The organism is Paenibacillus sp. Marseille-Q4541, assembly GCF_018310695.1.
Lineage (GTDB): Bacteria > Bacillota > Bacilli > Paenibacillales > Paenibacillaceae > Paenibacillus.
Genome location: NZ_JAGXCY010000001.1, coordinates 115344 through 172890 on the forward strand (window position 1 = coordinate 115344; position 57547 = coordinate 172890).

Genomic DNA, 57547 nt, shown 5'->3' on the forward strand with positions numbered 1-57547 from the left:
CTTCGGAAAGAACGTCAGATGGTTTATCCACATGGCTCCAAGCAATCTCAGATACGTGAACAAGGCCGTCTACGCCGCCTACATCAACGAATGCACCAAATTGAGTCAAACGTTGAACAGTACCTTCAAGTTGTTGTCCTTCAGCAAGCTCAGCGATCACTTTTTGTTTGTTAACTTCATGCTCTGCATCCAGAACATCTTTCTGGGACAGGATTACTTTGTTTGCTTCACGGTCCAATTCTTTTACTTTAACGCGAAGAGTTTTACCTTTGTAATCGCTGAAGTCTTCTACAAAATGACGCTCAACCATAGAAGCTGGAATGAATCCGCGTACGCCAACGTCAGCTACTACGCCGCCTTTAACGACATCAGAAACAGTGACTTCAAATACTTCACCAGACTCATGGTATTTCACGAGTTGTTCCCATGCATTTTCGCTGTCGATTGCACGTTTGGAAAGAACCAGTCTTTCTTTTTCGTCATCGATGCTAACTACTTTACATTCTACTTCTTGGCCAACTTCTACTGCTTCGCTAATGTTATCCACTTGTACAGAGGAAAGTTCGCGAACTGGAATTACACCGTCATATTTATATCCAATGCTTACATAAGCTTGGTTATCTTCCAATTTGACAATGGTTCCTTTTACAGTATCGCCTTTTTTTAATGATACGAATGAATCCAATTCATCTTGGGTTGCTGCTTCTGTTACTTCTTGATTTTTAGTCTCTTCCGACATATTCAATACCCTCCTCAATTCAAAAACCCCATTTATTTAAACCTGCCGTTAGCAGAGTTCAAAACATAACTTGGTAATGCTTAGCTTACCATAAAATAATAAGTATCATTCATTGCCTCTATGGCTTAGATGGTACTCCGGTTTTTGCCATTTCTTCAATTTTGGACATAATTTTCTCCGTCGCCCGTTCAAGTGATTCACCTGAAGGGTCGTCTCTGAATTCATCCAAATTGACAGGTGCACCATATACAATTTTCATTTTTCTGAAAGGTTTGTATTCACCAATAACAGCGGCTGGTACAACAGCGGCACCACTGCGCAGTGCAAAACTCGCAGCTCCCTTTTTACCAATACCCCCATCATTATTACGGCTACCTTGCGGAAAGATCCCAAGGACTTCTCCACCCCGAAGGATGTTAAGTGCAGTCTTGATTGAATCCTTGCTGACACCGCCCCGTTTCACCGGGAAAGCCCCAAGTCCTTTAAGGATGGGTCCAAGCACAGGAATTTCAAACAATTCGCTCTTTGCCATAAATCTGATCTTACGATGAATTTTGATCCCAAGTGTTGGCGGGTCGAAGTTACTAATGTGATTGCAACACATTACCACGCCACCTTCACGGGGAATGTTTTCTCTTCCAACGGCCTCCAAACGAAATATAACAGTATAAATTACGTTTAACAAAAACCGACCGATCGAATAAATCATAAACCTACATCTCCCCTGACATCCATACAGCGCGTTACAATGTGTTCAACAACCTCATCAATACTCATTGACGTGGTATCTAGAACGATGGCATCTTCTGCTTGACGTAGCGGCGAAACTTCGCGTTCCTGATCCAGCTTGTCCCGAGCCGCAATATCTCTCTCGAGCTGCTCAAGTGTCAAATCTTCCGTCTTCTCCAGTTCCTTGAACCGGCGAAGTGCACGTTCCCTAACGCTTGCGGTCATAAAAATTTTCACTTCTGCATCTGGTAAAACCGTCGTTCCGATGTCCCTGCCATCCATAACAACCCCTTTGCGAAGAGCCATTTCTCTTTGCATTTCAACAAGGTGACTTCGCAACTCTTCAATTTGCGAATACATGGATACGATTCCAGTAACTTCTCTTGAACGGATCGGTCCTGATACATCTTCCCCATTAAGGAATACCTTCTGTCCGCTTTCATCCGGAATCAATTCGATCTCCAGATTTTTAATATGCGTAAGTACGGTATCTACCTCTTCAGGTTCAATCTCATGGCGAAGCATATAATAGGTTACAGCACGATACATAGCACCTGTATCCACGTACACATAAGACAGCTTGCTCGCCACGCGTCTAGCAACGGTACTTTTCCCAGCTCCTGCTGGACCGTCAATAGCCACATTCATTTTCCCGTTCTCTGCTGCATTCTGGCTTGTCAACGGGGCATTCCTCCTCAAACTTAAGCCTCAAGAAAAAAGCAGGCATTGCCTGCGACGTGAAAATTATACCACACAACAAGCACTGATGCAAAAAGGGTCACTCTTTATCAACCCTATTCGGAGTACTGAAAGCAGCTGGTAATGGAGTTCCCTCAAGCCGAATAACTGCTGACAAAAGAGGGGCTGTGTACCTATTGTGAAGCAAGATTTGAAATACGAGAAGTAACAATAACAAACAGAACAGTAGCTTCTTAAAAAAGCTTTCTACCTGATTGCTGAACTGCTTAAACAAGGCTTCGTATTTCTGGGTTGCCTGATCATGTTGCTTCATCATTCATCGTCTCCTGCGTACAATTTTGTAAATTGTGCCCAGAGAAACCTATAATCATTCAACAATATAATCCCTAATTTCTATTTTTTATCTTCCTCTAAAATCAAGCTGGCGTTCAAAACAATATTTAATTATTTTCTGGCGTTCCATGTCTGTTATTTGCGTAAATTCTACCATTGCTTTCTTTCGTCCACTTTCTAGTGTAATGCTTCTAACAACGACTCCTTCAAAAGGAACATGCTCCATCTCACCGTTCTTGTAGTGAATCAGCAGCCAGCAAGACAGAACTTGTCCTTCCTGTACTGCATGCTTGACATCCCCTAGAAAAGAGACCCCGCCTCCACCTACGTTCTCTGTATACGTTACAAACCTCGTAAAATCATGCTGAAACTTAACAGCAAGCTCCAGCTTTGCTTGAACGCGTAAAAAATTACGTCGCTGGACTTGAAAAATTTCTTCTAGAGAGGGCCTACGTATCTTCACCATTCTTATTACATCTTCTTTAAAACCAGTCACATATGTATTAAAAAAATGTTTTACTCCACCTTCAGTTATAAAATAGATGGACAATTCATCCCCCATATGGAGTTTTTTTAGGTGTCCGCTTCCCTCATGAATCGGCACTTCCATATAGATATCATTTTCCTCTGTTTCTGCTATTCTAGATCGATACTCAAAATGTGCTTCTTTCTCACCCTCTGATGGCAACTGTATGAACAACACATCATTTACTTTCGGATACAAACTATATTCACTCCCTGTATATAATCGCGCAGCATTTTAAGCTAGCAGGAATATTATACCATGTGATTATGAAAATACGTTCAGAAAAATGCAAAAAACTCCTCCCAAAAGGGAGAAGCTTTTTTTTACATTTTTGACCCTTCTGTTGGAGCGGGAATCTCTTCCACTGCTTCTTCCACACCGGTATCTGTATTAATGTAAATTCGGTACATCGTATTGTTAATTTTACCGCCAAATTGATAGCATAGTACTTCTTCACTGAATTCATTCTTAATTAACGCTTTGCGAGTAAAGGCTACTTCAAAATCAGGATTTAGTTTCGCTCTCGCATCTTTCAGTTTGATTTTCGGTTCTGCAAATTCACGATCGTCCTTATGCTCATTAAGGAACTCAGATGCTTGGATCCCGATCACTTCTCCGTTATCGAGGCCAACGCGAACGGTAATTTTTTCAGGATAGACCAGCACATCATCATGTTCTCTTACATACGTGATGTTACCAAGATTATCATATGCGTTATAGGCAACAGCTTTCATCTCGCGATATCCTTTTTTCTCAAGGAAACGATCCGCTTTTGATATTGCCGTATCACGGTCTACCTGCTTTGCTCCTACTTCTCTTTCGTCGTTATACGAAATCAACAAGCCGCCACTGGCTGTAAAATCCATACTAATTTTGTGACCATCTTGTGCTGTAACGATTGCAGTGTAAGATCTGTAATCTGTTCCTTTTCCATTCTCAATTACTTGGATATTCGGATTGTTTAGATCAGCGAATTTTTGCGCTTTGCGCTTAATATCTTCACTGGTCACGGGTACCCCGTCCAGCTTACGGATTGTACGTTTCTCATATAGACTAGAAACGGAAGGGCTCCATTCCAATGGTGGATATTTACCTACTTTTTCATCCACTGCTCTAAAGCCATCGACAATCGCATTTTGTTTTTGTTTTTTCCCTTGAGAAGTCATAGCAACCTCTGCATCTCCCCATTTCAGGTGATCAGAGAGAACTGACAGTTGAACTTTATCCAGATCCTTATTAATCTCAGCTGCGTTTTTGTACAGTGTCTTGAGATTCGCTTTTTCTTGATCTGTTAACGGCTTCTCATGTAAATCTCTCAACGAAGTTTGATACGCAAATTTGGAAATGCGCGATAACAGTTCTTCTGTCTCGTTAAAAGGCAGCATCGACAGAGGGAGTTGGTTAATTTCACCTTGTGCTTGACTGGTTAGCATCCACACATTCATCAGACCTTTTTTGTGCATACCATCGGATGCACTGCTTACAGCTAGAGTATTTCCTAGCTCCGAGTGAATACGGTCCATATGGTATGACAGGTCATGAAATGAGCGTTGATATTGATTTTCTGACTTCATTGCAACAGTATTGCGCTGTTGATATTGTTGATATCCCCATATCAATGATCCAATAAGCAGAACCGACACAATTGGGAATAACACCGAGCTTATACGTTTATACATCTTGAATTGCTCCTTTCTTCAGGTACGATGACCTTATTGTGACAAGAAGAAAGGAAGGTTATGCATGAATAATCGCAAAATTAGAGGACCTCTTCCTCAATATCAAACATGTCCCTATTATCGCAGACACATTGCTTGAATCCAGTTTCGATTCTCCCCCGTTCTTTTTTACCGCGTAAGACGAACCTTTCGCCGCACTGCTTGCAGCGAATTCTCACCTTGACTCTCATGAATTCAAACCTCATTTCCTGGTTGATTTTGGCAATAAAAATAAAAAAAACACTTGCTCCTAAAAGACAGTGAAATACTGTCAACTAGAAACAAGTGTATCCAAATCAATTACAGGTTAACCTCTTCCTCACGTTTCACAAAACGAAAAGGAGAGCGATTGTTAGCCCGGTATACTTTGCCCATCCCGCCGTACCAGAGAACGAGCATTACAGGAACAATAAACCAATACCAACCCTGATGAATACCAAGAATGAGATCGTACAGTCCGTGCCAGAAAATCGGAAGCACAATCGACATGATAAGGAACTTACGTTGTATGCCTTTCCTGTCGCTAAACTTGGCCCTGCCCATATAATATCCCATAATAACACCAAACATCGCATGACCCGAAACGGGAAGGAGTGCTCTAAAAAGCATAAAACTCAAAGAAGCATTTCCAGCCCACGCATATAACAGATTCTCCACAGTAGCAAAACCAAGTGAAATGGCTACAGCATACAAAATTCCGTCATAAGGCTCATCAAACTCAGCGTGATTGTAAATAACGAAAAATAAAACAAGCCATTTCAGTACTTCTTCAACACCAGCAGAAACAACTGCAGCGTGTAAAAAAGGATGATCTCCGAAATCTCCGAACCAAAGTGTAAGTCCCCTCTGAAGGAACATAATCGGAAATACGATAAGAAGTCCGAAGAAAAACATTCGAATTACCATATGGAGAGGCTCGGCGTCGTAACGGTCTTTGAGATAAAAGTAGGTAAGCAGGGCGAGACCCGGCGCAATTGCCGCCGTTAAGACCGAAAACAAAAGCACCGAACATCCCTCCAAGATAATGGTTTCACATACTTACTAATTAAAAATTATGAATCATGACGTTTAAAATGCTCACAAATTGTTCCAACTGCATTCTCTTCCATAACTAACTTACCGTACTCTCCGAGAACAGCAGTTGTAACAGAGCTTCCCTCGCCAAATTCAGCAAGAAGTGCAATGAGCGCTCCGTGCTGTTCTGTATCTACTTCATCTGGTTCAAGATGTAAGAACCATTTGTTCTGATAATGATACAGGCGGCCGGCTTCAGTCACCTTCGCTTTTAGCATGTGAGCAGCTTCAATCAACACTTCAAAATCCTTAAATGCATACATCACAGAATCACTCTGCTCTAGTGTTACTTCCATTTCGTATATTTCATCTGCTATATCATCTTCATGTGTTGACCCATATCGTTCACGATCATATTTGCCTCTTGTGACAATAACGACCATTCCTTGAGCAGGCAACGCGAAGACCTCAACGGCCAAAGGGCCGGTAGCATCAAATCCAAGTTCGCTATATGCCTGGTCCATCATTTCTGTAAACAGTTCATGAACCTTGGGTTCTTCCTGCCACATATCTTCTTTCTGGATGCCACGCTCGCTTAAATCATCAAAAGTCAGGAAAATCCGTATCTTGTCATTGCTTAAGCGTTCTATTTTCATACAGGATCTCCCCTTTATAAGCATGTGTTATAAACAGATTATGTTGTATTCTGTGAGTATGTGCTCAAAATGGATTATGTAAGTATGTTATCATTTTATACCCACAATTGCACGTAATAAAAACGACAAAAAAGAATCATTCACAGACCAAAAAAGGATCTGTAAATGATTCTGTCTTCAAATCCCTATTTCTTTACAGACCAGGAATTGCCGTATGGGATTCCTTCAATACTTTCTCGACTTCTTTTTTTACGTCCGGGTTAGAACGAATAAAAGATTTGAGCAGGTCCATGTTTTCGGCTTTTTGTTCAGGTGTTATCACTTTATTCGCTGCAGATTTGTTATCTGAGCCAGAATCCTTAGTTGTCTCGTCTGTCAGGACTTTACTCAGCATGCTATCCATTCCAGGGAAGGTTATGTCCATCACCTTATCTTTGGCTTCATGCAAGTATTTTCGAGCTTGTTTTGCCGAAGGCATGTTTCCCTTTTTGGAGAGAACAGAGCAAGCTACAGCGCCGATAGTTAAGCCCATTAAAAACGAAGAAGTTCTCATTGATAAACCTCCTTGTATGATGTATGCATTCCTTATTGTTCACGTAAATAAGAGAAGTCATGCGTGAATCATACAGAAAGTTTTTAACTGAATAATTATATCCTCATCGAGAACAACTCATAATTATGGAATCATCGTATCCAAGGAAGGTGCGCCAATGATCCCCCAATACACAAGGAATCCAGTTAGAAGTATGAATAAAAATATAAGGGAATTGATAAACCATTTACTTAATCGTAATCTTCTAGACGGAAAAAGGTCAGCCCTTGTAGGAAGCGTCTCTGCTTCTTGAATGCGATCATTTCCTTGCTGTTTTGGCTTAGATTCCGATTGGAGCTTACGCTGCATTCTGGACAATTCAGGAACAGGCTGCTGCTTGTTCTGAGATTTACTGTTAGTTGATGTGCTTTGAACTGAATGGATCTTTGCTTTACTCTCGTCCACCATATTTTTATGTGATTTGGGTTTTGTATCCTTATCTTCTTTACGACGACGGTGACCATAAGTTTCTGCTCTACTTAGTTGCTGGTTCATTTTTCCCTCCGAAAACGAATTGCGAGTCCGGATATTAGATCAATTACAAAGTGGCACAATATAGGGGCCCATAATGTTCCGGATTGCTCATAAATATATCCTAGGCCGTAACTGGATACGAAAACCCAGCCTGTTGGAAGCCAGTGATTCAAATATCTAAAGTGAATAAGGGCAAAAATAATACTTGTCCAATAAGGGCCAAAAGAATGCTGAATGGCACCTCTAAAAAGAAGTTCTTCGCAAATGGATACTACAGCGGCAATACACACGATATGCCATATGGGCCGTTTACGAAATAACATATGATTAATACCACCATCATCCATGCTATTCTCTGGCATAACAGCGGATAGTAGAAAGTCTGCTACGAGCATAAGAGCTGCTAGTCCCAGACCATACATAACGAACTCCCAACCTTGCAGCAAGCTGAGCAGTTCGAGCGGATTTCTTTTTTGAAAAAGAATCCAGATGATACCTATTATTAAGGTTAACGCTTGTGTCAGGTACAGGTTTATAAGAAGAAGGCGATCCGTCAGTTGATGAGGCTCAATTTTCTGCAACTTCAATTTCTTCCATCGTTGTTTTTTCATTCTCGCCTATTCTTACTCCTATCTGTAATGTTGTCTATATCTTTGTTGTAAATTAAGGGAATATATAAATGATAGCCAAAATACATAAGAGATTCAAGGACCTTCGAAAAGCAGAAGATAAAATAGGTAGTTTGTGCTGTCATTTCTGCCTCTTTTTAGTGGAACCAACTATTGACATGGCGATGTAACACATGATACATTATGAAAAATTGTTATGAAATAATATCTAAACAACGAAGACGGAGAAAAGAACCGAACATGATTGTTCAGAGAGCTGATGGTTGGTGAAAATCAGTAATCATACGGTATTCCTTTAGCGCTCCTGAGTTATTGTATCGAACTAAAAGTAGGTACAATCGAATGATTCACGTTATGAATCTGGTCTTATATAGATCATTAAGGCAATTGCTCAACGATAGGGCAATCGCGAATTAGGGTGGCACCACGACAACTCTCGTCCCTTACTACGGAAGTAGTATGCGGATTGAGAGTTTTTTTGCGTAAAATCGTGCTTGTGTTCGATTTCTGTTCATTTGTTACGGAGTCACACTATACCACTTCAACGCATTACTTTTTTACCGAGTTTAAGGAAATGGCTTAGTTCCACGCATGAACGCCGCTTCTTATTCTATAAATGTTGTTCAAAATCAAGGAGGACGATGATCAATGTTAAAAGTTTTGGTATCTGATCCAATCAGTGATTTGGGAATTCAGCAGCTCATGGATGCTGAGGATGTCACAGTTGACAAGAAGACAGGACTTACAGAAGAAGAACTTATTCAAATTATTGGAGATTATGATGCACTTCTTGTTCGTAGTCAAACCCGTGTAACTCCTGCAATTATGAAGGCAGGTACGCGCCTTAAAGTAGTTGGACGTGCTGGAGTCGGAGTCGATAACATTAATCTGGAAGCAGCTACTGAACGAGGTATTATCGTTATTAATGCACCGGATGGAAATACAATTACGACCTGTGAGCATACATTTGCTATGATGATGGCTCTTGCGAGACATATTCCACAAGCTTATGCCAAAACCGTAAACGGTACTTGGGATCGTAAAACTTTCCTTGGTGTAGAACTGCGAAACAAAACGCTCGGTGTACTCGGTATGGGTAGAATCGGAAGTGAAGTAGCAAAAAGAGCTAAAGCTTTTGGTATGAACATTCTAGGCTATGATCCATTCCTCACAAAGGAACGTGCTGAGAAAATGGGCGTCACCCTCGCTTCCGTTGACGATATTATTCATAATGCGGATTTTATGACCGTTCATACTCCGCTCACACCGGAAACGAAACACATGATCGCTCGTCCACAGTTTGAAGTCATGAAAAGAGGCATGCGTATTATTAACTGTGCCCGCGGTGGAATCATTGATGAAATGGCCCTAGTGGAAGCAATAGATGAAGGAATTGTAGCAGGAGCAGCATTCGATGTGTTTGAGAGCGAACCACCGGCTCCAGATCATCCATTTTTAAGTCATCCGAAAATTATCGTTACTCCTCACCTCGGTGCTTCCACTGTCGAAGCCCAAGAGAATGTAGCGATTGATGTATCCGAGCAGGTTCTGCATATACTTCGGAACGAGCCTTTCAAAAATGCGGTTAACATGCCTCCAGTGGCGCCAAGTGTTATGAATATTATCCAGCCTTATTTCAAACTTGGGGAAACACTAGGAAGCTTTGCAGCACAGATTGCGAATGAAGCCGTACAGGAAATCCATGTTGATTATTCTGGAGATTTGTCTGAGGTGGATACACAGCAGCTGACACGTTATATTTTGAAAGGTGTTCTGGAAAGACATCTGGGCAGTGAAGCGAATATCGTAAACTCCATGCATCTGGCGAAGATCCGTGAGATCAATGTTGTGGTATCGCAAGCGCCTCGTACAAAAGGTTTCACAAACCTGATCACGGTAACACTCAAGAACCAACATGAGCAAGAAAGACGCATTGCAGGCACATTACTCGCAGGTTATGGTGAGCGTATTGTAAGACTGGACCACTTCCCAGTGGACTTTGCACCTGAAGAGCATCAAATTCTGATCTCGCATAATGATAAACCAGGTATTATCGGGCGTGTAGGTACTCTCTTAGGTGAGAACGACGTTAACATCGCCTCCATGCAAGTAGGTCGTAAAATTATCGGTGGAGCAGCCATTATGATTCTTACAGTCGACAAAGAAGTTCCAAAAGAAGTGCTCAAGAAACTTACTGCACTGCCTGAACTAAACACAGCACAAGAAATTGTACTGCACAAATAATATATAAATTACTACAAAACATAAAAGCTGGTCTTTAATGACCAGCTTTTTACTATGTTCGAATAAATAGATTATCCATTTTCGTATTCTTTCCTCACGATTGAACAGATTAGATGGAAATTGTTCCACGTTGAACAAGATTAATCGGTACTGTTCAACAAAAAAAGCACCTTAAGCAAGGTGCTTTTTCATAGAAAAGATCAAGTAAGCATTGATTTATCCGATTTGTGTTGATTTATGGGAAGAAGAATGGTGAACTCTGTACCTTCACCAGTGGTGCTGTCTACTTCAATCGTTCCTTGATGTGCATCGATAATATGTTTGACAATAGCAAGTCCAAGCCCTGTACCTCGGCCTACATCACGAACCCTTGCTTTGTCTGCCTTGTAGAATCTTTCAAAGATGAAAGGTAGATCTTCACGTGGAATCCCCTTACCTTCGTCTTTAATTCGGATTTCAAGTTCCTCTGCATTCTTGGTAGAAGCCATAATATAAATATGTTTTCCAGAATGAGTGTGTCTAAATGCATTATCGAGCAAATTAGTAAATACCTGCTCCAGTTTATCCTCATCTGCTGCTTCTAGTATTAAGGTTTCGTCAGGATGCTTATACTTTAAGAGCAAACCTTGATCCTTCGCTACCACACTAAACTTACGGTATACCCGATCAAGGAGCTGGTTCAAATCTACTCGTCTGAGGCTTACATCGGTATGCCCTGCCTCCATCCGAGCCAGATCAAGCAAGTCCTTAACCAAGCGGCCCATTCGTAAAGATTCATCATGAATGACCTGTATCAGTTCTTCACTTTCCTTCGGAGAGGCAGCCATTCCGTCAAGCAACGCTTCACTGTACCCTTGTATCATAGATAACGGTGTCCTGATCTCGTGAGAAATGTTCGCTATAAAATCACTACGCATTTTCTCGAGATGTGCTTCTTCCGTTACATCCCTGAGTACTGCTACCGCCCCTCTACTCCCTTGTTCTGCATGCAAAGGGGCCATCTGTACAGACCATACGCTCTGTTTCACATGTACTTCCGCACTTTGGTCTTCACCTCTGCTTACAACAGCCTGAAACAATGGACGTAGCGGTGCTGGGACGTCCCTCATCGTTTCGCTAGACTGCACCTCAAAAGAGTATCTCTCATCAATCTCGGTCCATTTGATCCCTTGCCAAGCGGACATGACTTTCTTTCCTGGTGGATTGGTAGAAATAATCTTCCCTTCACTATCAAAGGAGACAACGGCATCGGTCATACTACGGAGTACGCTGGCTACACGTTCCTTCTCATGGTTCAGGTTGCGAATCGTATCTTCCAGTTCACCTGCCATATGATTAAATGTACTTGCAAGTTCACCAATTTCATCACTTGTAACAAGGGAAAGCCTTGTATCATAATTTCCTTTGCGTATCTCGTTCGTCGCTTGAATGAGCTTCTGCATGGGCTGCGTAATTTTACTTAGAAGAAAAAGTGCAAAAAAGGTAGTTAAACTAAAACCGATAATACATACAAACACAAACATTCGTTTGATATCACCGGACTCGCTCGCAGAGAAGTTAATATCAATATAAGGGAGTAAGAATACTCCCAATGTCATAAGGATACAAGCAACTAATAAAATAATGGTATACCACAGCTTACCAACCAGTGATTTCCAGAACTTCACTACTTCGGAACCTCCAGTTTGTATCCAACTCCCCATACAGTTGTGATCATGGATGCTGCTTCTGGTGAAACTTTATTCAACTTCTCGCGAAGACGTTTCACATGGGTATCAACCGTACGTAAATCTCCAAAAAACTCGTAATTCCAAACATCTTTAAGTAAGTCTTCTCTAGAAAAGACCTTGTCCGGAGACACGGCTAGATAATGCAGAAGTTCATATTCTTTTGGAGTAAGACTGACCTCTTCCCCATTCGCTGTAACCCGATGAGCATCATGCTCAATGAGCAGATGCGGAAATACAATATTGTTGCTCGAGTTACTCTCTTTAGAAAGATACGCAGTAGCAGATGCTCTACGTAAAATAGCTTTGACCCGGTAGATCACTTCACGAGGGCTAAAAGGCTTGACTACGTAGTCATCTGCCCCAACTTCAAAACCCTGTACACGATTGATTTCTTCTCCTTTGGCTGTAAGCATCAACACGGGTGTTGATTTCACTTGACGTAGACGAGTACAGACTTCAATACCATCCATACCAGGCAACATCACGTCCAGCAAGATCAAGCCATAATCTTCTGATGTCGCTTTACTCAGTGCGGATTCACCATCCTCCGCCTCATCGATGTCATAGCCTTCTTTTTCCAGATACATTTTTAACAGTCGCCGAATTCGTTCTTCATCATCGACGACGAGTATCCGGTTCTCATGATCTGCCATTCGTATGATTCGCCTCACTTTCCTAAACCAATTCTCATAGTATGCTCTATTTGAATAAAAACATAAACTTCATTACCCGTTATTCCGTACCAGCGTAGGAATGAAGTCCCGCAATAATCAAGTTCACGCCAACCAGTGTAAACATCACGATCAGGAAGCCGAGTACAGCAAGCCACGCAGAATTACGTCCCTGCCAACCTTTGGACAAACGGAGATGCAAATAAACACTATAGTATAACCAAGTGATAAGTGCCCAAACTTCTTTAGGATCCCAGCCCCAGAAACGTCCCCAGGCAATCTCTGCCCAAATCATTGCAAATATAAGTGCACCTAAGGTGAAAATGGGAAATCCTATTGCGATCGCCCGGTAACTTATTTCATCTAGATCGTCAGGATCAATATCCGATAGATGAGGACTCAGTGCCTTACCGAGTGGTTTCCGAATGAGCAAACGAAGTAACCCATATAATATGAGTCCAGAAACAACAGACCAGATCACTGTATTCAATTTGCGGCCAGCATTTACACCATTCATCCAAGCAGGTGCTTCAAATAATGGTTCCTTTATACCAAGGAATGAAGTATAGCTTTCTGTATTACTGTTATGTGGTGCTACAATGGGCGGCATGTGATAAATGACTTTCTCTATTTTACTATTATCTGTCCCCCCGGTGTCAACGTTACTCGCTTGTTGTTGCACAAATACCGCTTCGTACCCGCTTGCACGAAAAGCAAAAACCGTACCAATAAATCCTATAACAATAATAATAACAACGAGGGTAAATTCAACCCATCTTTGCTGTTTTTTATCAACTTTCGCAGAACTGTCAAATTTAACGGTTCTCAAAAGATACATAAGCCCTGCAGCAAAGCCTACAGCAAAGAACGATTCACCCAGTGCGGCAAGCGTAACATGAATGTTTAGCCAGATGGATTTGAGAGAGGGTACAAGAGGTTGTACTTCCTGTGGAAACACAGCCGCATATGCCATCAATATGATTGTAATAGGAAGCGCAAAAAGTCCAAGCAAAGGTGTTTTGTATATCATATATAGCACGGTAAAAGCAATGACAACCATCATCGATAAAAACGTCATAAATTCATACATATTGGATACAGGAATGTGTCCAGCTCCGGCCCATCTTGTGAAGAAATAGGTGAGTTGAGATACTAGTCCGACCAGGGTTGCGATCAGACCGAATCTGCCCCATTTTTTCACATGCACTTCAGGCTCACGATTGCTAAACTTCCGGCCCATTATGGCAATAGCATATACAATAAACGCTGCACAATATAAGAAAAAGGCTATCATAAATGCATTACTGCTTACGTCCAGCAAATTATTCACGCTTTATCCCCTCCGTTGTCCAATGACTTTTCATCCACTTCTAGATTACATTTTCTCAGCACATCAGCCACTTCACGGCGTAAGCCAAACCAGTTCTTATTCGTGTGTCCTCCCAAAGTAAGAAGTCCACTATCAATTCGAATCCAGATTCTGCGATGTTGCCAATAAAAGCCCATGACAAGACCCAGCATGACGATTGCAGCACCTAACCACACAAACGGCATTGCTTTATCGACACGAATATTAAGATACGTTGTGGAATTAATAATGTCGACATTATCCATTCCGTTCACATCGAGCGTAAGCGGAAGAATTCCTTCGCTCAATCGTTCATTAATTAAATCCTGCTGAAAGCGTTCCTTGTCGATTTCCTTAGGAAAGTACAAATACTTAACACCTTCTTCAGGTAAATCCTTGCCAGTAATTGTAAATAAAAAAGCAGGAGCATTGGGATTAGGAGTCTTGGATACCGGTTCCCCGCGATCATTGAGTCCAAAATCCATAAATTTGCTGCTAAGCGTAAGCTTGTAGGGTCCAGCTTCGAAATCCATTTGTGGATTGTTCATACTGAGCTCTATCGTTCCATAGGATTCACCCGTCTTCGTGTCGATTACTTCGGGGGAAACCGCTCTCAGTATAGGCGTTAAATCAAAGTCATACTGATAGGCTTTAAGCCCTTTGTAATCCATAGGGTCGTTCACCTGAATAAAATGATGATCCACTTGTTTAAGCTGTGGTTCTTTAGAAGGGTCCGTACAGTCGGCTGTACATTCATAAAGTTTCGCTTCTGTTTCAAACAGTTTGGGAACAATCTTCCCTACATTTTGAAATTCTTCGGGTGTTTCTTCTTCGCTGTAGTATTCAACCCGGAAATTTACATTTTCCAGATAAAAGGTGGTGTCTGGTATATTCACAAGCTCACCTTGTGGAAATGCTACATGCTTGTCCATATGAAGCCCTGGTAACCCTCGTGCCAGTACAGCAAGCAAAAAGATAATAAGTCCGATATGTATAACATAAGGTCCCCACCGGCTAAAACGATATTTCTCTGCGAGTAACGCAGAATTTTCAATCTTTACACGGTATCCTTTTTTCTTCAAAGGAGTAACCGCTTTCTTAATCCATTCCTGGGCTTCCTCTTGAGGCATTTCTGACTGATAAGTAAGTCTCTGTCTTGTTAGAAATTGAATGTGTTTAGGGATACGCTGCTTGTTAAGCGCCTTATAGAGTGGGAGCACCCGATCCAGACTGCAGATGACAAGTGATGCGCCGATCATAACGAGCAACAATATAAACCACCAGGATTCGTATGTATGTGATAGTCCTAATTTGTAGTAAATGTCTCCTAGTACGCCGTACGTTTCTTTGTAATAGACAGAGGGATCTAGATTTACAAAAGCATTTTCCTGAGGATAGATGGTGCCCAGCATGGCTCCAACCAAAGTAAAGACGATCAGATAGATCGCCACTTTAACAGAAGAAAAGAAATTCCATACTTGATCAATGACATTAGGATTGCTTCGCTGCGATCGTCTTGCCCTGCCATCATAACGCATTTCGAGCAATTCAGTTGAGGCAAGATCTTTTTCATCTTGCGGCTTCCCGCACGCCTCACATAATACAGTTCCAACCGGATTCTGATGACCACATTCACACTTTGTATTTTGAATCATGATGACGTAAGCCTCCTATTCGCTCAGTTTGAATTTACTAGCTGCTTGATTTTATACTCCAGCGTGTCCAAATTCAGCTGACCTTCAAATTTCTCGGAGATTTTACCGTCTCTAGATACAAAAAAAGTAGAAGGCATCGGCGCAATACCAAAAAGCCCAGTCACTTTTCTCCCTTCATCATACATAATCGGAAAATCCACGCCAACTTGGCTAACAAACTGATTAACTGTCATCCGATCTTCTCCTACATTAACACCGATGAACACCACGCCCTGCTCTTTCCATTTTTCCCATTGCTTCTGCAGGGCGGGCATTTCATCAACACATGGCTCACACCAGGTTCCCCAGAAATTGATTACCATAACTTTATCTTTGTACTCTGCAAGGTTATGAACTTTACCGTCCATTCCAAGCAGCTCAAATTCAGGTACACGATCACCGACACCGGGTTTTCCATCCGAACCAAAAACAGACGAGCCAATGGCGTAGGCACCCAAGATGACAATGAATATCAAAATAACAACCTGAACGGTTCTTTTTGACTTCCCCATCGTTAATGCGCTCCTTTTATGACAATCTTGTCCAATTCACCAACCTATGGATAATTATAACGAAAATTGTCACAAAACTTCGTCTGTTTTTTGAAAATTATGTGTCCTTACGAATTTATTTGCGGTTTTTACTTTTTACGGAAGCGGATTGAGCAGATTGCATCAAGTTATTAATCTCCTCTTTCGTCAAGTGACGGTATAGTCCCCGTTTCAGATTTTGAAGGAGAAGCCCACCGAAAGATACCCGTTTAAGTCTAGTTACCGGATGATTGATTGCTTCAAACATACGGCGAACTTGACGATTACGTCCTTCATGAATCGTAATCATGATAACGGCTTCCTTATTGTCAGTATCCACATCCTTGTATTCTACTTCTGCAGGATGCGTCATACCGTCTTCCAGCATGATCCCTTTTCTTAGCTGATCAAGCGCGGTACCGTGTGGTACCCCTTTAACGGTAGCCAGATAAGTTTTCGGTACATGATGTTTCGGATGCGTAAGCAAATGAGCAAATTCACCATCATTTGTAAGCAGTAGCAAACCTTCTGTATCATAGTCCAGTCTTCCTACAGGATAGACTCTTTCTTTGATGCCCTTAAGGTAGTCTGATACGATTTTTCTGCCTTCAGGGTCAGAAGCACTTGTGATAACTCCCTTAGGCTTGTTCAGCATGACATAAATTTTCTTCTCACTACGGATCGGTCTTCCGTTTACCGTAATGATATCCTCATCGGGATCTGCTTTCGTTCCAAGCTCGGTCACTACTTCTCCGTTCAGTTCTACTTTACCGGATAGAATAAGCTCCTCACTCTTACGTCTGGAAGCGATACCCGCTTGTGCAATAATTTTTTGTAATCTCTCCATATTCAATAAGTCACCTCAGGGATTAATGATACCCATCAAGAGCAGAAATAACAAGGTTATCAAAAGGAAATAAACCCCGGGTCGCTCTCCAGGGCAATGGACTGAGCGAATTCGAGGTTTAACCAAATACAAGAAGACATATAAAAATGGCTGCAACAAAGCCGACTAGGTCTGAAAAAAGCCCTACTTTCAACGCATATCTCCCATTCCTTATACCAACCGCACCAAAATAAACAGTGAGTACATAAAACGTAGTATCCGTACTTCCCTGTATCGTTGAGGCAATTCGTCCAATCATGGAATCAGGACCATACGTTTGAATTAGATCCGTCGTAAAGGCAAGAGAGCCCGTCCCGGTTAAAGGTCTGAGTATCCCAAGCGGTAAAATTTCTGGCGGAACGCCCATCCAATGAAAAAAAGGGGCGATGAACCCCATAAAAAAATCAAGGGCACCCGAGGCACGGAATACACTGATTGCAACCATCATGCCGACAAGATGAGGAATAATGGATATCGCGGTCCCGAATCCATCTTTGGCACCATCCACAAATGACTCATAGACAGGTACTTTTCGGTAATAAGCATATAATGGAATAAATGCGATAATCAGAGGTATTGCCCATGTGGAGATCAGATTGATAAAGGATAACATGTGCTCACCCTTTCACACTTGTTTCTGCCTGAGGGGGTTGTTTCCTTTTGGGCCTGCCCATGGGGGTACGTGGTACTCTGCTTCGATAATATCGATCAAGAATAATTGCAGCCATCGTAGCAATTGCGGTTGCCACAAGTGTAGTTCCTACAATTTCAGCGGGATGGGCAGAATGATAATTAAGCCTAATAGCGATAAGTGTGGTAGGGATCAACGTAATGCTGGCTGTATTTAAGGCAAGCAACGTACACATCGCTGGACTTGCCACTTGTTTGTCTGGATTTAATTCTTGCAGCTGTTGCATCGCTTTAATCCCCATCGGGGTAGCTGCGTTTCCAAGCCCAAGTAAATTAGCACTCATATTGGACAAAATGTACCCCATGGCAGGATGATTCTTAGGAACGTCTGGAAATAAATAACCGACGACCGGGCCCAATAATTTAGCAATCTTGGTCAGCAATCCGGCATCTTCCGCTATCTTCATCATTCCCATCCAGAAGACAAGTACGCTAATTAAACCGAAGCAAACGGTAACACCTGTTGCCGCCCCGTCAAAAGCTGACTGAGTGACAACTTCGATGTTACCCTTCACCGCTGCAAAACAAAATCCGATCACAATCATGGCAAGCCAGATGATATTTATCACCTTGATCCCCTCCCACTTTGGCTTACAATTTATTCTCTTCTAAATATTTGGTTCAGCACTTCTTTTAGCGAACTCATGAGTGTACTCTTATGGATCAGATTGTAAGACAAGACCGATGTTGTAGCCGAGGTATCTTTAGGAATGTAGCTCCCCTTTTTGTAGACCGGAATATGACCGATCTTAACCCCATTCAGCATAAATTCTACCCGGCCTTTGAGGCCAAAATTAGAATCCTTGTCTACAACCTTTTTAGCTTCTTCCAGCTGCTGATCATATAGAATCAGCTTTGTTTTTACATCCTCCACTTCGGTAGAGAGCAAAGGATATCTGAAGGAGTTACCCGTAACATATTGAAACTTCTGGATAGACTGTCCTTTCTGAGCAAGATCAACTAGCGGAAAATGCTCAAATCCGAAGTTTAGCATTTTAGCATGATCATTCCAGTCATCACCATCATTCAAGGTTACAGCTGCCAGTTGTTGTCCTTCACGAGTAGCAGAACTCACAAGACATCTGAATGCCTTCTTGGTGTAGCCAGTTTTTACCCCATCAGCTCCTTCATAGAGCCGCAACATCTTGTTTTTGTTAAGCCAGTTATAATCCCATGATTCACCTGGATTCGGTGCTTTCTTTTGCTGGGTGCCCACAATTCGTTTGAAATCGGCATTATGCAGTGCATAAGCGGTTAGCTTGGCCATATCATTGGCTGTAGAATAATGCCCCTCTGCATCAAGCCCATGAGGGTTCTTAAACTGTGTGTGACTCAATCCAATTTCCTCAGCCTTTTGATTCATCAGATGGACAAAACCTTCTTCTGATCCTCCAACGTGTTCCGCAATAGCTGTTGCCGCATCATTTCCTGACCGAAGCATAAGACCAAAGAGCATATTCTCAAGGGTCATTTTCTCCCCAAGTTTTAAATACAAGGAGGAGCCTTCCTTGCCAGCTGCATTTTTACTAACGGTCACCATACTCTTTAAGTCTGCTTCTTCAACCGCAACGAGCGCTGTCATGATTTTGGTTAAACTTGCAATTCTCATTTCCTTATTACCGTCTTTACTGTACAAAATACGTCCAGAACTTACGTCAATAAGTGAAGCTGTCTCTGCATGAGTATCAAGCGCTGGTGGTTCCTTATGTTCAGGTGTATGATCGGCATAAGCTGTAAGTGGTGACAACATAAGTGTCACAATTAATGGCAACACACTACATTTTTTCAACAGGTTCATAGGTTCTCCTCCGGGTCCTCTACAGAATCTTGTACTATTCTATGGGCTCGTACATGGAAGTATGTCCACATCGGACGATTTTTCTCATATAACAAAACAAAATCCCCCTCCATCGTAAGACTGGAAAGGGAATTTTGAGTTTACTTTACACTTCATAAGTAGAAGTCGTTGTGGTGTGCGCTTGGTCATTCTTGAACAAGTGTTGAATTTGATCAATCACTTTCGGTGCCTGATCGATAATCTTCTCAAGCAAATGGGTATGGTTATCCAAAGGAACGATGTGAACCCCATCTTTACCGACGACGAGAAATGCAATCGGATGAATAGATACACCTCCGCCACTACCTCCGCCAAAAGGATTCGATGTCGTAGACGAGTGGGCCCCGCCGCGATCATAGTCGTGATCAGCGTCTGGGTGAAAATCACTTCCTCCTGCAGCAAAACCAAATCCTACGCGGCTGATCGGTAAAATAACCGTACCATCCGGTGTCTCCACCGCATCGCCAACAATGGTATTTACATCAACCATCGCTTTAATATTTTCCATGGCTGTCTTCATTAGACCTTGAATTGGATGATCTGACATAGACTACATACCTCCTACTTATCAATAGTTTGACATAGTATAGGTTTCCCAACTTTCGGTCTCTCTATGTGCCTATAACAAGAGAATATTAAAAAAAGATTCTCAGGTATGTTGCACTAACCCAAATCACGACGCCACGCGAGAAGTCCTCCGTGAGCATCGGTAAGACGCCGAGTCACCATATGAAGAATTTTCATCCCCCTGAAAAACTTTATGTACGCCCGAAACTCAAATGTCGTATTAAGAGCCCATTGCTCATCCCACAAAGCATGCACTTGAATATCCGGTCCTTCTGCAAATTTGACTTTGTAAGATAACCATCCGAGCATCATATTCTTAATCCCCCATGTCAAGCCTGTAAGTATAGAGGTAAATACGACATCTTCTGTGCCTAGCTTTGAGTGCCACAACAGTTTTGTGATTCGGATCATAGAAAAATCGTATGTATTCCAAATCTGAAGTGCATAAGCACTCTTCATTAGCTCCTCCAATTGATAGGTGAACCCTTTTTCACCTCGCTTATTAGTGGAACCCGGCTCTTCATCACTCTTATCTTGTTCACCCTTTTGTTGCGATGTATTATTATCCCCCGGCTCTACTACCGTATTGTTCTCATGCCGAGCGAGTCTCTTCTCGTTCATTTTCTCTTTCACAAGTTCTGCGATTTGTTTCTTTAGCTCTTCAATACGCTGCTCAGGAACTTCGTAGTTGTAACGGATAATGCCGTATAAAAGCTTCACACGAAATTCCATTTGCGCCTTTGAATTGTGCGTCTCTAAACTAGCTTCAATATGTATATTGGATAGCAAGACCAATATGATGATCAGGATAATAACAGCAATAAATATCGCCCCAGCCCAAATCCACACGTGGGTTCCTCCTGTTTTTAAAAGGCTCTGCTCACTTCCATGCATGCATTAGTCTAGTATGTTCATAAAAATTGGAAACCATTCGAATGTCGAACAAAAAGAAACCGATGCCCTTAAATAGGAGCATCGGTTTCCCGGTTAACTTTCATTTACATTGTCTTCTTCGAGCATATTCTGTTCAAGCTTAGTAAACAGAAGCTGTGTCTCTTCTTCCAGCGGATCAGCTTCCTCAAACAAATTGGGCTCTGGTAAGTCTTTAATCGTACCAAGACCAAAATAATCAAGGAAGGCCTTCGTTGTTCCATATAAAATAGGTCTACCGATGGCTTCCGCTCTTCCTACTTCGTGAATTAAATCTTTGTTGCTCAGCGTATGAATCGCTCGCTCTGATTTGACACCACGAATCTCTTCAATCTCAATTCTTGTAATAGGCTGACGATAAGCAATGATGGACAGCGTCTCAAGTGCTGCTTGGGAAAGGGAAGAACGTGAAGGCGAATAAGCTAGTTTCTCAAAATATGGGGCATGATCAGGGAGTGTACCCATTTGGTAATTGCCCGCAATTTTCAATATCTGGAGACCTCTCTCCTGCTCTGTATATTCTCGCTTTAATTCCTCGAGGGCATCGGTCACGATATCAGGAGATTCGTTAACGATTTCCGAAAGCTGCTTGACGCCAAGGCCTTCCTCTCCCGCCAGAAACAAAAGCCCCTCAATAATCGATTTCAATGTTCGAAAGTCCATCGATCTGTTTTTCCCCTCTCCATTCCATCACGATATCTTCAAACAATCGTTCCTGGTAACATACAATTTTCTTCATTTTCATCAACTCCAAAATAGCTAAAAACGTAACAACAATCTCTTGACGAATCATCTCTTCATGAAACAGCTTGGAGAAAAGCATTTTCCCACCAAACCCTTTGGCTTGCAGTGCTCCTGCTACATCTCGAATCCGGTCTTTAACCGATATCTCATCCCGATGAATTTTGGCTACTGCCGGTTGCCGGGAAGACCTGCTTAGTGCCTTCTGAAAAGCAGCAATTAGATCTGAAGCGTGTAGCCCTTGTACCGGATTACTCGGCTCTGCCTGAACATATGGAGTTAGATCTTCTGGCTCCTTGGAGAAAATAAGACTCCTAACCGATTCCCTCTCGTGTAAATGACGGGCAATACCTTTGAATTTACGGTACTCCATCAGTCTCTGTACGAGTTCTGCACGAGGATCATTCATATCCTCTTCCATATAATCATCATAGGTTTCAAAATCCGCAAACACCGGAGGTTTGGGAAGCAGTATTTTGGATTTAATCGCAAGCAAGGTTGCTGCCATGACGAGGAATTCACTTGTAATATCAAGCTCTAATTCCTGCATGGAATGAATGTAGTCCATATATTGATCTGTAATATGACTGATCGGAATATCTTGGATGTCAATTTCATGTTTGTCAATCAAGTGCAATAAAAGGTCCAAAGGTCCTTCAAACGTTTCAAGCTTATAGGTTACAACCGTCAATGGACGCATCCTCCCGCTTCAGTTACAAAATACAAGTGCCCTGCCCCCGCATCTTTTTGTATTTTACCAAAAAGATGCGAGTACAGGGCACTACATTAAATAAGCACTATTTTAGCTGTTTCGTCAAGTTTGCCATTTCAATTGCTGCCACTGCCGCATCCCATCCTTTGTTACCCGCCTTGGTTCCGGAACGCTCAATTGCCTGTTCAATATTCTCGGTGGAGACGAGACCAAAAATAGTAGGAACGCCGGTCTTCAGATTAATAGCTGCAACTCCTTTAGACATTTCATTACATACATAATCATAATGTGTTGTAGATCCGCGAATGACGGTAGCCAGCGTTACTACAGCATCGTATTTGCCGCTCTCGGCCATTTTTTGAGCAATCAGCGGGATTTCAAATGCACCGGGAACCCATGCTACATCGACTTCATCGTCCTTCACACCATGACGTTTAAAAGCATCCAAGGAAGCAGACAATAGCTTGCTTGTCAAAAATTCATTAAACCTTCCTACAACCACACCGTATCGTAATCCCTCGGAAACCAAATTTCCTTCAAAATAATTTGCCATAATTTACTTCTCCTCTTCTCTTCTAATTAAAGATCTTTATCTTCGTTCTGTTCTATATCATCAAAAGTTAACATATGACCGAGTTTCGCCTGTTTCGTATGCAGATAGGAAGTATTATCTTCGTTCTCAGCTATCTGAATCGGAACCCGCTCCACGACTTCCAGACCGTATCCTTCCAGTCCTTTTATTTTGCGCGGATTGTTCGTAAGGAGCTTAATCTTACTGACACCAAGATCTTTCAAAATTTGAGCACCTATACCATAGTCCCGAAGATCGGCTGGAAAACCAAGCTTCAGATTTGCATCTACGGTATCTAAGCCCTGCTCCTGAAGTTTATAGGCCTTCAGTTTATTAATAAGGCCAATTCCTCTTCCTTCCTGACGCATATAGAGAAGGACACCACTTCCATTTTCGTGGATTTGCCTCAGTGCTGCGTCAAACTGAGGGCCACAGTCACAACGATGGGAATGAAAAACATCCCCTGTCAAACATTCCGAATGGACACGTACAAGTATCGGTTCATTGGGATCTAGCTCCCCTTTAACGAGAGCTACATGTTCTTTGTTATCCACTTCATTAGTGTAGGCAACCGCACGGAATTCTCCAAAATCAGTTGGCATTCGAACACTAACTTCCCGTGTCACCAGATTTTCTTTCGTATTCCGATATGCAATCATGTCCTTGATAGTAATCAGTTTCAGATCATGTTTCTGTGCAATTTCATAGAGATCAGGCAGACGAGCCATCGAGCCATCCTCTTTTATAATTTCGCATATTACGCCAGCTGGATACGCTCCGCTCATTCGTGCCAAATCCACAGCAGCTTCCGTATGTCCAGCACGTCTAAGCACTCCGCCTTTTTTGGCAATGAGAGGAAACATATGTCCTGGTTTTCTGAAGTCTTCGCCTTTTGCATCAGGATCAATAAATGCTTTCACCGTGATCGAACGCTCATGCGCTGAAATACCAGTCGTTGTCAGTTTATGGTCTACGGATACGGTAAAAGCCGTCCCGTGGAAATCTGTATTTTGCTGCACCATAGGTTTCAAATCCAGCTCATCGGCCCGTTCCTGCGTAATGGGTACACATACCAGTCCTCGGCCTTGTGTAATCATAAAATTAATTACTTCCGGAGTAGCCAGTTCAGCTAGGGCAACAAAGTCCCCTTCGTTCTCACGGTCTTCATCATCAACGACGATAACGACCTTTCCTTTTTGCAAATCCAGAATGGCTTCTTCTACTGTATGAAACAGGAATGTATTCTCCATCGCAATAACCTGCTTTCATTTGTTTGTCTTCTATCTATTTTTTTCATGTTCAGGAAAAACCATGACTGCTTAAAAAATCATAGCTGAGTGCAGAGGATTGATCAGCTTTTGAACCTGAATGATTCTGCGCATAGCCAAGTAGGTGATTCACATATTTACCAATTACATCACATTCAATATTTACGATATCTCCCGTGTTCCGATAGGCCAGCACCGTCTCTTGCAAAGTATGAGGGATGATGGATACCGTGAACGCACCGCCCGTTACATCCACTACCGTTAAGCTTGTTCCTTCTACTGTGATGGATCCTTTTGGAATAATATATTTGAAAACATCTGTATTCATTGGAGAAATTTCAAATACTACTGCATTTTGATCCCTCTGAGTGGAAGTAATCTGAGCTGTACCGTCCACATGCCCTTGGACAATATGTCCACCAAACCGACCTTTTGCAGACATCGCTCTTTCCAAATTGACATAACTTCCATTACCGAGCTGTTTCAGATTGGTGTGCCTGTATGTCTCCGGCATAACATCAGCAAGAAAACCGGAAGCTTCGATGGATGTAGCCGTGAGACAAACACCGTTTACAGCTACGCTGTCTCCAATGTTTAGATCTTCCATAATCCTTTTGGCTGAAATTCCAAGCACCATCGCTTCCCCTTTTCGGCCTATACTCCGAACTTTGCCCACCTCTTCTATTAAGCCAGTAAACAAAACAAATCACTCCTTATCCACTTTCCGGCCAGACCGGCAATCCTGTAATTCGGATATTGTCACCCATAGTCTCCACCTCAAGATTATTCAGCTTAATGGCTTCACTCATACGTTCTACCCCTTCAAATTGAAAACTGCCGGGGTTATGATATCCCCCAACAATCTTGGGTGCAATGAACATAATCAGCCGATCCACCAGCTTCTTCTCCAGCATGGCTCCACTAAGTGTTCCTCCGCCTTCCAGCAAGATAGAGCCAATCTCAAGTTCGCTAAGTTTGCTAAGCGCTGTAGGCAGATCCACCCTTGGACCGGGACCACAGCGAACGACCTGAACACCTAGATTTTCAAAATATTTAGCCGCTTCAAAGTCAGCTTCATCTGTTGTCAGGAGAATCGTTGGTGCTAGACCGTCTTTCACTAGCTTGGCGTTTCTGGGGGTCCGAAGTTTTGAATCAACAATGATCCGAATTGGATTTATTCCATCCACAGGTAACCGGGTTGTTAACTCGGGATTGTCCGTAATAACGGTCCCCACTCCCACCATGATTCCCTGATGTCGATGCCTGAGCATATGGACATGTTCTCTGGCTTGGTCATTTGAAATCCACTTACTGTCCCCACTTTTGGTAGCGATTTTGCCATCTAATGTGGAGGCCGTCTTTAGAGTGACAAACGGTATTCCTGTGGTGATGTACTTGATGAATTGCTCGTTAAGGCGTCTCGCACGGTCTCGGAGTATACCAACTTCCACTTCAATTCCGTGTTTACGAAGTATCTCCACTCCTTTACCCGCCACCTGATGATTTGGATCCTCGCAGGCTACAATTACTTTTTTCACTTTCATGCTAATCAGTTTTTCGCTGCAAGGAGGTGTTTTCCCATAATGACTGCAAGGTTCGAGCGTAACGTAAACCGTGCTTCCTTCTGCTTCACTCCCAGCCATCGCAAGCGCATGTACTTCGGCATGACCTTTTCCTCTTTGCAGATGAGTACCAAGACCAACCATTCGGCCGTCTTTGACGATAACACAACCTACAACCGGATTAATTCCCGTTTGTCCCTGCGCCCGTTCCGCCATATCAAGGGCAAGTGACATGTAGAACTCATCATTCATCAATTCCATCTCTGTTACCTCATTTCTCTGCGAACCAAAATAACAAAAAAGACCCCAAACCGATAAATAAACCGGAAGGGGCCTTAGAGAGATCGCTGAATAAAAGCATAACAAATCAAGTTCACAGATTCTAATAAGCTATTCACAGGGTACGCCAAAATAAACGTACACACCTAAGAAACGCTTCAATAGACTCAAACGATTTATATATGCCGGTAATAAACAAATAACGTCTATGTACCTTCATTCCTTCTCTCATCCAGACTATACTGTCGGTTCCGGAGTTGCACCAGATCCACCGTAAGCGTTAGCTTAGCGGGTCACGGACTTAGACTGTTCCATGTACAATTCATGCTCATGGAGGTCATCACCGCCGGTAGGGAATTTCGCCCTGCCCCGAAGGAAAATACAATATGAAGTTGTAAAGCTTAAGAGAAATATTAGCATCCTCTTAACTAAAAATCAACAGTATCCATAATTAGTCTTTCTACAAATATAAAAAACACCCCTACAATTAGGGGTGTTAACATATTCATTTGAATCTAATCTTATGCGTCAAAAACAGATACACTCTTCATTTTGTCGCCTTGTTTCACGCCATCGATGAATTCCATACCTTTAACAACTTTACCAAAAACAGTGTGAACACCGTCCAGATGTGGTTGTGGCTTGTACACGATAAAGAACTGGCTTCCGCCTGTGTTTTTACCAGCATGTGCCATGGAAAGAACACCTTTTGTGTGTTTTGTTGTGTTTGTAGCTGTTTCACAATCAATGGAGTAACCAGGACCGCCAGTACCGGTACCGTTAGGGCATCCGCCTTGAGCTACAAAACCTGGAATTACACGGTGAAAGCTTAGTCCGTTATAAAATCCTTCGTTTGCCAATTTTTCAAAGTTTGCTACTGTGTTTGGAGCTTCTTCTGGTAGAAATTCTATTTCAACAGTTCCACCATTTTCGAGTTCGATGATACCTTTTTTCATTTGGTTTCACGTCCTATTCTTTATTTTCAGTTCAATACTGTATGACTTCAGGCATAAGGTCTACCTTTTCCTTCGTCACGCCATGATTAGTTTACTATGAAATGGACAGATAAGCAAAATATGAGCAGCATTTTCTATCATAAATTACAAAATAACAGACCTGCCCAAAAAGACCAAGGGGGTCCTGTCTTCATTTCGAGCATAGGCTCTAAGAAGTAAGGTTCTTGGTCTTTTTGTTTCACGGGCAGTTAACCCCTATAAACTTAGCGGATTAGGAAGTTACCGTTTGCTTATTCATGCGAGCAGGAATCATATCATTGCGCACGATATCATCATGACTTTCTCTGCGAACGACTAGATCGCTCTCTCCATTTTGAACAAAAACAACAGCCGGACGACGAATTCGGTTATAGTTGCTAGCCATGGAATAGTTGTAAGCCCCTGTGCACGCAACAGCGAGCAAATCTCCTGTTTCTACTTTTGGTAGCTCCAGGTCCCAAATCAGCATATCTCCGCTTTCACAAGCTTTACCAGCGATAGATACAGTCTCTGATACAGGTTCATTTGCACGATTCGCAAGCATTGCTTCATACTGAGATTCATATAAAGCAGGACGAGGATTATCCGTCATTCCACCGTCGACAGCAACATATTTACGCACACCAGGGATGTCTTTGCTTGTACCTACGGTATAAAGTGTTGTACCTGCATCTCCTACGAGGCTGCGGCCTGGCTCAACCCAAATTTCAGGAAGCTCTTCACCAATACCAGCAAAATGAGTTTTTACGCCATCAGTAATCGCTTTAACGTACTGCGAAACTTGAAGCGGTGTGTCGCCTTCTACATAACGAATGCCAAAACCTCCGCCAAGATTTACTACTTGGAAAGTAATGCCCAGTTTTTCTTTGACTTCCCTCGCAAATCCAGCTACGCGTTCTACTGCCATTTGGAATCCTTCCACCTCAAAAATCTGGGATCCAATATGAGAATGCACTCCAAGCAACTGCAAATGAGACTGCTTGCTTGCCACTTCGATCGCTTCAAAAGCAGATCCGTTTCCGATATCAAATCCAAATTTCGAATCCGTTTGACCTGTAGAAATGTACTCGTGTGTATGAGCCTCTACCCCTGGTGTAACACGAAGCAAAATTTTCACTTTCTGATTCTTCTCTGCTGCCAAAGCTTGAAGTAGATGAATTTCAGTAAAGTTATCTACTACAAAACAGCCGATTTTTGCATCAAGCGCCATTTCAATTTCATCAGGTGTTTTGTTGTTCCCGTGAAAATGAATACGTTCCGTCGGGAATCCTGCTTGTAATGCTGTATAAAGTTCTCCGTCCGATACAACATCCAAGGACAAGCCTTCTTGTTCTGCAAGGGCACACATTGCTTTTACGCTAAAAGCTTTGCTGGCATAGGCTACTTGAAACGTAAGCCCTGAAGCTCTAAATGCATCCATGTATTCTCTAGCACGCTGACGAATGAGCTGCTCGTCGACGATATATAGCGGTGTTCCGTATTCTTCTTTAAGCTGTACCGTATCGCATCCACCGATTTCAAGATGTCCTGAAGCATTAATTTTGCTAGTACCGTGTAAATACATAATTCGTTAGTCCTCGCTTTTCCTGGAATGAAAAGATTCCATCGAATTTTTACATCAGTATAGCAGATATTTGTTTTTCGTATAATGGATTAATCGGCACAACATTTGTATTTTATTTACTGTTCTGAATCCTACTTTTTCTTCAATGGTTGACGTGTATTATCACGCGGCTTGTTGAACGAAGGCCTTTTCTTAGATGCAAGTAACGGAGACCGAATAAATGTTTCCATCATCGCCTTTGCATTAAAAGGTATAAACGGCCAGAGATAAGAAGAATTATACGAACGGTGTAATGTAAGCGCAAGGATTATCACCGTCGTACCAATAATGAGCCCTGGCGCTTTAAAAGCAGCAACGAGGACAAGCAACAATAGCCGGATAATCCGATTCGCGAGACCCAGTTCATAACTTGGCGTTGCAAACATCCCAATGGCAGCAAATGCCATATAGAGCAGTACCTCATTGACAAAAAGGCCCGTTTTTACTGCTACGTCTCCCACAAGAATCGCTGCGATGAGTCCCATCGCAGAGGCCAGAGGAGTCGGTGTATGCACGGCGGCCATCCTCATAAGGTCAATCCCAAGTTCAACGATAAGAAACTGCACGATGATTGGCAGCTTCACACTATCCTGAGGACCAATAAACTCCATCCCAACAGGCTTCAAGCTAGGGTCAATTACAAACAACATCCATAACGGGAGCAAAAACAAAGATGCAAAGATCCCAATAAACCGCACTAACCGCAAATAAGTTCCCATAAAAGGCGTTTGCCGGTTCTCTTCCGCATGCTGACACAGATCAAAAAATGTCGTCGGCATAATCATGACACTTGGGGAGGTATCTACAAAAACGACAACTCTGCCCTCCAGCAAATGAGATGCCACACTATCCGGACGTTCAGAATATCGAACTAAGGGATAAGGATTCCAACCCTTATTAATAATCGCTTCTTCAAGCTGCTTATCTGCAAGTGGAATACCGTCCAAATTCACCTTTTCAATCTTTTCACGAATGCTGTCTACTTGCACTTTATCCACGATATCATCAATGTAAGCGATACAAACATCCGTTTTAGTTCGCCGGCCGACCTGGAGAAGCTCAAGTTTAAATCCGGGATCATGCAATCTTCTACGGACAAGAGAAACGTTCGTAAGCAGCGTTTCGGTAAATCCATCTCTAGATCCACGGACTACTCGTTCAAGAGACGGTTCCTCAGGACTACGAGTCGGATAACTTCTTGTATCAATGACAAGGGCTGTTTCTTCACCCTCGATAAAGAAGGCACTCATGCCGCTCATAACCTGGAGAATAATTTTGCTAAGCTCGGTATATTTATTTACTTGGATATGGGGAATGTAATACTCGAAAAAATCTTGTGCTGCATCAGCATTCATTTCCCTAGGATTGATGTAGGAAAGTCTTTCAAATATTTCAGTTAGCGCAGTGTCTTTTGTAAGACCCGTCACGAACAGTAAACCGGTATGTCTCCCCCCAAAGGTCATTTCCCGGAAATTCACATCAAAGCTTTCCCCGAGTCCCATGACATATTTAAAAGTTTGCTTCAATTTCTCAAACTCAGGCACTACAACATCTTTTCCTTGCCAGTAGACAATAGACTCTTCAATAGAGTCGGACATTTCATTTTGCTGTTTCTTTTTGAGTTCTGCTTCTTTCGTTCTATCCTTTCCCTCTTCCTTGTGTTCCTGTCTTTCTTCAGAACGTCCTTGTTCTTCCGGCATCATTAGGTCCTCCTTTTATAGGCAATGCTCTTCAGCCAGAAAATCATATGTCCAGCCTGAAACATCTAACAACTTATTTAGCAAATACAAACCAATCAAATAATGAACCTGCGACTTTTCCAAAAACCATCGCCATTAATAATCCGAATAAATAAGGTTTCATGCCCAGCCTTTTGGCAAGTATAGGGAGTACATTAAGCACTTCCGTTAACGCCGCAGCCAGTAACCCAATAAATACGCCGCACAGTAACCCAACAAAAATAGACACAACCGGCAGCAGTCGCATTTTCAGATGCCAAAAATCAGCTACCGTTCCGATGAGAGAACCAGAAATCATGGCGACTTCATATGCGTGAGCCTTGTTATAAGAACGTGTCAGTTGTGCAAGGCGAGGGATCATATCAAGCACAATAAATAGGGCGATAACTCCGCTCCCTACCGCGATGCCGGAGGCGACACCGAGAAACATAATAATGACGCCATCCAGTACTGTCATGGATAATCCCTACCTTGAGCGTTGTCAGCGGTCAAGGATGATTTGATCCGCTCGTATTCTTCACTAACTGCATATTGATCCACATTCTGCTGATAGAGATACATTTCAACTTCAAGTGGAGTCGGTTCATCGTTCCATTTCTTCTTGAATAAATGGTTAAAAAATACGGCCATTCCAAATCCAATACCTATGGAATAAGCAATCTGGAACATATAAGGATTCTCATCTCTGTAGCCCGTAAGCATCTCAACAACACGGATATGTACTTCTTTCATATTTACATCCGCGTGAAAATTCATAATGGTCAAGGCAGATCCAAAAAACAGTAACAGCCAAACCAAGATGAATAGAGATTTAGAAGGTGGCCGCTCATGAGGCAGCAATTCTACCAAGGTGTGGCTGCTCCCAAGTGTTTCTACTTGGGCCCCTGGAACAACTTGTTTAATTCGAGCAATTAATGGGAGCACATCTACAAGAAGCAATGTCCCATCGCTTTTTTCGGTTTGCATTAACACGGTCTCCCGTATTTTGTTTTCATACTCCGGCGGATCACTCAAAATATTAGAAACATGCTTGATTTGGAGTGTACTCCCCATCTTGATCTTAATTCGGGCGTGAAGCCGAACGTACACTACAGGAGCGGATGGTACATTCATCCTGACGTCACTCCTTATACTGCGAAATTAGACATAGTATGGAGAAATCGGCTCTTTTTTATTCCTTGAAGTCAAGAGGAGATGAGAATCTCTGAACGTGAAGCAGAAAAAGACCCTATTCTTATAAATAAGAATAGGGTCTTACTTTGAGCCACTATATATCGTTGTTAAATGAATTTATAGTTTTCTTCAGTACAGAAATAAGATTATTAACTTTTACAGTTACTGCGCGATTTGTTCACGAATCACCTGCAAAATTTTCTTCTCTAATCTAGATACCTGTACTTGAGAAATACCGAGTCTTGTTGCCACCTCAGACTGAGTTTGATCCCGATAATATCTGAGGTATACAATCAGACGCTCTCGCTCTGATAGGTTCTCAATTGCTTCATTCAGTGCAAGCTTATCAAACCACCGTTCCTGAGACTCGTCGGCAATCTGATCCATTAAGGTAATCGGATCACCGTCGTTCTCGAATACGGTCTCATGGATCGAGGTCGGTGGCTTATTCGCCTCTTGAGCAAAAACAACTTCCTCGGGTGTAATCCCCAGCGCCTCTGCTACTTCCTTAATCGTCGGCAACCGGTCCAAATATTTGGAAAGCTCATCTTTTTTCTTGCGAACCTTGTTCGCTGTCTCCTTGAGTGACCGGCTTACCTTCAGTGTTCCATCATCCCTAAGGAACCTTTGAATTTCACCTATAATCATAGGCACTGCATACGTAGAGAACTTGACGTCGTAGCTGAGATCAAATTTATCTACCGATTTCAGCAGCCCGATGCAGCCGATCTGAAACAGATCCTCAGGCTCGTATCCACGGTTCATAAACCGCTGAACGACGGACCACACAAGACGTATGTTACAATTGACAAGCGTGTCCCTGGCCACATTGTCCCCGCTTTGGGAGAGAGCAATGAGGCGCTTGACTTCCGCATCTTCTAGATACGTGTGTGTTTTATGTTTCGTTTCTGCTTCCATAGGTCCAACCCCTAATTATACAGTGCTTTCTTGGATTCTATCCTTTTCTTCATGACGATTGAGGTTCCGCGTCCAAGCTCGCTTGACACCTCAAATTCATCCATGAAGTTTTCCATAATGGTAAAGCCCATACCCGACCTTTCAAGCTCCGGTTTGGAAGTATAAAGCGGCTGCTTCGCCATCTCCAAATCCTCAATTCCATGACCATTATCTTCAATCACAAGAGTAATGGTATCACCAAGAATTTCAGCCTTAATCGTAACCACACCATCCTGATCACTGTGATAACCATGGATAATGCTGTTCGTTACCGCTTCAGAAACCACCGTCTTCAGATCGCTTAACTCATCCATCGTTGGGTCGAGTTGTGAAATAAAGGCAGCAACTGCCACACGAGCAAAAGATTCATTTTCCGACTTTGCGGAAAACTGCAAATTCATAAAATTGGAATGTTCTGCATTCATGAGACTACCTCCAGACCCGAGAGGGCACTTCCCTCGTTATCAAAAACCGGCATAATTTTAAACAAACCCGACATGTCAAGCAAACGGTGAACGGCCGGATTGGCTCCGGAAATAACCATTTTGCCACCTTTATGATGGATCAGTTTATAGCGTCCTAGAATAACACCCAGTCCTGAACTGTCCATAAACTGAAGATCTTGTAAACTGAGTACGAGATGCTTGCATTGTTGCTTCTGAATCGCTTCATCCATCTGCAGACGAACCAAGTCCGCCGTGTGATGATCGAGTTCTCCTGAAAGACGGACAATGAGTACCCCGCGATCGTGTTCCAAGTTTACTTGCAAATTCATGCTTGCTCACTCTCCTCCCTGTCATAGCCAACCATTTCTACATTAGCGAAACGGTTTCCTGCCCCCCGACAAAACTAGAAGAAAACTCTCATGAATCTACAAAAGTGCTAAAATTAGCGAAAAAGATTGGAGGTTGTCCGCTTAAATAGTTTCCAGAAGCCTGCTTTCTCCACATCTACCGCTGCTTTAATCTCAAATTCCTTTAAGACCTTGTTATCTTGGGAAACAATAAGTTTTCCTAGAACTTGTCCTTTTTTCACAGGGGCTTTGATCTCTGTTGGAATAGTCAGTTTCTGGGTGGTTTCGCCAGAAGCACCTTTTTTCATAAGGACGCTGTAAGGCATGTCTGCAATGATTTCAATTTCTTTGACATTCCCTTTTTCTACCTGAACTTTTCCGATGACATCGCCTTTTTTATAAATGGATTTCATCGTGTACTGAGAAAAGGCATAGTCCAGCATATTCGAAACTTCACTGTTTCTTGTTTTTGTATTCGGTTCACCAAGCACAACGGCTACAACCCGCATGCCGTCTTTTACAGCTGTCGCTGATAAGCAGAATTTTGCTTCTGACGTATAGCCTGTTTTCAGACCATCAGCTCCTGGATAGAACCGAACTAATTTGTTCGTATTTACGAGCCAAAACGGTTTCGCGGAATCTTTCCGCAAGTGATCCTGATAAGCTCCTGTATATTTGGTAATATCGTTATGCTTTAATAGCTCACGGCTCATAATGGCGATATCATGTGCAGAAGAATAATGATTATCGACAGGCAGTCCGTTGCAGTTAGCAAAATGAGTATCGTTCATCCCAAGTTCCTTGGCACGATCATTCATCATCTGAACAAAAGCTGCTTCCGATCCTGCCAGCTTCTCTGCCATGGCTACGGAAGCGTCATTACCCGATGCCATTGCAATACCTTTGAGCATATCATCTACTGTCATTTCCTCGCCTGGTTCAAGGAAAATTTGCGATCCGCCCATGGATGCCGCATATTCACTCGCCCTTACTTTATCCGTCCATTTCAATTTACCAGAATCAATCGCTTCCACGATTAGTAGCATAGTCATGATTTTAGTAATACTCGCTGGAGGCAGCTTCTCGTGCCCATTTTTTTCATAGATGATCGTACCTGTGTCCGCATCGAGTAACACGGCTGAAACCGCATTTCCTGCAAGTTCAACAGGAGGTGTTACATTTTTTTGCGGCTGAATCGGCTCTTCCGCTTTTGCAACACCTGGAACAATAATAGCAGCAGTCAACACTAGGGCCATTAGTAGATTCATTCTTTTTTTCATAAGGTTCCCGTATCCTCCTCTTCTATAGATCCCTGAAATAATTAATCTAAAGCGTCATACTGCTATACATTCTCGTCAGGATGAATGGAAATTATTCCTTTATCTGAGATAAAATAATGAGATTATTCCAATCTAGAAAGAATCGAAAGAATGAACCTTTTTTGAGACTTGTTTGTTAAATATACATCAGCAACCGAAAGGGGTGATGCAAATGACCGAACGTGAACTTTTTAATACGTACAATAAAGAAATTTATCGAACCTGTTACTACCTTCTTCAAAATGCACAAGATGCTGAAGATGCGTGCCACGATGTGTTTGTCACCGTATTCCAACAAGACTTCCAAAAGGTAGATTATTTAAAGGCTTGGCTCATGCGAATTACAACGAATCATTGCTTGAACCTACTCAAAAAAAGTCGCAAAAAAAGAGAAAAACAGCTGCAAATTAGACATCTTCATGAAGAAGCAACAACCTCTGCAAAAGCACTAGAAACGATTGTGGAAGAGAAATCTACATCAGCCGATTGGCAAATGTTATTCCAACAGCTCCCGGACAAGCTTCTCGTGGTGATTACCCTGCGATACATCAATGATCTGACGATGACAGAGATTGCAGAGGTACTTCGTATCCCTGTTGGAACGGTGAAATCGAGACTGCATAAAGCGATTAAGATCATGAGAAACAAGCTGGAACAGGAAGAGTTCCACTATTTGAAGGGAGAGAATCACATTGAAGCCTATGGAAGATAACAAGATCAGAGAAGCCATTCAAACGGCTCCACCTGTCCCTTACCCGGATTTTGACCGGATGTGGAACAAAATTGAACAGAGCAAAGGAACATTGCCATCTTCTAACGCTTGGAAGTTTCAACGTACTAGTGTAGCCAAGGCAGCAATGATCACAGGGATCTCTGCGGTCATGATCGCGACTCCCGTATATGCAGCTATTCACTATAATTGGACTGATGTACTTTCGAATAAAGCGGGCATTCACTCTGTATGGGAACAAGGTCTCGGTCAATCCATTTCTCAGTCTGTTACAAAAGATGGGATTACACTTACGGTAGATACGGCTTTCTCTGATGAAAACAGAACAGTACTCCTATATACACTGAATCCGGAAGTGTCCGATCAAGACTATAATTTGAGTTACGACAAAGTTGAGCTGTTAACTGCTGAAGGCAAACCAATTCCAGGGCATTATTATCAGGTATGGAATCCAGAAATAAATGAATATCAGGGGTATTTTGAAACCGATTATGTTCTAAATCATAAGAAAGAAGAACTGCGCTTTTCGGTTACAAATGTAGTTTTCACAGAAAAAACAGAAGTAGCACTCCCATTTAATCCTGCAAATCAGGGGACACAAACATTCCCAATTAAGAAAGATGGCATTGGAACGGTCTCTATTCAGTCTTTTGACCAGTCAAAGGAGGATATTCTTTTACACACGTCCGTTAATTTTGAGGGCCTCGATAAGAACCAACGGGAGCGGACCTGGACTTCCTTTACAGCATGGGATGATAAGAATGAGATCGTTAAAGGATCAAAAAATGTATACGGCATACCAGGTACAAACTCAGAGCAAACCTTGTCTGAACAGGTCTATTCCAAAGACCAACTCTCTGCTGAAGGAACTCACTTCACTCTCTCCTATGAACGTGAGAAAAGTCGTGTAGCAGGAGAATGGGGAATTGACATGACTTTGTCTAAATCTCAATTAGAAAACAGTACGATAAAAGAAAAGTTAGACCTTCCTATTCCTCAAATGATGGAGGGTAGCAAAATTACAGAGATGATCGTAACTCCATCGGAAGTTCGTTTGATCGTAACCAATAAGGACAAATACACTCTCTTGCCTTTTCTTGATTATGAGCTTGAGATCGGCGGGAAACGACTCACTGGCAGCATGGACTATAATGCGAAATCTAAAGAAAAAACGGAACTCCGTTTTGAAATGATGCATATGGATCTCGCCTCCCTTCAAGAGCAACCTATTTCTCTTATTGCGAAGAAACGTGTAGATGAGCATAAAGGTAACGAAAAGACGTCCATCCGACTCTCCAATATCTCGACTAAACCTCAGCATTTCCAAACGGTATACGAAGGTTATATGGTGGATTGGACTTATTACCTGAAGGATGAGGAGCTCTATGTAGAATCTAGCAGCGAAAACCCTACATTTGGAGGAATCAATCAAACCTATTATTATGACGGTAAAGAAAAGATGTATGGGAATCCCGTTATCGTGAATTTTAGAGGAGAAGGGAAAAATAAAAGTATGGATGTATATGAAAATTTCGCACCGAAACATCTGGATATCTACGTATACATGTACACAACCGATCATTTAAATGAAAAGGTAAAGATACCGATCAAGATCAGGGATCAATAACAAAGCTAGAGATATCAGGAAGAATCCTGATATCTTTTTTTCATTTATTTGCTATTTCAGCGAACTACGCTCTTCTGAAGTTAGTCTATTAGTTATGAAAGACACGAAAGGAGCTGTAAACTTCATGAGTAAAAATGTAAAAACACTTCGTTTCATCCTTTTATTGTCGGTTATTATTGGATGTTCTCACGATACTCCCTCGTCCTACCCTTCTCTCGTAATATATGAAGGACAGAAGTATATGGGGCATGATAATATTGGTGTCTCAGCCTATCCTGACAAGATCAAAATAGGCTCAATTCAATCGCAAGTACGACCTGGTGAATGGGAACATGAAGAACTCAGCTCAAATGAATTAAAACAAGGCACAATTTACTGGTTAGATGAAGATTTGCTTGGAGCAAAGTGGAACGAACAGGAACTCAAAATATACAAGAAGTTAAAATAAATCAATGTCTACTAATCGCTTCAACGATGACAAATTAGGGGTAATATGATGTACAGCATCGTGTTACATAGAATAAGACATAAAGGGTACTGTAAACGTGAAATAAACAACACGAAAGAATGACACGGAGGCAATCTATTATGAAAGAACATCAACATTCATCCGACCACAAACAGGAGCACTCCCATGGTCATAGTGACCATCATGATCATCACGGACATCAACAAGGGGGTTCAGGGCACTCTCATATTCATACAAACAATAAAAAGGCGCTCTTCCTCTCTTTTCTGCTCATTACTGCCTTTATGATCGTGGAAGTCATCGGGGGGCTTATAACAGGCAGTCTGGCACTCCTTGCCGATGCAGGACATATGCTGAGTGACGCTATCGCTCTGGGACTTGCGTTATTTGCATTTCGCCTCGGTGAAAAAGCAGCAAGTTCATCCAAAACCTATGGATATAAACGTTTTGAAATCTTGGCTGCCTTCTTAAATGGCCTGACGCTACTATTCATATCTATCACCATTATTTGGGAAGCCATTCAGCGCTTTTCCGCTCCGCCGGAAGTAGCTAGCGGCGGAATGCTAACTATAGCTATTATCGGGCTCGTAATTAATATCGTTGTCGCTTTTATTCTCATGACTGGTGGCGATGTGAAAGGAAATCTCAATTTACGTGGAGCCTTTTTGCACGTACTTGGTGATCTGCTTGGTTCGATTGGAGCCATTATTGCTGGTCTGCTCATGCTATTCTTTGGCTGGTCTGTTGCAGACCCAATCGCTAGTCTAATCGTTGCCGTCTTAATCTTGATCAGTGGCTACCGAATTACAAAAGACTCCGTTCATGTTCTAATGGAAGGAAAACCTGAATTTATTAATCTTGAGGAAGTGCGAGAGCAGCTCCTCCAATTGCCGTCCGTATTGAGTCTGCATGACTTACATACCTGGTCGATTACTTCCGATTTTCCCGCGTTAACTGTCCACTTGGTGGTGTCAGGAGAGGCTGATCGTGACGAACTGCTTAAAGAGGCTAAATCGTTGTTAGAACGAAATTTTCAGATCTCTCATTCCACAATTCAGATAGAAAGTGATGGCCTTCATCTAGATGAGCCTTGCAACTAATATAGACAACAAAAGAAGCAGATATCCTATACGGACATCTGCTTCTTTTGTTGTAACTAGGTCGTTACTTTTACGCTATACGAAGCGCTCTACACCATTTTTCGTAACGAGCGCATAGATTAGTGGCTGTTTAGGTACCGCAGTATCGGTAACACTGTAGGCTTGTTTCAGCTTTTGTTCCGCTTCCTGCACTTTGGATTCACTCGCTTCATTGATGTGCATAACAGCAAGGGTATCCCCTGCCTTTACCTCATCGCCGACTTTCTTCACTAGTGTAACGCCTACTCCGTAATCGATGATCGATTCCTTTGTCTCACGTCCAGCTCCAAGCAGCATCGCCGCAATACCAATCGCTTCAGCTTCGATACTTGCAATGTATCCACTCGCATCTGCCTTTACTTCTATCGTACGACTTGCTCCAGGCAATTTAGTCAAATCATCGATTTGATCCACATCCCCATGCTGAGCAGCGACCATCTGCTTCAACTTATCAAAAGCAGCTCCGCTTCTAAGAAGTTCTGCTAAGAGTGTACGTGCTTCTTCTACCGTTTTTGCTTTTCCGCCTAGGACAAGCATATGAGAGGCTAGAAATAAACTAACTTCCTCAAGATCCGCTGGTCCTTTGCCTTGCAAAGTTTCTACCGCTTCTTTGATTTCAAGGGCATTTCCGATACCGAAACCAAGGGGCTGGTCCATATCACTGATAACAGCAACCGTATCACGTCCAACATGGGTCCCGATATCGACCATAGCTTGCGCAAGACGTATCGAATCATCCAGTGTTTTCATAAAAGCTCCGCTGCCTGTTTTCACATCAAGTACGATCGCATCGGCACCAGCAGCAATTTTTTTACTCATGACCGAACTTGCGATCAGCGGAATCGAGTTCACCGTCGATGTTACATCTCGAAGGGCATATAATTTTTTATCAGCAGGAGCCATATTTCCGCTTTGACCAATAACTGCAGCCCCGACTTCATTCACTTGACTGAAGAACTCATCTCGGGTGAGCTCAATCGTAAAGCCTGAGATAGACTCCAATTTGTCCAATGTGCCACCGGTATGACCGAGTCCACGTCCTGACATCTTGGCTACAGGAACACCCGCTGCGGCAACGAGAGGAGCAAGAACAATCGTAGTTTTATCCCCTACTCCACCAGTGGAATGTTTGTCCACCTTGATGCCTTGAATCGGAGAGAGATCAACCTGATCTCCTGACTTTGCCATCTCCATGGTGAGATGACCTGTTTCTTGTGCAGTCATCCCTTGAAAATATACAGCCATTGCCCAGGCAGACATCTGATAGTCCGGTATTTCACCACGGCTGTAACCCTGTACAAGATACGTAATTTCTTCTGCTGATAGCTCATGTCCATCACGCTTCTTCTGTATAATATCAACAGCTCTCATATGATTGACCACACCTTAACTACTGTATTTAAAAGCAAGTTGTGAAACTGAATTACACTTCGCGTACAAAAGCACGTACAAGTCCGATAAATTTCGGTTTGGTACGATTAGCCACAGCAACAACTTGTTCATGTGTAAGAGGCTCAAGTTCTTCACCAATCGCCATATCTGTAATACAAGAAATACCAAGTACACGTAGACCTGCATGTCTTGCAGCAATGACTTCACCTACAGTGGACATTCCAATCGCATCTCCACCCAGAAGAGCAAACATCGTTGACTCTTTAGGTGTTGAATACGTAGGGCCACTAATACCACAGTATACCCCTTCTTGAAGTTCCAAATTCGTACCATCTTCCCCTTTGATCTCTTTGGAAAGTTTCTTCGCAAGCGCACGATATTCTGGATCATAAGCAGCTGACATATCAGGGAAACGTACGCCAAGCTTGGAGTCATTAGGTCCGATCAATGGATTAGCTCCTGTCATATTCAAGTGATCCGTAATTAGCATTAGATCTCCTGCTTTAAAACCGCGATTCATACCGCCAGCAGCATTCGTAAGCATAAGTGTTTCTACGCCGATCTGTGACATCACATATACCGGTAGCACCACTGTACGCATGTCATAACCTTCATAGTAATGGAAACGCCCTTGCATAATGATGACATCTTTTCCTTCCAGCTTACCAATAACAAACCGACCGGCATGTCCTTCTACGGTAGACTCTGGGAAGTTAGGTACTTCATCGTAAGGAATGTATACTGCATCTTCAATTTGGTCACCCAAATCTCCGAGTCCGGAACCAAGAACAAGACCAATCTTAGGTGCATACTTGCCAAGCTTTTGCTTAATGTAACTTGCTGCTTCTTCAATATGAGCACTATATTCTTTTGTCAAATTACCTGTTGTTTGAGACATTTTTCCTTTTCCCCTTTATTCCGAATTTCGTTTCTATGATTATTATGACATCACGTTTCGTTACATTTGTGGAATGAGTGACATGACGAGGTTCAGGAATTTCTCTTTTACCATCTCAGCTGTCTCCATTACTTCATCGTGGGATAACGGCTGTTCAAGAATGCCTGCTGCCATATTCGTAATACAGGAAATACCGAGCACTTCAATTCCAGCATGACGAGCTACAATCACTTCAGCTACTGTAGACATTCCAACTGCATCCGCGCCCATCGTACGCAACATTACAATTTCAGCAGGAGTCTCATAGTTAGGACCCAGAAGGCCTGCATATACGCCTTCTTTCATCGTAAATCCTTGTTTATCCGCTGTATCTTTTGCAAGCTTGCGAAGTCTGTGACTGTACGCTTCGGACATATCTGGGAAACGAACACCAAAATCAGAATCGTTTGGCCCCATCAGTGGATTGCGACCTGTCAGATTCAGATGATCAGAAATAATCATCAGATCCCCAGCTTCATAAGACGTATTAACACCGCCTGCAGCGTTCGTTACGAGCATTTTCTGAACACCGATCGCTTTCATGACACGGACTGGAAATGCGGTTACTTCAGGTCCGTATCCTTCGTACATATGGAAACGACCTTTCATCATTACCACTGGACGGCCTTGAATCGTACCAATTAACAATTCTCCGACATGACCTTCAACTGTAGATACAGGAAAATGAGGAATGTCTCCGTACGGAATTGCTACTGCATCTTCAATGAGTTCAGCAAGAATACCGAGACCTGAACCGAGAATGAGACCAATCTCTGGTGTAATATTGGTTTTCGTTTGGATAAATGCAGCTGCTTCTTTTACGATATTCTGTGTTAGTTGTGTCATGTTACTTGTTTATCCCCCTTAATTAAGTTCCCTTAAAAAGCTTTCTCCATGAAGCGGAGATGCCGCACCAAAATTATCTGCAATCGTCGCACCGAGATCTGAGAATGTGTCTCTTATGCCAATGCTTTTTCCTGGTGACTGTAAAGACGGACTATAGATAAGAATCGGTACATACTCTCTAGTATGATCTGTTCCCGCATGCACTGGATCATTCCCATGGTCAGCCGAGATAATGAGCAAGTCATTTTCTCCAATACGATCCATAATCTGCGGCAAAGCTTTATCAAATACTTCAAGCGCACCTGCATATCCTTCAGGATCTCTACGGTGGCCATACAAGGAATCAAAATCAACCAGATTCGTAAATAAAAGACCATTAAAATCTTTGCCCAGTTGCTCAATTGTTAATTCAATCCCATGTTCATTACTTTTAGAAGGATAGGAAGCAGTTACACCTTCACCATCAAAAATGTCATTGATTTTACCAACCGCAATGACGTCGAACCCAGAGGTTTGCAAAGAGTTCATCACCGTTGGCTCCGGTGGTTTTACAGCGTAATCGTGACGGTTCGGTGTTCTTTTGAAAGCACCTGGTTGTCCTACATAAGGACGTGCAATAACCCGTCCCACAGAGTGCTCAGGAGCAAGTGTCAGTTTACGAGCAATTTTACACGCCTTATACAGTTCTTCGAGTGGAATAATATCCTCATGAGCAGCAATTTGGAACACACTATCTGCTGAAGTGTATACGATCCAAGCTCCTGTTTTCATTTGCTCTTTACCATACTCATCAAGTACTTCTGTTCCGGAAGCAGGTTTATTGCAAATGACTTTACGGCCTGTCTGTTGTTCGAATTCAGTAATAAGATCTTGTGGGAATCCATCGGGATATGTATTGAATGGAGTATCAATTTTGAGCCCCATCAGTTCCCAGTGTCCCGTCATCGTATCTTTCCCTGCAGATACTTCTTTCATCTTGCCATAGTAACCTGTCGGTGCCTCAGCCGGTGAAATGGGAGGAATGGATGCGATGTTACCAAGACCTAATTTTTGCAAATTTGGAAGTTTTGTTGTTGGTACTCGCTCCAGAATATGACCTAACGTATGGGCTCCTGTGTCACCAAATTCAGGTGCATCCGGTTGTTCTCCGATTCCTACACTGTCAAGCACAATAAAACAAATGCGATTAAACCGCGATTTTCTGTTTGTCATGATGTAAGCCCCTTCCTTATCTTCTCTATTCATAGTAAAGCAAATGATGTTCTTTCAATCAGGCTCGGGGATGATAATGATCATACACATCTTTCATATTCCTCTTTACCACTTGATTGTAAATTTGCGTAGTCGAAATATCTGCATGTCCCATCATTTCCTGCACTGATCTTAAGTCAGCACCGTTCTCCAGCAAATGCGCAGCAAAAGAATGTCTTAAAGTATGAGGTGTAATTCCTCCACCCACAAGCCCCGCTTCCTCGGCGTACTTCTTGATCATTTTCCATATACCTTGCCGTGTTAAACGACTTCCGTTCGTATTTACAAACAAAGCTTGCTCCTCAGCATGTGCTCTTAACAGTTTGCTGCGAGCGGACTCCAGATATTCAGTCGTTGCTCTTGCCGCAATACCGGTAACAGGAATTACCCTTTCTTTGGCACTATCCCTCCCGGTACGAACATACTTGAGATCGGTATTCAAGTCTTCCACATTTAAATGAACTAATTCTGAAACTTTGATTCCGGTTGCATATAGTAGCTCAAGCATTGCTTTGTCCCTAAGACCTGAAGGTATCGATGTATCCGGGATGTCAAGAAGCCTGTCCACTTCAGAAATGGAAAGGATTTTGGGCGGATTCTTTTCTGTTTTGGGTGAATCCAGATGATATGTCGGGTCTTTAGAAACAAACCCCTTAAACATAAGATAATGAAAAAAAGAGCGAAGGGATACAACGTTCCGTGCAATCGTTGAAGCTGCCTTTCCTTCTTTTTTCAGAAAAGAAAGATAAAGCACAATATGCGTACGTGTAATCTCATGAGCTTCAGCATCCGCATGCTGTTCTCTATCCATATACCCTATAAACTGCTCAATATCACGTTTGTACGATTCCAGCGTACTGACAGAAGACCCTTTATCCTCCTGCAAATAATCCATGTAGGGCTGCACATACTTCCTCATCGTTTTCCTTACAGCTCCTTACCTTTAATTTTGGGCAAACAAGGCCACTCCTCTATTCACCATACCAATAAAAAAAGCGAAGCCGTTCAATTAAGTTTGTTTTCTGGGTAGCAAGCTGAATTCCTTCTTCAGGATGAAATACTTTAAGCGCATTTCCCTCTGGTATCTTGTAATGATCAACGGGTGTAATCCAGTTTGAAAATAGACTGAACACATGATAAAACATGTATACAAGTGCAGCAAATATGATAAACAAACGAACCATACGAAGCCATTTGCGAAGTGAAAATACCATAACTTTTTTCCCGCCTCTCCTTGGTCTTTAGTCTTGTCCGTAAAGGATACGGGTAGTCTTCCCCGTTAACAATCCAGCTATGTTCAGCCTATGAAACAGTCAACCCGACTATGACCTTGGTTCGCGAAAAGAAAAAGTTATATTATCATCTTACCCTAACTACAAAGGCAATGTATATGAAAGAGTTCTTTCATTTACCATCTATATGTGCACATGCTAAAAAAGCTCCCCCGAACGTAACCCGGTGAGAGCTTGCTCATGCTTGTCTTTATATCAGTTCTTCGGCTTCTGATCGTTCTTGTCTTTGCAACGATAACAAATCCCTTGAAAATCAAGCCTGTGATCAAGAACCGAAAAATTAAACTCGCGTTCCAATCGTTCCTCAAGCGGCCCAAGCCAATCTTCTCGTATTTCGTCCATACTGCCGCATTGAACGCATATCAAATGGTGATGATGGTGCTTGCTTGTGTCACCGCGCAAATCATAACGGGCTACTCCGTCACCAAAATTAATCTTCTCTACGACATGCAGCTCACTGAGCAGTTCCAGGGTTCGATATACGGTTGCAAGACCGATTTCGGGAGCTTTTTCCTTAACCAACATAAACACATCTTCTGCGCTCAAATGGTCTTCTTCATTCTCTAATAAGACTCTAACTGTTGCTTCCCGTTGGGGCGTTAGTTTGTAGCCTTGAGACTGTAACTGTTGTTTAATCTTGTCGATCCGTGCTTCCATATTCTCCCTCCCCCTAGGAAATCACTGCATCGTGTACATAAACCCACTTGTATCATTATAGGGTCTCATACGAAATAAAGTCAACTATATCAGGGTTTTAGGAGAGGTACCCCAAGCAAATTATACCTTGATAAATAAGGGAGTTACCCACTGCATCAGCGTTGGCGTGACAAAGGTTTCAAAAGAAGAAATACCTACCATTAATAGTGCCATCGCCAAGGTTAAAGTGATATAACTCGTTAAAGGTCTTTTAACACTTTGGTTTCGCTGCATAAAGAAACGACTGCGGATCATATGAAGGGAAAACGTAATGGCGGCCACACTGCTAATCATTAGTACAGGAATTAAAAACAGATTATGAGGAGCAATAGACAGTAGCGCAAGCAGTAATCCTTTCCATGAATACTGGGCAACCAAATATCCTACAGAAAAACCAATCAGCACTCCTTTGAGAAAATCAAGTACGAGAATACCCGGAAGTCCAATGACAGACAAGCCAAGTATAAAAATGAGTCCGATCCATTTCAAATGAAGCATCGCAATGTCAAAAAAAGATTGGGCCTCATCCACACTTCCCTGATGAATGGTCACAAAAAAATTATCCAAATAACCCGCAAGATCCTGCTGCTGATCCAGGGTTAGTGCTCCTACCATTAATGCACCGAAAATAACCCCGACCAAAAACAAAACAGCAACAAAAACATAAAGTGGAGTTTGGTCTCTGAACGTATGTTTGAGAAATGGCATGATGAGAGGTCGTCCCCTTTCTGGTTACATACCTTACTCTATGAATTTCTCTCCCATTCTATGACCCTTGCTTTTGAGTTTTCGAAACTTTACCGTATGTTCCGCCACCGCCTGAACTTAAGCGCAGTTCACCACTTCTTGCAAGTACGATATACCTCGCCAGTTCCTCTCCTACAACGTTACTTAGCGCTGCTTCCTCCGTGCGATGAAGGATGGCCATTTCACTTCCGAAAGCTTCGAGTAATAATCGAAGTTTAACTTTGCCAAGCCCCGGAATGAATTCAAGCGGAACTTGGTATTTATAGTCAGGCCTTTCAGGAGGAATATAGGATCTATCCCGGTCCGCAATCGTCAATATACGATCGAGTACACCATGAACCAGTTTGGTGCTACCACAATAAGAGCAGCGTTCACCCGTAACCTGATCTTCATCTAGAATACTATTACATGAAGCGCAGTAGGTTCGGTGATACTTACCTAGCCGGGGATTCAGCCCATAATTCGCTTCAATACGGCGACCATCCTTATTTTGTAAAGCATAGGAAAACTCATCAAAAGAGGGCTCTAGCAGCCGTAAACTGTTGTACTCTCTCCCAATTTTAGAAAGGGAATGAGCATCTGAATTCGTCAAAAAAGGAATAGGGTCCAGTTCACTAATGTAACCTGCCATTTCGGAGTCCGCGCTGAGCCCAAGTTCAATAGCAGCTACAGATGAGACGTCCAAAATTTCCTCCATTCGGTGTACACTGCTTCCATAGATACCTTTATGGGGCGTGAACACATGAGCAGGAATAAACAGTCCTCCTCGGCGTACAATCTCATTCTGAAGTTGTCTTACAGGAACATAGATACGCTGAGAACTAAGATTTACATTTTTCATGTACGGGGAAATCCAGCTGGTAAATGACTCGATATCAGATAAGCTTCTGAAAAAGGCAAGAAAATGAAACTCTTTAAGTCCCGGTTCCCTTACTTCAAGCTCCGTGCCGAGTAAAATAACCGTATCCCGATACGCGATCCCTCCGCCTGGGATCTCTCTCATTTCGCCTGAATCAAGAGCCTCCCTAATATCTCGCTGCACGACAGGAGCATGAGCGTCAACAATCCCAATAAGCTCAATTCCTTTTCGATTCGCTGCTTCTTTGGCAATGTTCAGGAACGTTAGATTACGGCTGCCGCTTATTTTGACGGCTTCTCCCCTGTTCGTTCGCCCAATGTGAATATGAAGATCTGCATAGTACGTCCGAAGCGTTTGCGCATGGGTAGAAAAGGGCTGATCCATCTTATAACTTTCCTGTCAGCTGATACAAGTGCCATGCATATACAGCAAGAACGGTCTTGGCATCACTGATTCGTCCCTCTTTAATAAACGCATATGCTTCATCCAGGGTAATCTCCGACACTTCAAGAAACTCATCCTCATCCAGTTCCATCTCTCCTTCTTTAAGCTCGTCAGCCATGTAGAGATAGATGACCTCATCAGCAAAACCAGGGGACGTGTAAAACGCAGGTAGAGGTTTAAGAGATCCAGCACGGAACCCTGTTTCTTCTCTAAGCTCCCTTTTCGCCGCTTCCTCTGGGTCTTCGCCTGGGTCTAACTTACCGGCTGGGATTTCGAGTTCTGTACGCCCCAGAGCCTGTCTGTATTGATCCACCACGAGCATACGATCTCCTCTAACCGCCAGTACAGCTACAGCTCCCGGGTGTCTAATAATTTCTCTTGTTCCTGTCTGTCCATTGGGCAGGGTAACGGTATCCACTTGGAGAGAAACCACCTTCCCCTCAAATACCGGTTCTGTAGACACGGTCGTTTCCACTAACGCTGGATTGGATTCCGGATGTTTTAGATTTGGGTGCTTTATACGAGTAATAGAGTCATTCATAGATATACCTCCCTCATAAACTTTGAAAATAACAAGTATTAAAACTTACTTCATGGGCATACGGTTTAATATAAGTCTTTATTTCCGAGGAGTGAGCCCCTGATGAAAAGTTATAAAAACAATCATTCTTTATATATGGCCGGACAAGCTAATCAGATTATGAATACCCTTAGGCACTGGTTATCAGTTTACGGTCCAGACATGCAGATCGCTGATCTTCTTCAGAAGACACATCATGTAATTCCCTTGATTCGAAACGTGAAATAGGAAAAATGTATTCCTTCATTTACAAAAAAGGTCTGGCGTGTAATCACTAACGCCCAGACCTTTTCGTAAGTTGTTTTACTTTATTGTTTCGCTGCTTCGCTCACAATGGAAACTACCACTTGTGCAGCTTCCACGAGACTGCTCACTTTAATTCGTTCACTTGTCGTATGAATATCTTCATACCCAAGTGCTAGATTCACAGTCGGGATTCCAAATCCATTGAAAATATTAGCGTCACTTCCACCACCGGATGGGAATGTCTTCGCATTCAGACCAGCACTCGTAATCCCGCGAGCTGCGAGTTTCACCACTTCGTCCTCGTCTGTTAATTTGAAAGCTGGGTAAGCAATATAGCTCTCAAATTCTGCTTTTGCACCGTATTCTTGGCAGGTAGCTTGCAGTGACTCTCTCATGTGTGCAACTTGATTCTCCACTTTACTTTGAACTATACTGCGTGCTTCTGCCGCAATTTCAGCATAGTCGCATACTACGTTCAGTGGACCCGCACCTGAGAAACTACCAATATTAGCTGTCGTTTCATGGTCAATACGTCCGAGCTTCATCGCAGCAATAGCTTTGGAAGCTACTTGAATCGCACTGATTCCATCTTCCGGATTCACGCCTGCATGAGCGGATTTCCCAGTAATTTTCATCGTAATTTGAGCTCGCGCTGGTGCAGACACACAGATTCCTCCAACGTCACCGTTAGAATCAAGTGCAAAACCGAACTCTGCATCGATATCTTCCGCTTTCATCGCTCTTGCACCAAGCAATCCGGACTCTTCCCCTACGGTAATGACAAACTGGATTTGACCATGGGGAATATCGTTCTCTTGAATCACACGAATAGCTTCAAAAAGTGCAGCAATTCCAGCTTTGTCATCGGCACCCAAGATCGTCGTACCGTCACTTCGGATAAATCCGTCTTCTGAAATCTGAGGTTTGATTCCCTCGCCTGGTGCCACGGTATCCATATGACATGTAAAGAACAATTTCGGGGCATTACTTTCTCCTTGAGCTTTCCAAGTCACAATTAAATTGCCTGCGCCATGCCCAGTTTGCTCTTTCGTGTTATCTTCCTTTACTTCAAGACCAAGTTTGGAAAACTTCGTCTTCAGTATTTCAGAAATATGTTGTTCATATTGGGTAACACTGTCGACCTGGACAAGTTCCATAAATTCCTCTGTTATCCGTTCTTGATTAATCATGGTTATCATCCCTTCTAGTTTGACTTTCCACTCTGCCATGGATACGTTACAATAGAATGTAATTATGGTATAAAAGGAGCTCGCTCATGCAACAGAAAAAATGGTTTAAAGTCGTTGTCTATCTTATGTTAATTGCAATGATTGCCTCAACTTTACTAATTGTGATTGAACCCCTTCTTTTTGGATAAGCCCTATTTCTAGTTTACGGTCTCATCCATATGAGAAAGCTCAGCCTTTCCTATGTCTTTTTTTGAGAATAGGAGGGCTTTTTCATTTGGGGTTTATACTTTAAGACTGTGCTGCTGCGGTCCAGATCGGATCAAAACCAAACCGTTTTGCAAAAATAGGAACTAGTTCAGAGGCCACCTGTTCTGGCCAATGAACAAGTCCCGTACAATCTTCCAGTGAGGTTACTCCGTAGTCTTCAATCCCACAAGGGATAATACCCTTGAATCCTTCATTCTGAATACCTGACTTTATATTAAAAGCAAAACCGTGGCTTGTTATAAAGTCCCTACGGTGTGTAGTACTGCGATTAAATTTAATACCGATGGCACAAATTTTCAGATCGCCCACCCATACCCCTGTATACTTCTCTTTACGGCCCGCATTGATACCATACGTCTGTAAATACTCAATAAATACTTCTTCTACATTTCTTAAATGTGCATGTAAGTCAATTTCTTTACCTAGGCCCAGAAACATAATGGGATAGCCTACCAGTTGACCGGGGCCATGATATGTAATGTCACCGCCTCGATCAATCTGATAGACGGAAATCCCTTTTTTCTTCCGATCTTCTTCACTAATCAGTAGATGCTCCGGATGTCGCTGTGTACCAATTGTGTATGTAGGTGGATGCTGCAAAAGCAGCAGGAGTTCCTGCTGCTTTCCGGCATCAATGTCATGGACCATTTTTTTTTGCAGATCCCATGCTTCACCGTAATCCATCATATCGGTATAACTCACAACAAGCGGTCTATTCATACGAATACACCCTCCCCCAAGATTAACTCGTTGTCATGACTACAGTTATTTAGTATAGCTTCGTATCTAAAGAATAACTTTCTAGATTCTCTTTCACTCTTTGCAAGAATCTTCCCGATATAACTCCGTCCAAAATACGATGATCCAGGGACAAACATAAATTAGCCATTGATCTAACAGCAATCATATCGTTAATAACAACTGGCTTTTTCACAATCGATTCGAAAGTAAGAATGGCAGCTTGTGGATAGTTAATAATCGGATAAGACAAGATCGATCCAAACGAACCGGTGTTATTTACCGTGAATGTTCCTCCTTGCATATCATCCAGCTTGAGCGTACCTTCTCTCGTTCTTCTCGCAAGATCTTCAATCTCATGAGCCAGGCCAGCAATATTTTTGGTATCTGCTCTCTGGATTACCGGAGTCATAACCGAATCTTCTGTTCCTACAGCAAGAGAGATATTAATATCACGTTTGACAATAATTTTGTCCACAGCCCAGACCGAATTCATGATTGGATAATCTTTGATCGCATTAACAACTGCTTTAAGAAGAAAAGCAAGATAAGTTAGATTAATCCCTTCTTTGCGTTTGAACTCATCTTTCAGCTTATTGCGCAAAGTAACAAGGTTCGTTACATCTACTTCAATCATTGTCCAAGCATGCGGAATTTCAGATACGCTCTGACGCATGTTTCTTGCGATCGCATTACGGACCGGCGTGATATCAATATACTGTTCTGCTCTTCCAGAAGTATATCCATCAACTTCAATTTTCGGGATTTTTGGCGTTTCCGATAAGTGAATGCCTGAATGACGTACAGAAATCGCAGGATCCATCGATAAACTTGATTGCTCAGAAGTAGTTTGTTGCTGAACTTGCTTCCGATCTTCTACCGAATTCGTAGGAACAAATTGTTCAGCCTGCTTAGATAAAGAAGCTTGCTGCTGTGCATTCCCTTCCTGAACATAACGAAGTACATCTTTACGAGTAATTCGTCCATTCATTCCGGTACCCTTAATTTGGCTAAGATTCAAACCATGCTCAGCCGCAAGGCTCTGAACTGCTGGTGAATATCGATTTCGCATGGAACCTTGTTCTACTGTATTATCTGAAACTGTCGGCTGGACAATATTGTCCGATGCTCTAGTTTGGGAGGTTTCTCCCACAATTCCTGTGCCTGCAGCGGCATGAACTTCCATTCGGCAGATCAGCTCACCAACACCTACGGTTTGACCTTCCTCTGCTGTAATTTCACCCATGATGCCTTCCACAGTAGAAGGAATTTCCGCATTTACTTTGTCAGTTATTACTTCACAGATCGGTTCGTACTGATCTACCCGATCCCCTGGTTTCTTCAGCCACTTGGCGATGGTCGCAGATACGAGTGATTCCGCGAGCTGCGGCATAACCACTTCAATTAACTTCTTTTGTCCTGCCATGTTTTGTCACTCCAATCCTTCAACCTCACACCTGAGGAGGCCTATTCATTAGTACATTGCCAGCTTGAGCATTGCATCCTTCACTTTATCTTTACTCAGCATATAGAATCTTTCCATCGGTGGACTGATCGGCATAGCGGGCACATCAGGACCGCATAGACGTTCAATCGGAGCGTCTAGATCAAACAAACATTCTTCGTTAATAATCGCAGACACTTCAGCTCCGACTCCGCCCGTTTTGTTATCCTCATGGATGATAAGCACTTTACCAGTCAATTTCGCAGCTTCGATAATTGCTGCCTTATCCAATGGTTGAAGTGTACGTAAATCCAGAACATGAGTCGTAATTCCTTGTTCTTTTTCTAGTTCCTCAGCAGCTTGCATAACGAAATGCAGCGGCTGGGAATACGCGATAACGGTAATATCATCACCTTCACGTAGGACATTTGCTTTACCGATCGGCACGATGTAATCATCCTCGGGAACTTCTTCCTTCGCGAGTCGATACATTTTTTTATTTTCAAAGAAAAGAACGGGATCCGGGTCACGGACAGCCGCTTTCAGGAGACCCTTCGCATCATACGCCGTGTAAGGAGCTACAATTTTAAGCCCCGGTGTACCGAAAAAAATGGATTCCGGACATTGGGAATGGTATAAACCACCGAAAATACCGCCACCGATTGGAGCACGAATAACGACAGGGCAACTCCAATCATTGTTGGATCGATATCTGATTTTTGCAGCTTCACTGATAATCTGGTTTGTTGCTGGAAGCATAAAATCAGAATACTGCATTTCTGCTATCGGCTTCATGCCATACATGGCTGCACCAATAGCAACTCCAGCGATAGCTGATTCAGATAGAGGAGTATCCATAACGCGCATTTCACCAAACTGATCCATCAGTCCTTTGGTCGTCGTAAATACTCCGCCTTTTACACCCACATCTTCTCCAAGAACAAATACGGATTCATCCCGTTCCATTTCTTCTTTCATTGCAAGTCTTATCGCATCAATATACTCCATTACTGCCATATTATCGTTCCCCTCCTGACTCTTCATCGGCATACACATGCAGCAGGGTATCTTCTGGCTTCGGATATGGAGCATCATCCGCATATTCCGTAGCTTCTTTCAGTTCCATACTGAGCTGGGCAGCCAGATCGTTATCACGCTCTTCGTCCCAAATTCCACAGTCAATCAAATATTGCTTCATTTTGGCAAGTCCGTCTTTTTTCCAATTTTCTTCGACTTCTTCCTTGGTCCGATAAGCCAGATCATTATCTGAAGTGGAATGTGGTGAAAGTCTGTACATCATAGCTTCAATTAAAGTAGGACCTTCTCCTGCAACAGCACGTTCACGAGCTTCTTTTACCGCAGCATAAACCGCAAGTGCATCATTCCCATCAACACGGAGTCCTGGGAAACCATAGCCAAGTGCTCGATCACTTACTTTACCGCTAAGCTGTTTGTGAATAGGTACAGAGATCGCGTACTGATTATTCTCAACCATGATAATTACGGGAAGTTTGTGTACTCCCGCAAAGTTACTTCCTTCATGAAAGTCACCCTGATTACTTGAACCTTCTCCAAAGGTAACGAAAGATACAAAATCTTTCTTCTGCATTTTAGCAGCTAGTGCTACCCCAACAGCATGAGGAACTTGAGTCGTTACCGGACTTGATCCAGTTACGATTCGAAGGCGTTTGCTACCAAAATGACCCGGCATTTGACGTCCTCCGCTATTCGGATCTTCTGCCTTCGCAAATGCAGACAGCATGAGTTCTCGAGGCGTCATCCCTACCGCTAAAACAAATCCATAATCCCGGTAATACGGCAGGAAGTAATCCTTCTCCCGATCAAGTGCAAAAGCAGCAGCTACCTGAGCTGTCTCTTGACCGATACCGGATACATGGAAATTGATTTTCCCTGCTCTCTGCAAGAGCATACAACGTTCATCGAATTTACGAGCCAGGAGCATATATTTGTACATATCAATAACCTGACCGTCTGAGAGACCAAGCTCGTTATGTTTGTACTGCTTAGATGTCATGTTTTTTAAGTTCAAAAGTTACGAACCCTCCTTTTAGAGTAGCTTAAATATCTTTAGTACTGTCTTGTCTTAAAACCTGGTACTAAGACTTGGCTTAAGCACATTATACTCGTTTTCTCTGAAAAAAGAAAAGACATAAAGCACAATCATGACAAGTGTCATAGTTACCCATTGCATTCATTAAAAAGCAAAATCTACTTTCCTATGGCGCTGCCATCTACATCAAGCATTGCTTCGCCAATGATCTCTGATAAGGAAGGATGAGGATGAACAAGTTGCCCTACTTCCCAAGGGGTTGCATCGAGTAGCTGTGCTAGTGCTGCTTCACTAATCAGATCTGTAACATGGGTCCCAATCAGATGCACACCCAAAATATCATTTGTTTTCTCATCAGTTATCACTTTGGCAAACCCATCTTGATGTCCATGGACCAACGCTTTGCCAATAGCCTGAAAAGGAAATTTCCCGATTTTTATCGTATATCCAAGTTCACGAGCCTGCTTTTCCGTGTATCCTACACTCGCTGCTTCCGGTCTTGAATAAATAGCTCTTGGAATAAAATGATCCGGAGTAGCATGTACCCCTTCGCCTGCCAAATGTTGTACTGCACGGATTCCTTCATGAGAGGCAACATGCGCCAGCTGTAGACCGCCGATACAGTCACCAATAGCATAAATATGAGGAACAGCCGTCTGTAACTGGCCATTGACCTCTATAAAGCCGTTTAACGTCTTGATATCGGTGTTCTCAATGCCGATATTTTCGATGTTCGCTACTCGACCTACCGATATCAAAATTTTGGAGGCAGATAATGTTTCACTATCATCTCCTGTTTGTACCTCGATAGAGAATGAATCGCCGCGGTCTGTATATGTATCTGTCAAAACCTGCACATTTGTTCTTACCTCAACTCCACGCTTTACGAGCAGACGTTTCATCTCAGCAGCGATGTCTTGGTCTTCTTGAGGAAGAATATGATCCGCTGCCTCGATCAGAGTGACCTTTACATTGAAATCGCAGAGCATAGAAGCCCACTCCACTCCAATGACTCCCCCGCCGACAATGATTATAGAATCCGGCAGCTCGTCCATTAGAAGAGCCTCATCACTAGTCATAATTTTATCTCCATCCGGTTTCAGTCCCGGAAGCGTTCTTGGACGGGATCCAGTAGCAATAATGAGGTTTGCAGGAACTACGTTTTCCATCTCACCGTTTTCAAGTTCAACCGCGAGTGCCCCACTTTTCGGCGAGAAAATCGAAGGACCGATAACTCTTCCTTTCCCTTGCAAAACCGAAATTTTATTTTTGCGCATCAAATATTGAACACCCTGATGGAGTTGCTGAACGATTGCCTCTTTTCTTTCTTGCACTTTTGGAAAAACCAAAGTAGCCCCTGATGTTTCGATTCCATAACTAGCACTGTCTTTAATGTCCGCATAAACTTCCGCACTCCGAAGAAGTGCCTTGCTTGGAATACAACCTCGGTGAAGACACGTTCCACCCAGCTTGTCCTTTTCTACAATCACTACAGATTTCCCTAACTGAGCAGCTCGAATAGCAGCCACATAGCCACCTGTTCCTCCACCCAAAATCGCAACATCACACTCGATTGCCATGAAAATCATTCCCCCAATTCTTACACGTTGTCGTTATATTACATCTATTGTACTCTCACTTTCTTCGAATCACAAAAACCCGGAACGCCCAATAGACAGTATCTAGAAGACAAGGTATCATATAGAAATACTACATGCGTATGAAAAGGGGTTTTTGCACGATGAAGCTTATGCTTTCCCGATTTCTTGCCATTGTCATTCTCGTTATCCCGGGTCTTGGAGCAATGAAAGGTTTTTTGATGATTAAAGATTCCTTGTTCCATTATTATGCCGATCATGGCGATGATCTCATCCATTCTCCGCGTTTTGAATGGCTTAACTTTAGCTTAGGAATGATCCTCTTTGTTGCCTGTATGGCCTTTCTTGGCGGTTGGATTCTGTTCCGTGACCGGAAGCGCAATTATGTCGGACCTCGTTTCAGACAAAAACAAAACACCGACGCGTAGTCCTTAAGATAGAAAAACTTTACCTTTGCCGCCGGGTTCCATATAATTTTAATCCTATATATCTTACTCGCTGATAGGGGTACCTGATCATGATCTCATTTTTACTTACTTTAAAAAGATTACTCAAAGGCTTGTTCCATGGATTAAAGGACAAAAGATTTCTTGCTCTTTTTACCCTGACCATCGCCACGTTGCTCTCAGGAACTATTTTTTACTCAAGTGTGGAAAATATGAGCTATATGGATGCACTTTACTTTTCTGCTGTCACGTTAACGACCATCGGTCATCCCACACTAGCACCAGAAACTACATTCGGTAAAATGTTTACGATTATTTATATGTTTGCTGGCATCGGCATTACTTTCGCAATGATCGCAAGAATCACGCTTGGAATTGTGTTCCCAGAGAAATTAAGCGAAGATAGCCCTAAAGAAGCCACGCCTGTAAATCAATTAGATGTTAAATAACCATTTGCCTTCTTTTTTAAGAAGGCTTTTTCTTTTTTACTCATACAAAGCATCTCTAAGTTTGGTAGACATTCTTGAGTCTCCTGTGGTCTTCTGAAGAATTATTTTTCTTAAACGTTCATTTTGTCCTTGTACAGCAGAAAATTCAGATAATATTTCGGAAATGAATTTTTCTGTTTCCGCATCCAATGTACTTTTTTGTTGCAGCAGAGTAAATTTCGTTTGCCATGCTGTATATTTTTCTTCATTATTCATCATTATCACCTCATCTTTATCACCATATCATGTTAGGAAGAAATTGTGCACATTTTTACGATCCACTATATAACAAAACAGTGGCTTCCATGCTTTTATTTATGTTAATCTATAATGGCTCTTTTGGGGAAACCAAAAGATTTAGAGCGGATTGTGCAAAAGAGAGGAAGATATTGCTGTGTCAAAAGGTCGTATTACCGTAATAACCGGGCCCATGTTCAGTGAGAAATCAGGAGAACTGATCAGACGCTGTCAAAAATTAATAAAATATGGTCGCCGAAAAGTTGTTGCCTACAAACCTGTTGAAGATGATCGTTTTGAAATCGACGAAATCGTCAGTCGTATCGGCTATAGATTACCTGCAATTCCGATTCCAAAGCAGCTTTCTCCGCAGATTGTCGAGAAAATTCTGGATGAAACGAAAGATGCGGATGTAGTCGCATTTGATGAAGTACAGTTCTTCAGCAGAGAGATTATGGATATCGTCGAAGAGCTTGCTTATTGCGGAAAACATGTCATCGTGGATGGTTTAAATATGGACTACCGTGGTAAAGAGTTTGGATTTATCGGCGGGTTACTCGCTATGTCAGATGATATTGAAAAACTGTCTGCTTTCTGTGCCGTATGTGGAAGCCCTGATGCTGCGTTTACTCAGCGTATTGTAAATGGCGAACCTGTTACGCTAGGACCTGTCGTCATGATTGGAGATTCCGAAGCGTATGAACCTAGATGTCGTAAATGTTTTGTTCCCCCTCACAAAGTAAAATGTGAAGATGAGAATTAATAAAGGAGTGTCCGGTATAAATCGGGCACTCCTTTATTTTTCAGCTGTCGACTGAGCGGTAGCTGTGCTAGTCACTGTATTCATTATTGTTCCCGTGATACA

General features: G+C 42.5%; 65 protein-coding genes, 1 riboswitch and 1 other annotated feature (2 of these 67 only partly in view). Of the genes, 10 read left to right on the plus strand and 55 right to left on the minus strand.

The genetic code is table 11. The annotated features are described in order from the left end of the window. The 11 genes from rpsA to KFT32_RS00615 form a co-directional block, all read right to left on the minus strand. Positions 1-739, minus strand: the 5' portion of a protein-coding gene (gene rpsA, locus KFT32_RS00565; protein WP_211745048.1) for a 30S ribosomal protein S1. Its footprint begins 491 nt before the window's first position; 739 of the gene's 1230 nt are visible here — the first part of the coding sequence; the start codon lies at positions 737-739; the stop codon falls past the left edge of the window. A gap of 118 nt (positions 740-857) precedes the next feature. Continuing rightward, on the minus strand, positions 858-1448 hold the full coding sequence (locus KFT32_RS00570) for a lysophospholipid acyltransferase family protein (RefSeq protein ID WP_211745050.1): 591 nt from the start codon (positions 1446-1448) through the stop codon (positions 858-860). Beyond that, the gene (gene cmk, locus KFT32_RS00575; protein ID WP_211745053.1) at positions 1445-2149 is read right to left on the minus strand and encodes a (d)CMP kinase; all 705 of its coding nucleotides are present in this window, start codon (positions 2147-2149) and stop codon (positions 1445-1447) included. Before cmk ends, KFT32_RS00570 begins: the two co-directional genes overlap by 4 nt. Before the next feature lie 97 nt (positions 2150-2246). Further along, complete coding sequence (locus KFT32_RS00580; protein ID WP_211745055.1) at positions 2247-2483, minus strand: DUF5359 family protein; 237 nt, start codon at positions 2481-2483, stop codon at positions 2247-2249. An 84-nt stretch (positions 2484-2567) separates the two neighbouring features. Next, positions 2568-3224, minus strand: coding sequence for a flagellar brake protein (locus KFT32_RS00585; RefSeq protein WP_211745056.1), 657 nt, complete (start codon positions 3222-3224; stop codon positions 2568-2570). Between the two features lie 125 nt (positions 3225-3349). Further along, entirely contained in the window at positions 3350-4705 is a 1356-nt protein-coding gene (ypeB, locus tag KFT32_RS00590; protein WP_211745058.1) for a germination protein YpeB, read from the minus strand. Between the two features lie 339 nt (positions 4706-5044). Continuing rightward, entirely contained in the window at positions 5045-5749 is a 705-nt protein-coding gene (gene prsW, locus KFT32_RS00595) for a glutamic-type intramembrane protease PrsW (protein ID WP_211745060.1), read from the minus strand. A 47-nt stretch (positions 5750-5796) separates the two neighbouring features. After that, complete coding sequence (locus tag KFT32_RS00600; RefSeq protein ID WP_211745061.1) at positions 5797-6414, minus strand: genetic competence negative regulator; 618 nt, start codon at positions 6412-6414, stop codon at positions 5797-5799. A 193-nt stretch (positions 6415-6607) separates the two neighbouring features. After that, entirely contained in the window at positions 6608-6967 is a 360-nt protein-coding gene (locus KFT32_RS00605) for a hypothetical protein (RefSeq protein WP_211745062.1), read from the minus strand. A gap of 123 nt (positions 6968-7090) precedes the next feature. Then, entirely contained in the window at positions 7091-7501 is a 411-nt protein-coding gene (locus KFT32_RS00610; protein ID WP_211745063.1) for a hypothetical protein, read from the minus strand. Continuing rightward, complete coding sequence (locus KFT32_RS00615) at positions 7498-8091, minus strand: CPBP family intramembrane glutamic endopeptidase (RefSeq protein WP_211745064.1); 594 nt, start codon at positions 8089-8091, stop codon at positions 7498-7500. The genes KFT32_RS00610 and KFT32_RS00615 overlap by 4 nt, the downstream gene beginning before the upstream one ends. 227 nt (positions 8092-8318) lie before the next feature. Next, positions 8319-8556: a binding site (T-box leader), on the plus strand. 201 nt (positions 8557-8757) lie between these two features. Between KFT32_RS00615 and serA the strand changes: the two genes are divergently transcribed. Beyond that, positions 8758-10353 carry a phosphoglycerate dehydrogenase gene (gene serA / locus KFT32_RS00620; protein WP_211745065.1) on the plus strand — a complete coding sequence of 532 codons (1596 nt, stop codon included), beginning with the start codon at positions 8758-8760 and terminating at the stop codon, positions 10351-10353. 200 nt (positions 10354-10553) lie between these two features. Here the strand turns inward: serA and KFT32_RS00625 are convergent, their stop codons facing one another. The 26 genes from KFT32_RS00625 to KFT32_RS00750 all read right to left on the minus strand — a co-directional run bounded on the left by KFT32_RS00625 (position 10554) and on the right by KFT32_RS00750 (position 34909). Further along, the gene (locus KFT32_RS00625) at positions 10554-12020 is read right to left on the minus strand and encodes an ATP-binding protein (protein WP_211745066.1); all 1467 of its coding nucleotides are present in this window, start codon (positions 12018-12020) and stop codon (positions 10554-10556) included. Next, positions 12020-12736 carry a response regulator transcription factor gene (locus KFT32_RS00630; protein WP_191799217.1) on the minus strand — a complete coding sequence of 239 codons (717 nt, stop codon included), beginning with the start codon at positions 12734-12736 and terminating at the stop codon, positions 12020-12022. Before KFT32_RS00630 ends, KFT32_RS00625 begins: the two co-directional genes overlap by 1 nt. Positions 12737-12815: 79 nt before the next feature. Next, positions 12816-14048: a cytochrome c biogenesis protein CcsA gene (gene ccsA / locus KFT32_RS00635; protein WP_211745562.1), complete on the minus strand. Its 1233-nt coding sequence runs from the start codon at positions 14046-14048 to the stop codon at positions 12816-12818. Positions 14049-14080: 32 nt separating this feature from the next. Then, positions 14081-15757, minus strand: a complete 1677-nt coding sequence (gene resB, locus KFT32_RS00640; protein WP_211745067.1) for a cytochrome c biogenesis protein ResB — start codon at positions 15755-15757, stop codon at positions 14081-14083. Positions 15758-15780: 23 nt separating this feature from the next. Further along, on the minus strand, positions 15781-16308 hold the full coding sequence (locus tag KFT32_RS00645; RefSeq protein ID WP_211745068.1) for a redoxin domain-containing protein: 528 nt from the start codon (positions 16306-16308) through the stop codon (positions 15781-15783). Between the two features lie 115 nt (positions 16309-16423). Continuing rightward, positions 16424-17173 (minus strand): pseudouridine synthase, encoded by a 750-nt coding sequence (locus tag KFT32_RS00650; protein ID WP_211745069.1) that lies wholly within the window; start codon positions 17171-17173, stop codon positions 16424-16426. A gap of 118 nt (positions 17174-17291) precedes the next feature. Continuing rightward, positions 17292-17825, minus strand: coding sequence for a spore maturation protein (locus tag KFT32_RS00655; protein WP_211745071.1), 534 nt, complete (start codon positions 17823-17825; stop codon positions 17292-17294). Between the two features lie 4 nt (positions 17826-17829). Next, positions 17830-18471 carry a nucleoside recognition domain-containing protein gene (locus tag KFT32_RS00660; RefSeq protein WP_211745072.1) on the minus strand — a complete coding sequence of 214 codons (642 nt, stop codon included), beginning with the start codon at positions 18469-18471 and terminating at the stop codon, positions 17830-17832. Between the two features lie 29 nt (positions 18472-18500). After that, positions 18501-19700 (minus strand): D-alanyl-D-alanine carboxypeptidase family protein, encoded by a 1200-nt coding sequence (locus KFT32_RS00665; protein WP_211745073.1) that lies wholly within the window; start codon positions 19698-19700, stop codon positions 18501-18503. A gap of 145 nt (positions 19701-19845) precedes the next feature. After that, on the minus strand, positions 19846-20286 hold the full coding sequence (gene ytfJ, locus KFT32_RS00670; RefSeq protein ID WP_211745074.1) for a GerW family sporulation protein: 441 nt from the start codon (positions 20284-20286) through the stop codon (positions 19846-19848). 116 nt (positions 20287-20402) lie between these two features. Continuing rightward, positions 20403-21155: a DUF2953 domain-containing protein gene (locus KFT32_RS27540; RefSeq protein ID WP_211745075.1), complete on the minus strand. Its 753-nt coding sequence runs from the start codon at positions 21153-21155 to the stop codon at positions 20403-20405. 138 nt (positions 21156-21293) lie between these two features. After that, entirely contained in the window at positions 21294-21899 is a 606-nt protein-coding gene (gene scpB, locus KFT32_RS00680) for an SMC-Scp complex subunit ScpB (RefSeq protein WP_211745077.1), read from the minus strand. Further along, positions 21868-22668 (minus strand): segregation and condensation protein A, encoded by an 801-nt coding sequence (locus KFT32_RS00685; RefSeq protein WP_249344807.1) that lies wholly within the window; start codon positions 22666-22668, stop codon positions 21868-21870. Before KFT32_RS00685 ends, scpB begins: the two co-directional genes overlap by 32 nt. A 106-nt stretch (positions 22669-22774) precedes the next feature. Further along, a complete protein-coding gene (gene ribH, locus KFT32_RS00690; protein ID WP_211745080.1) occupies positions 22775-23242 on the minus strand; it encodes a 6,7-dimethyl-8-ribityllumazine synthase in 468 nt (155 codons plus the stop codon). Positions 23243-23268: 26 nt separating this feature from the next. Then, positions 23269-24510, minus strand: coding sequence for a bifunctional 3,4-dihydroxy-2-butanone-4-phosphate synthase/GTP cyclohydrolase II (locus tag KFT32_RS00695; RefSeq protein ID WP_283246396.1), 1242 nt, complete (start codon positions 24508-24510; stop codon positions 23269-23271). 49 nt (positions 24511-24559) lie between these two features. Continuing rightward, entirely contained in the window at positions 24560-25228 is a 669-nt protein-coding gene (gene ribE, locus KFT32_RS00700; protein WP_211745081.1) for a riboflavin synthase, read from the minus strand. A gap of 13 nt (positions 25229-25241) precedes the next feature. Then, positions 25242-26351, minus strand: coding sequence for a bifunctional diaminohydroxyphosphoribosylaminopyrimidine deaminase/5-amino-6-(5-phosphoribosylamino)uracil reductase RibD (ribD, locus tag KFT32_RS00705; protein WP_211745082.1), 1110 nt, complete (start codon positions 26349-26351; stop codon positions 25242-25244). Positions 26352-26585: 234 nt separating this feature from the next. Beyond that, positions 26586-26750, minus strand: a riboswitch (FMN riboswitch). Between the two features lie 140 nt (positions 26751-26890). Next, positions 26891-27325: a peptidylprolyl isomerase gene (locus KFT32_RS00710; protein WP_211745083.1), complete on the minus strand. Its 435-nt coding sequence runs from the start codon at positions 27323-27325 to the stop codon at positions 26891-26893. Between the two features lie 271 nt (positions 27326-27596). Further along, positions 27597-28928: a diaminopimelate decarboxylase gene (lysA, locus tag KFT32_RS00715; RefSeq protein WP_211745084.1), complete on the minus strand. Its 1332-nt coding sequence runs from the start codon at positions 28926-28928 to the stop codon at positions 27597-27599. 131 nt (positions 28929-29059) lie between these two features. After that, a complete protein-coding gene (locus KFT32_RS00720; RefSeq protein WP_481856288.1) occupies positions 29060-30667 on the minus strand; it encodes a spore germination protein in 1608 nt (535 codons plus the stop codon). Between the two features lie 73 nt (positions 30668-30740). Further along, on the minus strand, positions 30741-31163 hold the full coding sequence (locus KFT32_RS00725; protein WP_211745088.1) for a stage V sporulation protein AB: 423 nt from the start codon (positions 31161-31163) through the stop codon (positions 30741-30743). Next, the gene (locus KFT32_RS00730) at positions 31160-31819 is read right to left on the minus strand and encodes a stage V sporulation protein AA (RefSeq protein ID WP_211745089.1); all 660 of its coding nucleotides are present in this window, start codon (positions 31817-31819) and stop codon (positions 31160-31162) included. Before KFT32_RS00730 ends, KFT32_RS00725 begins: the two co-directional genes overlap by 4 nt. Positions 31820-32041: 222 nt before the next feature. Beyond that, positions 32042-32797, minus strand: coding sequence for an RNA polymerase sporulation sigma factor SigF (gene sigF / locus KFT32_RS00735; protein WP_211745090.1), 756 nt, complete (start codon positions 32795-32797; stop codon positions 32042-32044). Positions 32798-32808: 11 nt separating this feature from the next. Continuing rightward, entirely contained in the window at positions 32809-33261 is a 453-nt protein-coding gene (gene spoIIAB, locus KFT32_RS00740; protein WP_211745091.1) for an anti-sigma F factor, read from the minus strand. Further along, entirely contained in the window at positions 33258-33611 is a 354-nt protein-coding gene (gene spoIIAA, locus KFT32_RS00745; RefSeq protein ID WP_211745092.1) for an anti-sigma F factor antagonist, read from the minus strand. Before spoIIAA ends, spoIIAB begins: the two co-directional genes overlap by 4 nt. Positions 33612-33724: 113 nt before the next feature. Continuing rightward, on the minus strand, positions 33725-34909 hold the full coding sequence (locus KFT32_RS00750) for a D-alanyl-D-alanine carboxypeptidase family protein (RefSeq protein WP_211745093.1): 1185 nt from the start codon (positions 34907-34909) through the stop codon (positions 33725-33727). Between the two features lie 211 nt (positions 34910-35120). Between KFT32_RS00750 and KFT32_RS00755 the strand changes: the two genes are divergently transcribed. The 4 genes from KFT32_RS00755 (at position 35121) to KFT32_RS00770 (ending at position 38874) form a co-directional block, all read left to right on the plus strand. Then, positions 35121-35660, plus strand: coding sequence for an RNA polymerase sigma factor (locus KFT32_RS00755; RefSeq protein WP_211745095.1), 540 nt, complete (start codon positions 35121-35123; stop codon positions 35658-35660). After that, entirely contained in the window at positions 35650-37305 is a 1656-nt protein-coding gene (locus KFT32_RS00760; RefSeq protein ID WP_249435601.1) for a DUF4179 domain-containing protein, read from the plus strand. The genes KFT32_RS00755 and KFT32_RS00760 overlap by 11 nt, the downstream gene beginning before the upstream one ends. A 124-nt stretch (positions 37306-37429) precedes the next feature. After that, complete coding sequence (locus tag KFT32_RS00765) at positions 37430-37753, plus strand: hypothetical protein (protein ID WP_211745098.1); 324 nt, start codon at positions 37430-37432, stop codon at positions 37751-37753. A gap of 140 nt (positions 37754-37893) precedes the next feature. Beyond that, positions 37894-38874 (plus strand): cation diffusion facilitator family transporter, encoded by a 981-nt coding sequence (locus KFT32_RS00770; RefSeq protein ID WP_211745099.1) that lies wholly within the window; start codon positions 37894-37896, stop codon positions 38872-38874. Between the two features lie 75 nt (positions 38875-38949). Here KFT32_RS00770 and KFT32_RS00775 read toward each other — a convergent pair whose 3' ends face one another. From KFT32_RS00775 to KFT32_RS00820, 10 genes are all read right to left on the minus strand, one after another. Next, positions 38950-40284: a pyrimidine-nucleoside phosphorylase gene (locus tag KFT32_RS00775; RefSeq protein WP_211745100.1), complete on the minus strand. Its 1335-nt coding sequence runs from the start codon at positions 40282-40284 to the stop codon at positions 38950-38952. Between the two features lie 52 nt (positions 40285-40336). Then, on the minus strand, positions 40337-41203 hold the full coding sequence (locus tag KFT32_RS00780; RefSeq protein WP_211745102.1) for a purine-nucleoside phosphorylase: 867 nt from the start codon (positions 41201-41203) through the stop codon (positions 40337-40339). Between the two features lie 60 nt (positions 41204-41263). Next, on the minus strand, positions 41264-42088 hold the full coding sequence (locus tag KFT32_RS00785) for a purine-nucleoside phosphorylase (protein ID WP_211745104.1): 825 nt from the start codon (positions 42086-42088) through the stop codon (positions 41264-41266). A gap of 18 nt (positions 42089-42106) precedes the next feature. Beyond that, positions 42107-43300 (minus strand): phosphopentomutase, encoded by a 1194-nt coding sequence (gene deoB / locus KFT32_RS00790; protein ID WP_211745105.1) that lies wholly within the window; start codon positions 43298-43300, stop codon positions 42107-42109. Between the two features lie 58 nt (positions 43301-43358). Further along, complete coding sequence (xerD, locus tag KFT32_RS00795; protein ID WP_211745106.1) at positions 43359-44258, minus strand: site-specific tyrosine recombinase XerD; 900 nt, start codon at positions 44256-44258, stop codon at positions 43359-43361. 52 nt (positions 44259-44310) lie between these two features. Next, positions 44311-44553, minus strand: coding sequence for a DUF4227 family protein (locus KFT32_RS00800; protein WP_211745107.1), 243 nt, complete (start codon positions 44551-44553; stop codon positions 44311-44313). A 273-nt stretch (positions 44554-44826) separates the two neighbouring features. Continuing rightward, a complete protein-coding gene (fur, locus tag KFT32_RS00805; RefSeq protein ID WP_211745108.1) occupies positions 44827-45288 on the minus strand; it encodes a ferric iron uptake transcriptional regulator in 462 nt (153 codons plus the stop codon). Positions 45289-45408: 120 nt separating this feature from the next. Beyond that, positions 45409-46035: a stage II sporulation protein M gene (spoIIM, locus tag KFT32_RS00810; RefSeq protein WP_211745109.1), complete on the minus strand. Its 627-nt coding sequence runs from the start codon at positions 46033-46035 to the stop codon at positions 45409-45411. Between the two features lie 58 nt (positions 46036-46093). Next, positions 46094-47317, minus strand: coding sequence for an endonuclease Q family protein (locus KFT32_RS00815; protein ID WP_211745110.1), 1224 nt, complete (start codon positions 47315-47317; stop codon positions 46094-46096). A 1-nt stretch (position 47318) separates the two neighbouring features. Next, positions 47319-47918, minus strand: a complete 600-nt coding sequence (locus tag KFT32_RS00820) for an NUDIX domain-containing protein (protein ID WP_211745111.1) — start codon at positions 47916-47918, stop codon at positions 47319-47321. A 102-nt stretch (positions 47919-48020) separates the two neighbouring features. On the opposite strand from KFT32_RS00820, the gene KFT32_RS00825 reads away from it, so the two are divergent. Then, a complete protein-coding gene (locus KFT32_RS00825; RefSeq protein WP_211745112.1) occupies positions 48021-48185 on the plus strand; it encodes a Z-ring formation inhibitor MciZ in 165 nt (54 codons plus the stop codon). A gap of 80 nt (positions 48186-48265) precedes the next feature. Here the strand turns inward: KFT32_RS00825 and KFT32_RS00830 are convergent, their stop codons facing one another. Then, positions 48266-49393: a M20/M25/M40 family metallo-hydrolase gene (locus KFT32_RS00830; RefSeq protein WP_211745113.1), complete on the minus strand. Its 1128-nt coding sequence runs from the start codon at positions 49391-49393 to the stop codon at positions 48266-48268. An 86-nt stretch (positions 49394-49479) separates the two neighbouring features. On the opposite strand from KFT32_RS00830, the gene prli42 reads away from it, so the two are divergent. Continuing rightward, complete coding sequence (prli42, locus tag KFT32_RS00835; RefSeq protein WP_211745114.1) at positions 49480-49581, plus strand: stressosome-associated protein Prli42; 102 nt, start codon at positions 49480-49482, stop codon at positions 49579-49581. Between the two features lie 100 nt (positions 49582-49681). Here prli42 and lipB read toward each other — a convergent pair whose 3' ends face one another. From lipB to lpdA, 5 genes are all read right to left on the minus strand, one after another. Next, a complete protein-coding gene (lipB, locus tag KFT32_RS00840) occupies positions 49682-50380 on the minus strand; it encodes a lipoyl(octanoyl) transferase LipB (RefSeq protein WP_211745116.1) in 699 nt (232 codons plus the stop codon). 49 nt (positions 50381-50429) lie between these two features. After that, positions 50430-51824 (minus strand): dihydrolipoamide acetyltransferase family protein, encoded by a 1395-nt coding sequence (locus KFT32_RS00845; RefSeq protein ID WP_211745118.1) that lies wholly within the window; start codon positions 51822-51824, stop codon positions 50430-50432. Between the two features lie 48 nt (positions 51825-51872). Continuing rightward, complete coding sequence (locus tag KFT32_RS00850; RefSeq protein ID WP_211745120.1) at positions 51873-52859, minus strand: alpha-ketoacid dehydrogenase subunit beta; 987 nt, start codon at positions 52857-52859, stop codon at positions 51873-51875. A gap of 1 nt (position 52860) precedes the next feature. Further along, positions 52861-53877, minus strand: a complete 1017-nt coding sequence (locus KFT32_RS00855) for a thiamine pyrophosphate-dependent dehydrogenase E1 component subunit alpha (protein ID WP_211745564.1) — start codon at positions 53875-53877, stop codon at positions 52861-52863. Between the two features lie 194 nt (positions 53878-54071). Continuing rightward, the gene (lpdA, locus tag KFT32_RS00860; protein ID WP_211745122.1) at positions 54072-55493 is read right to left on the minus strand and encodes a dihydrolipoyl dehydrogenase; all 1422 of its coding nucleotides are present in this window, start codon (positions 55491-55493) and stop codon (positions 54072-54074) included. 161 nt (positions 55494-55654) lie between these two features. On the opposite strand from lpdA, the gene KFT32_RS00865 reads away from it, so the two are divergent. Next, positions 55655-55939 carry a DUF2627 domain-containing protein gene (locus tag KFT32_RS00865; protein ID WP_211745124.1) on the plus strand — a complete coding sequence of 95 codons (285 nt, stop codon included), beginning with the start codon at positions 55655-55657 and terminating at the stop codon, positions 55937-55939. Positions 55940-56028: 89 nt separating this feature from the next. Then, entirely contained in the window at positions 56029-56406 is a 378-nt protein-coding gene (locus KFT32_RS00870) for a potassium channel family protein (RefSeq protein WP_211745125.1), read from the plus strand. A 36-nt stretch (positions 56407-56442) separates the two neighbouring features. Here the strand turns inward: KFT32_RS00870 and KFT32_RS00875 are convergent, their stop codons facing one another. After that, positions 56443-56664 carry a hypothetical protein gene (locus tag KFT32_RS00875; RefSeq protein WP_211745127.1) on the minus strand — a complete coding sequence of 74 codons (222 nt, stop codon included), beginning with the start codon at positions 56662-56664 and terminating at the stop codon, positions 56443-56445. A 175-nt stretch (positions 56665-56839) separates the two neighbouring features. Between KFT32_RS00875 and KFT32_RS00880 the strand changes: the two genes are divergently transcribed. After that, a complete protein-coding gene (locus KFT32_RS00880) occupies positions 56840-57445 on the plus strand; it encodes a thymidine kinase (protein ID WP_211745128.1) in 606 nt (201 codons plus the stop codon). 83 nt (positions 57446-57528) lie between these two features. Here the strand turns inward: KFT32_RS00880 and KFT32_RS00885 are convergent, their stop codons facing one another. Then, positions 57529-57547, minus strand: partial view of a hypothetical protein gene (locus tag KFT32_RS00885; RefSeq protein ID WP_211745130.1) — the 3' portion only. Its footprint extends 458 nt past the window's final position; 19 of the gene's 477 nt are visible here — the last part of the coding sequence; its start codon lies off the right edge, out of view; its stop codon occupies positions 57529-57531.

Coding starts and splice junctions, on each gene's coding strand:
- KFT32_RS00570 (WP_211745050.1), bottom strand. CDS start 1,448: ATGATTTATTCGATCGGTCGGTTTTTGTTAAACGTAATTTATACTGTT.
- KFT32_RS00580 (WP_211745055.1), bottom strand. CDS start 2,483: ATGATGAAGCAACATGATCAGGCAACCCAGAAATACGAAGCCTTGTTT.
- ypeB (WP_211745058.1), bottom strand. CDS start 4,705: ATGTATAAACGTATAAGCTCGGTGTTATTCCCAATTGTGTCGGTTCTG.
- KFT32_RS00600 (WP_211745061.1), bottom strand. CDS start 6,414: ATGAAAATAGAACGCTTAAGCAATGACAAGATACGGATTTTCCTGACT.
- KFT32_RS00605 (WP_211745062.1), bottom strand. CDS start 6,967: ATGAGAACTTCTTCGTTTTTAATGGGCTTAACTATCGGCGCTGTAGCT.
- KFT32_RS00610 (WP_211745063.1), bottom strand. CDS start 7,501: ATGAACCAGCAACTAAGTAGAGCAGAAACTTATGGTCACCGTCGTCGT.
- KFT32_RS00615 (WP_211745064.1), bottom strand. CDS start 8,091: ATGAAAAAACAACGATGGAAGAAATTGAAGTTGCAGAAAATTGAGCCT.
- serA (WP_211745065.1), top strand. CDS start 8,758: ATGTTAAAAGTTTTGGTATCTGATCCAATCAGTGATTTGGGAATTCAG.
- KFT32_RS00630 (WP_191799217.1), bottom strand. CDS start 12,736: ATGGCAGATCATGAGAACCGGATACTCGTCGTCGATGATGAAGAACGA.
- ccsA (WP_211745562.1), bottom strand. CDS start 14,048: ATGATAGCCTTTTTCTTATATTGTGCAGCGTTTATTGTATATGCTATT.
- resB (WP_211745067.1), bottom strand. CDS start 15,757: ATGATTCAAAATACAAAGTGTGAATGTGGTCATCAGAATCCGGTTGGA.
- KFT32_RS00645 (WP_211745068.1), bottom strand. CDS start 16,308: ATGGGGAAGTCAAAAAGAACCGTTCAGGTTGTTATTTTGATATTCATT.
- KFT32_RS00650 (WP_211745069.1), bottom strand. CDS start 17,173: ATGGAGAGATTACAAAAAATTATTGCACAAGCGGGTATCGCTTCCAGA.
- KFT32_RS00655 (WP_211745071.1), bottom strand. CDS start 17,825: ATGTTATCCTTTATCAATCTGATCTCCACATGGGCAATACCTCTGATT.
- KFT32_RS00665 (WP_211745073.1), bottom strand. CDS start 19,700: ATGAACCTGTTGAAAAAATGTAGTGTGTTGCCATTAATTGTGACACTT.
- ytfJ (WP_211745074.1), bottom strand. CDS start 20,286: ATGTCAGATCATCCAATTCAAGGTCTAATGAAGACAGCCATGGAAAAT.
- scpB (WP_211745077.1), bottom strand. CDS start 21,899: ATGGACTTTCGAACATTGAAATCGATTATTGAGGGGCTTTTGTTTCTG.
- ribH (WP_211745080.1), bottom strand. CDS start 23,242: ATGGCAAATTATTTTGAAGGAAATTTGGTTTCCGAGGGATTACGATAC.
- KFT32_RS00695 (WP_283246396.1), bottom strand. CDS start 24,510: ATGGAGAATACATTCCTGTTTCATACAGTAGAAGAAGCCATTCTGGAT.
- ribD (WP_211745082.1), bottom strand. CDS start 26,351: ATGGAATTGATGAATGATGAGTTCTACATGTCACTTGCCCTTGATATG.
- KFT32_RS00710 (WP_211745083.1), bottom strand. CDS start 27,325: ATGAAAAAAGGTATCATCGAACTCGAAAATGGTGGAACTGTTGAAATA.
- lysA (WP_211745084.1), bottom strand. CDS start 28,928: ATGTATTTACACGGTACTAGCAAAATTAATGCTTCAGGACATCTTGAA.
- KFT32_RS00720 (WP_481856288.1), bottom strand. CDS start 30,667: ATGCCGGAAGAACAAGGACGTTCTGAAGAAAGACAGGAACACAAGGAA.
- KFT32_RS00725 (WP_211745088.1), bottom strand. CDS start 31,163: ATGACAGTACTGGATGGCGTCATTATTATGTTTCTCGGTGTCGCCTCC.
- KFT32_RS00730 (WP_211745089.1), bottom strand. CDS start 31,819: ATGAATGTACCATCCGCTCCTGTAGTGTACGTTCGGCTTCACGCCCGA.
- sigF (WP_211745090.1), bottom strand. CDS start 32,797: ATGGAAGCAGAAACGAAACATAAAACACACACGTATCTAGAAGATGCG.
- spoIIAB (WP_211745091.1), bottom strand. CDS start 33,261: ATGAATGCAGAACATTCCAATTTTATGAATTTGCAGTTTTCCGCAAAG.
- spoIIAA (WP_211745092.1), bottom strand. CDS start 33,611: ATGAATTTGCAAGTAAACTTGGAACACGATCGCGGGGTACTCATTGTC.
- KFT32_RS00750 (WP_211745093.1), bottom strand. CDS start 34,909: ATGAAAAAAAGAATGAATCTACTAATGGCCCTAGTGTTGACTGCTGCT.
- KFT32_RS00755 (WP_211745095.1), top strand. CDS start 35,121: ATGACCGAACGTGAACTTTTTAATACGTACAATAAAGAAATTTATCGA.
- KFT32_RS00760 (WP_249435601.1), top strand. CDS start 35,650: ATGGAAGATAACAAGATCAGAGAAGCCATTCAAACGGCTCCACCTGTC.
- KFT32_RS00765 (WP_211745098.1), top strand. CDS start 37,430: ATGAGTAAAAATGTAAAAACACTTCGTTTCATCCTTTTATTGTCGGTT.
- KFT32_RS00770 (WP_211745099.1), top strand. CDS start 37,894: ATGAAAGAACATCAACATTCATCCGACCACAAACAGGAGCACTCCCAT.
- KFT32_RS00775 (WP_211745100.1), bottom strand. CDS start 40,284: ATGAGAGCTGTTGATATTATACAGAAGAAGCGTGATGGACATGAGCTA.
- KFT32_RS00780 (WP_211745102.1), bottom strand. CDS start 41,203: ATGTCTCAAACAACAGGTAATTTGACAAAAGAATATAGTGCTCATATT.
- KFT32_RS00785 (WP_211745104.1), bottom strand. CDS start 42,088: ATGACACAACTAACACAGAATATCGTAAAAGAAGCAGCTGCATTTATC.
- deoB (WP_211745105.1), bottom strand. CDS start 43,300: ATGACAAACAGAAAATCGCGGTTTAATCGCATTTGTTTTATTGTGCTT.
- xerD (WP_211745106.1), bottom strand. CDS start 44,258: ATGAGGAAGTATGTGCAGCCCTACATGGATTATTTGCAGGAGGATAAA.
- KFT32_RS00800 (WP_211745107.1), bottom strand. CDS start 44,553: ATGGTATTTTCACTTCGCAAATGGCTTCGTATGGTTCGTTTGTTTATC.
- fur (WP_211745108.1), bottom strand. CDS start 45,288: ATGGAAGCACGGATCGACAAGATTAAACAACAGTTACAGTCTCAAGGC.
- spoIIM (WP_211745109.1), bottom strand. CDS start 46,035: ATGCCATTTCTCAAACATACGTTCAGAGACCAAACTCCACTTTATGTT.
- KFT32_RS00815 (WP_211745110.1), bottom strand. CDS start 47,317: ATGGATCAGCCCTTTTCTACCCATGCGCAAACGCTTCGGACGTACTAT.
- KFT32_RS00820 (WP_211745111.1), bottom strand. CDS start 47,918: ATGAATGACTCTATTACTCGTATAAAGCACCCAAATCTAAAACATCCG.
- KFT32_RS00825 (WP_211745112.1), top strand. CDS start 48,021: ATGAAAAGTTATAAAAACAATCATTCTTTATATATGGCCGGACAAGCT.
- KFT32_RS00830 (WP_211745113.1), bottom strand. CDS start 49,393: ATGATTAATCAAGAACGGATAACAGAGGAATTTATGGAACTTGTCCAG.
- prli42 (WP_211745114.1), top strand. CDS start 49,480: ATGCAACAGAAAAAATGGTTTAAAGTCGTTGTCTATCTTATGTTAATT.
- lipB (WP_211745116.1), bottom strand. CDS start 50,380: ATGAATAGACCGCTTGTTGTGAGTTATACCGATATGATGGATTACGGT.
- KFT32_RS00845 (WP_211745118.1), bottom strand. CDS start 51,824: ATGGCAGGACAAAAGAAGTTAATTGAAGTGGTTATGCCGCAGCTCGCG.
- KFT32_RS00850 (WP_211745120.1), bottom strand. CDS start 52,859: ATGGCAGTAATGGAGTATATTGATGCGATAAGACTTGCAATGAAAGAA.
- KFT32_RS00855 (WP_211745564.1), bottom strand. CDS start 53,877: ATGACATCTAAGCAGTACAAACATAACGAGCTTGGTCTCTCAGACGGT.
- lpdA (WP_211745122.1), bottom strand. CDS start 55,493: ATGGCAATCGAGTGTGATGTTGCGATTTTGGGTGGAGGAACAGGTGGC.
- KFT32_RS00865 (WP_211745124.1), top strand. CDS start 55,655: ATGAAGCTTATGCTTTCCCGATTTCTTGCCATTGTCATTCTCGTTATC.
- KFT32_RS00870 (WP_211745125.1), top strand. CDS start 56,029: ATGATCTCATTTTTACTTACTTTAAAAAGATTACTCAAAGGCTTGTTC.
- KFT32_RS00875 (WP_211745127.1), bottom strand. CDS start 56,664: ATGATGAATAATGAAGAAAAATATACAGCATGGCAAACGAAATTTACT.